At 32.6% G+C, this 57,671-nt stretch carries 68 protein-coding genes, 1 tRNA gene and 1 other RNA gene (1 of these 70 only partly in view); 15 read left to right on the top strand and 55 right to left on the bottom strand.

Features of this window, described 5'->3' with window-relative positions; translation table 11 throughout:
• The 3 genes from ACSULM_RS02485 to ACSULM_RS02475 all read left to right on the top strand — a co-directional run.
• Positions 1–298 carry the 3' portion of a MepB family protein gene (locus ACSULM_RS02485; protein ID WP_436860242.1) on the top strand. Its footprint begins 194 nt before the window's first position, so 298 of the gene's 492 nt are visible here — the last part of the coding sequence; the start codon falls outside the window, past its left edge; the stop codon is at positions 296–298.
• A gap of 190 nt (positions 299–488) precedes the next feature.
• Positions 489–671, top strand: coding sequence for a CsbD family protein (locus ACSULM_RS02480; protein ID WP_436860240.1), 183 nt, complete (start codon positions 489–491; stop codon positions 669–671).
• Positions 672–936: 265 nt separating this feature from the next.
• Entirely contained in the window at positions 937–1,101 is a 165-nt protein-coding gene (locus tag ACSULM_RS02475) for a hypothetical protein (RefSeq protein WP_167351822.1), read from the top strand.
• Between the two features lie 134 nt (positions 1,102–1,235).
• Here ACSULM_RS02475 and ACSULM_RS02470 read toward each other — a convergent pair whose 3' ends face one another.
• Both ACSULM_RS02470 and ACSULM_RS02465 read right to left on the bottom strand, forming a co-directional pair.
• The gene (locus ACSULM_RS02470) at positions 1,236–1,559 is read right to left on the bottom strand and encodes a DMT family transporter (RefSeq protein WP_436860279.1); all 324 of its coding nucleotides are present in this window, start codon (positions 1,557–1,559) and stop codon (positions 1,236–1,238) included.
• Between the two features lie 121 nt (positions 1,560–1,680).
• A complete protein-coding gene (locus tag ACSULM_RS02465; protein ID WP_436860237.1) occupies positions 1,681–2,301 on the bottom strand; it encodes a CadD family cadmium resistance transporter in 621 nt (206 codons plus the stop codon).
• 109 nt (positions 2,302–2,410) lie between these two features.
• On the opposite strand from ACSULM_RS02465, the gene ACSULM_RS02460 reads away from it, so the two are divergent.
• Complete coding sequence (locus tag ACSULM_RS02460; RefSeq protein ID WP_436860234.1) at positions 2,411–2,902, top strand: AAA family ATPase; 492 nt, start codon at positions 2,411–2,413, stop codon at positions 2,900–2,902.
• 82 nt (positions 2,903–2,984) lie between these two features.
• On the opposite strand, the gene ACSULM_RS02455 is transcribed toward ACSULM_RS02460, so the two are convergent.
• The 3 genes from ACSULM_RS02455 to ACSULM_RS02445 all read right to left on the bottom strand — a co-directional run bounded on the left by ACSULM_RS02455 (position 2,985) and on the right by ACSULM_RS02445 (position 4,678).
• The gene (locus ACSULM_RS02455) at positions 2,985–3,356 is read right to left on the bottom strand and encodes a VOC family protein (protein ID WP_069996154.1); all 372 of its coding nucleotides are present in this window, start codon (positions 3,354–3,356) and stop codon (positions 2,985–2,987) included.
• Positions 3,357–3,437: 81 nt separating this feature from the next.
• Entirely contained in the window at positions 3,438–4,283 is an 846-nt protein-coding gene (locus ACSULM_RS02450; RefSeq protein WP_436860276.1) for an aminoglycoside 6-adenylyltransferase, read from the bottom strand.
• Positions 4,284–4,354: 71 nt separating this feature from the next.
• Positions 4,355–4,678 carry a hypothetical protein gene (locus ACSULM_RS02445; RefSeq protein ID WP_436860232.1) on the bottom strand — a complete coding sequence of 108 codons (324 nt, stop codon included), beginning with the start codon at positions 4,676–4,678 and terminating at the stop codon, positions 4,355–4,357.
• 89 nt (positions 4,679–4,767) lie between these two features.
• On the opposite strand from ACSULM_RS02445, the gene ACSULM_RS02440 reads away from it, so the two are divergent.
• Positions 4,768–5,184 (top strand): cytidine deaminase, encoded by a 417-nt coding sequence (locus ACSULM_RS02440; RefSeq protein ID WP_436860231.1) that lies wholly within the window; start codon positions 4,768–4,770, stop codon positions 5,182–5,184.
• A gap of 33 nt (positions 5,185–5,217) precedes the next feature.
• Here the strand turns inward: ACSULM_RS02440 and ACSULM_RS02435 are convergent, their stop codons facing one another.
• The gene (locus tag ACSULM_RS02435) at positions 5,218–5,580 is read right to left on the bottom strand and encodes a GNAT family N-acetyltransferase (protein WP_436860229.1); all 363 of its coding nucleotides are present in this window, start codon (positions 5,578–5,580) and stop codon (positions 5,218–5,220) included.
• Between the two features lie 223 nt (positions 5,581–5,803).
• Here ACSULM_RS02435 and ACSULM_RS02430 point away from each other — a divergent pair, with 223 nt between their 5' ends.
• Positions 5,804–6,331, top strand: coding sequence for a hypothetical protein (locus tag ACSULM_RS02430; protein ID WP_436860226.1), 528 nt, complete (start codon positions 5,804–5,806; stop codon positions 6,329–6,331).
• A gap of 423 nt (positions 6,332–6,754) precedes the next feature.
• On the top strand, positions 6,755–7,384 hold the full coding sequence (locus ACSULM_RS02425) for a LysE family translocator (RefSeq protein WP_436860224.1): 630 nt from the start codon (positions 6,755–6,757) through the stop codon (positions 7,382–7,384).
• Between the two features lie 59 nt (positions 7,385–7,443).
• Here ACSULM_RS02425 and ACSULM_RS02420 read toward each other — a convergent pair whose 3' ends face one another.
• The 5 genes from ACSULM_RS02420 to ACSULM_RS02400 all read right to left on the bottom strand — a co-directional run bounded on the left by ACSULM_RS02420 (position 7,444) and on the right by ACSULM_RS02400 (position 10,833).
• Entirely contained in the window at positions 7,444–8,004 is a 561-nt protein-coding gene (locus tag ACSULM_RS02420) for a type I secretion system protein (protein WP_436860221.1), read from the bottom strand.
• Between the two features lie 489 nt (positions 8,005–8,493).
• On the bottom strand, positions 8,494–8,859 hold the full coding sequence (locus tag ACSULM_RS02415) for a DoxX family protein (RefSeq protein WP_436860220.1): 366 nt from the start codon (positions 8,857–8,859) through the stop codon (positions 8,494–8,496).
• Between the two features lie 673 nt (positions 8,860–9,532).
• Entirely contained in the window at positions 9,533–9,922 is a 390-nt protein-coding gene (locus tag ACSULM_RS02410; protein ID WP_436860217.1) for a VOC family protein, read from the bottom strand.
• A gap of 105 nt (positions 9,923–10,027) precedes the next feature.
• Positions 10,028–10,552, bottom strand: a complete 525-nt coding sequence (locus tag ACSULM_RS02405) for a hypothetical protein (protein WP_436860215.1) — start codon at positions 10,550–10,552, stop codon at positions 10,028–10,030.
• 89 nt (positions 10,553–10,641) lie between these two features.
• Positions 10,642–10,833 (bottom strand): hypothetical protein, encoded by a 192-nt coding sequence (locus ACSULM_RS02400; protein ID WP_436860212.1) that lies wholly within the window; start codon positions 10,831–10,833, stop codon positions 10,642–10,644.
• A 119-nt stretch (positions 10,834–10,952) separates the two neighbouring features.
• Here ACSULM_RS02400 and ACSULM_RS02395 point away from each other — a divergent pair, with 119 nt between their 5' ends.
• Positions 10,953–11,132, top strand: coding sequence for a hypothetical protein (locus ACSULM_RS02395; RefSeq protein ID WP_436860209.1), 180 nt, complete (start codon positions 10,953–10,955; stop codon positions 11,130–11,132).
• A gap of 178 nt (positions 11,133–11,310) precedes the next feature.
• Here the strand turns inward: ACSULM_RS02395 and ACSULM_RS02390 are convergent, their stop codons facing one another.
• The 15 genes from ACSULM_RS02390 to ACSULM_RS02320 all read right to left on the bottom strand — a co-directional run bounded on the left by ACSULM_RS02390 (position 11,311) and on the right by ACSULM_RS02320 (position 21,132).
• Positions 11,311–11,544 carry a hypothetical protein gene (locus ACSULM_RS02390; protein WP_436860208.1) on the bottom strand — a complete coding sequence of 78 codons (234 nt, stop codon included), beginning with the start codon at positions 11,542–11,544 and terminating at the stop codon, positions 11,311–11,313.
• A gap of 130 nt (positions 11,545–11,674) precedes the next feature.
• Complete coding sequence (locus tag ACSULM_RS02385; protein WP_436860205.1) at positions 11,675–12,826, bottom strand: hypothetical protein; 1,152 nt, start codon at positions 12,824–12,826, stop codon at positions 11,675–11,677.
• A gap of 5 nt (positions 12,827–12,831) precedes the next feature.
• Positions 12,832–13,197, bottom strand: coding sequence for a hypothetical protein (locus tag ACSULM_RS02380; protein WP_436860204.1), 366 nt, complete (start codon positions 13,195–13,197; stop codon positions 12,832–12,834).
• A gap of 259 nt (positions 13,198–13,456) precedes the next feature.
• Entirely contained in the window at positions 13,457–13,783 is a 327-nt protein-coding gene (locus ACSULM_RS02375; protein ID WP_436860203.1) for a sigma-70 family RNA polymerase sigma factor, read from the bottom strand.
• Positions 13,784–13,822: 39 nt separating this feature from the next.
• A complete protein-coding gene (locus ACSULM_RS02370) occupies positions 13,823–14,341 on the bottom strand; it encodes a pathogenicity island protein (RefSeq protein WP_436860200.1) in 519 nt (172 codons plus the stop codon).
• 186 nt (positions 14,342–14,527) lie between these two features.
• Entirely contained in the window at positions 14,528–15,580 is a 1,053-nt protein-coding gene (locus ACSULM_RS02365) for a phage capsid protein (RefSeq protein ID WP_436860198.1), read from the bottom strand.
• Complete coding sequence (locus ACSULM_RS02360) at positions 15,567–15,767, bottom strand: hypothetical protein (RefSeq protein WP_436860196.1); 201 nt, start codon at positions 15,765–15,767, stop codon at positions 15,567–15,569. The genes ACSULM_RS02365 and ACSULM_RS02360 overlap by 14 nt, the downstream gene beginning before the upstream one ends.
• A 33-nt stretch (positions 15,768–15,800) precedes the next feature.
• The gene (locus ACSULM_RS02355) at positions 15,801–16,028 is read right to left on the bottom strand and encodes a hypothetical protein (protein WP_436860195.1); all 228 of its coding nucleotides are present in this window, start codon (positions 16,026–16,028) and stop codon (positions 15,801–15,803) included.
• Positions 16,029–16,083: 55 nt separating this feature from the next.
• Complete coding sequence (locus ACSULM_RS02350; RefSeq protein ID WP_436860193.1) at positions 16,084–16,443, bottom strand: pathogenicity island protein; 360 nt, start codon at positions 16,441–16,443, stop codon at positions 16,084–16,086.
• 299 nt (positions 16,444–16,742) lie between these two features.
• Complete coding sequence (locus tag ACSULM_RS02345; RefSeq protein WP_436860192.1) at positions 16,743–19,106, bottom strand: phage/plasmid primase, P4 family; 2,364 nt, start codon at positions 19,104–19,106, stop codon at positions 16,743–16,745.
• A gap of 88 nt (positions 19,107–19,194) precedes the next feature.
• On the bottom strand, positions 19,195–19,491 hold the full coding sequence (tscT, locus tag ACSULM_RS02340; protein WP_436860190.1) for a type II toxin-antitoxin system toxin TscT: 297 nt from the start codon (positions 19,489–19,491) through the stop codon (positions 19,195–19,197).
• Positions 19,491–19,904 carry a type II toxin-antitoxin system antitoxin, TscA family gene (locus tag ACSULM_RS02335; protein ID WP_436860188.1) on the bottom strand — a complete coding sequence of 138 codons (414 nt, stop codon included), beginning with the start codon at positions 19,902–19,904 and terminating at the stop codon, positions 19,491–19,493. Before ACSULM_RS02335 ends, tscT begins: the two co-directional genes overlap by 1 nt.
• A 156-nt stretch (positions 19,905–20,060) precedes the next feature.
• Positions 20,061–20,279 (bottom strand): helix-turn-helix transcriptional regulator, encoded by a 219-nt coding sequence (locus ACSULM_RS02330; protein ID WP_436860186.1) that lies wholly within the window; start codon positions 20,277–20,279, stop codon positions 20,061–20,063.
• Positions 20,279–20,890 carry a BRO-N domain-containing protein gene (locus tag ACSULM_RS02325; RefSeq protein WP_436860184.1) on the bottom strand — a complete coding sequence of 204 codons (612 nt, stop codon included), beginning with the start codon at positions 20,888–20,890 and terminating at the stop codon, positions 20,279–20,281. The genes ACSULM_RS02330 and ACSULM_RS02325 overlap by 1 nt, the downstream gene beginning before the upstream one ends.
• Positions 20,891–20,904: 14 nt before the next feature.
• Positions 20,905–21,132 carry a helix-turn-helix transcriptional regulator gene (locus tag ACSULM_RS02320; RefSeq protein ID WP_436860182.1) on the bottom strand — a complete coding sequence of 76 codons (228 nt, stop codon included), beginning with the start codon at positions 21,130–21,132 and terminating at the stop codon, positions 20,905–20,907.
• Positions 21,133–21,262: 130 nt separating this feature from the next.
• On the opposite strand from ACSULM_RS02320, the gene ACSULM_RS02315 reads away from it, so the two are divergent.
• Entirely contained in the window at positions 21,263–21,877 is a 615-nt protein-coding gene (locus ACSULM_RS02315; RefSeq protein WP_436860181.1) for a helix-turn-helix domain-containing protein, read from the top strand.
• Positions 21,878–21,897: 20 nt separating this feature from the next.
• Positions 21,898–23,004: a tyrosine-type recombinase/integrase gene (locus ACSULM_RS02310; protein ID WP_436860179.1), complete on the top strand. Its 1,107-nt coding sequence runs from the start codon at positions 21,898–21,900 to the stop codon at positions 23,002–23,004.
• A gap of 106 nt (positions 23,005–23,110) precedes the next feature.
• Here the strand turns inward: ACSULM_RS02310 and ssrA are convergent.
• The 12 genes from ssrA to ACSULM_RS02250 form a co-directional block, all read right to left on the bottom strand.
• Positions 23,111–23,471: a transfer-messenger RNA gene (gene ssrA, locus ACSULM_RS02305) on the bottom strand.
• 104 nt (positions 23,472–23,575) lie between these two features.
• Positions 23,576–24,040: an SsrA-binding protein SmpB gene (smpB, locus tag ACSULM_RS02300; protein WP_099090635.1), complete on the bottom strand. Its 465-nt coding sequence runs from the start codon at positions 24,038–24,040 to the stop codon at positions 23,576–23,578.
• A gap of 22 nt (positions 24,041–24,062) precedes the next feature.
• On the bottom strand, positions 24,063–26,450 hold the full coding sequence (gene rnr, locus ACSULM_RS02295; RefSeq protein WP_436860178.1) for a ribonuclease R: 2,388 nt from the start codon (positions 26,448–26,450) through the stop codon (positions 24,063–24,065).
• Between the two features lie 34 nt (positions 26,451–26,484).
• Positions 26,485–27,225, bottom strand: a complete 741-nt coding sequence (locus ACSULM_RS02290) for an alpha/beta hydrolase (RefSeq protein WP_436860176.1) — start codon at positions 27,223–27,225, stop codon at positions 26,485–26,487.
• A 122-nt stretch (positions 27,226–27,347) separates the two neighbouring features.
• Entirely contained in the window at positions 27,348–27,581 is a 234-nt protein-coding gene (gene secG, locus ACSULM_RS02285; protein ID WP_069996139.1) for a preprotein translocase subunit SecG, read from the bottom strand.
• A gap of 69 nt (positions 27,582–27,650) precedes the next feature.
• A complete protein-coding gene (locus ACSULM_RS02280) occupies positions 27,651–28,112 on the bottom strand; it encodes a hypothetical protein (protein ID WP_436860273.1) in 462 nt (153 codons plus the stop codon).
• A 325-nt stretch (positions 28,113–28,437) separates the two neighbouring features.
• Positions 28,438–29,742, bottom strand: coding sequence for a surface-displayed alpha-enolase (gene eno, locus ACSULM_RS02275; protein ID WP_436855153.1), 1,305 nt, complete (start codon positions 29,740–29,742; stop codon positions 28,438–28,440).
• 196 nt (positions 29,743–29,938) lie between these two features.
• Complete coding sequence (gpmI, locus tag ACSULM_RS02270; RefSeq protein ID WP_436860175.1) at positions 29,939–31,456, bottom strand: 2,3-bisphosphoglycerate-independent phosphoglycerate mutase; 1,518 nt, start codon at positions 31,454–31,456, stop codon at positions 29,939–29,941.
• Between the two features lies 1 nt (position 31,457).
• Entirely contained in the window at positions 31,458–32,219 is a 762-nt protein-coding gene (gene tpiA / locus ACSULM_RS02265) for a triose-phosphate isomerase (RefSeq protein ID WP_436860174.1), read from the bottom strand.
• Between the two features lie 79 nt (positions 32,220–32,298).
• Positions 32,299–33,489: a phosphoglycerate kinase gene (locus tag ACSULM_RS02260; RefSeq protein WP_436860172.1), complete on the bottom strand. Its 1,191-nt coding sequence runs from the start codon at positions 33,487–33,489 to the stop codon at positions 32,299–32,301.
• Between the two features lie 133 nt (positions 33,490–33,622).
• Positions 33,623–34,630: a type I glyceraldehyde-3-phosphate dehydrogenase gene (gene gap, locus ACSULM_RS02255; protein ID WP_069994438.1), complete on the bottom strand. Its 1,008-nt coding sequence runs from the start codon at positions 34,628–34,630 to the stop codon at positions 33,623–33,625.
• A 40-nt stretch (positions 34,631–34,670) separates the two neighbouring features.
• Positions 34,671–35,699 carry a sugar-binding transcriptional regulator gene (locus ACSULM_RS02250; RefSeq protein WP_436860170.1) on the bottom strand — a complete coding sequence of 343 codons (1,029 nt, stop codon included), beginning with the start codon at positions 35,697–35,699 and terminating at the stop codon, positions 34,671–34,673.
• Between the two features lie 462 nt (positions 35,700–36,161).
• Here ACSULM_RS02250 and ACSULM_RS02245 point away from each other — a divergent pair, with 462 nt between their 5' ends.
• Positions 36,162–36,392 (top strand): hypothetical protein, encoded by a 231-nt coding sequence (locus ACSULM_RS02245; RefSeq protein ID WP_436860169.1) that lies wholly within the window; start codon positions 36,162–36,164, stop codon positions 36,390–36,392.
• A gap of 100 nt (positions 36,393–36,492) precedes the next feature.
• On the opposite strand, the gene ACSULM_RS02240 is transcribed toward ACSULM_RS02245, so the two are convergent.
• Entirely contained in the window at positions 36,493–37,107 is a 615-nt protein-coding gene (locus ACSULM_RS02240; RefSeq protein ID WP_436860168.1) for a DUF4887 domain-containing protein, read from the bottom strand.
• Between the two features lie 284 nt (positions 37,108–37,391).
• Here ACSULM_RS02240 and ACSULM_RS02235 point away from each other — a divergent pair, with 284 nt between their 5' ends.
• From ACSULM_RS02235 to ACSULM_RS02225, 3 genes are all read left to right on the top strand, one after another.
• Positions 37,392–37,589, top strand: coding sequence for a hypothetical protein (locus ACSULM_RS02235; protein ID WP_436860165.1), 198 nt, complete (start codon positions 37,392–37,394; stop codon positions 37,587–37,589).
• Positions 37,590–37,952: 363 nt separating this feature from the next.
• Positions 37,953–38,849 carry a TIGR01777 family oxidoreductase gene (locus tag ACSULM_RS02230; RefSeq protein WP_436860164.1) on the top strand — a complete coding sequence of 299 codons (897 nt, stop codon included), beginning with the start codon at positions 37,953–37,955 and terminating at the stop codon, positions 38,847–38,849.
• 24 nt (positions 38,850–38,873) lie between these two features.
• On the top strand, positions 38,874–39,080 hold the full coding sequence (locus ACSULM_RS02225; protein ID WP_436860163.1) for a hypothetical protein: 207 nt from the start codon (positions 38,874–38,876) through the stop codon (positions 39,078–39,080).
• A gap of 55 nt (positions 39,081–39,135) precedes the next feature.
• Here ACSULM_RS02225 and clpP read toward each other — a convergent pair whose 3' ends face one another.
• On the bottom strand, positions 39,136–39,720 hold the full coding sequence (clpP, locus tag ACSULM_RS02220; RefSeq protein WP_436860161.1) for an ATP-dependent Clp endopeptidase proteolytic subunit ClpP: 585 nt from the start codon (positions 39,718–39,720) through the stop codon (positions 39,136–39,138).
• Positions 39,721–39,875: 155 nt separating this feature from the next.
• Between clpP and ACSULM_RS02215 the strand changes: the two genes are divergently transcribed.
• Positions 39,876–39,947: transfer RNA gene (locus tag ACSULM_RS02215), tRNA-Arg, on the top strand.
• A gap of 126 nt (positions 39,948–40,073) precedes the next feature.
• On the opposite strand, the gene ACSULM_RS02210 is transcribed toward ACSULM_RS02215, so the two are convergent.
• From ACSULM_RS02210 to ACSULM_RS02140, 15 genes are all read right to left on the bottom strand, one after another.
• Positions 40,074–40,322 (bottom strand): GlsB/YeaQ/YmgE family stress response membrane protein, encoded by a 249-nt coding sequence (locus tag ACSULM_RS02210; RefSeq protein ID WP_436860160.1) that lies wholly within the window; start codon positions 40,320–40,322, stop codon positions 40,074–40,076.
• A 274-nt stretch (positions 40,323–40,596) separates the two neighbouring features.
• The gene (locus tag ACSULM_RS02205) at positions 40,597–41,439 is read right to left on the bottom strand and encodes a YitT family protein (RefSeq protein WP_436855142.1); all 843 of its coding nucleotides are present in this window, start codon (positions 41,437–41,439) and stop codon (positions 40,597–40,599) included.
• Positions 41,440–41,642: 203 nt separating this feature from the next.
• Positions 41,643–42,587 carry a DNA-binding protein WhiA gene (gene whiA / locus ACSULM_RS02200; protein WP_436860157.1) on the bottom strand — a complete coding sequence of 315 codons (945 nt, stop codon included), beginning with the start codon at positions 42,585–42,587 and terminating at the stop codon, positions 41,643–41,645.
• A gap of 32 nt (positions 42,588–42,619) precedes the next feature.
• Entirely contained in the window at positions 42,620–43,618 is a 999-nt protein-coding gene (locus tag ACSULM_RS02195) for a gluconeogenesis factor YvcK family protein (protein WP_436860155.1), read from the bottom strand.
• Positions 43,605–44,531, bottom strand: a complete 927-nt coding sequence (gene rapZ / locus ACSULM_RS02190; RefSeq protein WP_436855363.1) for an RNase adapter RapZ — start codon at positions 44,529–44,531, stop codon at positions 43,605–43,607. The genes ACSULM_RS02195 and rapZ overlap by 14 nt, the downstream gene beginning before the upstream one ends.
• A gap of 417 nt (positions 44,532–44,948) precedes the next feature.
• Complete coding sequence (trxB, locus tag ACSULM_RS02185; RefSeq protein ID WP_436860153.1) at positions 44,949–45,893, bottom strand: thioredoxin-disulfide reductase; 945 nt, start codon at positions 45,891–45,893, stop codon at positions 44,949–44,951.
• 65 nt (positions 45,894–45,958) lie between these two features.
• The gene (locus tag ACSULM_RS02180; RefSeq protein WP_436860152.1) at positions 45,959–47,395 is read right to left on the bottom strand and encodes a tetratricopeptide repeat protein; all 1,437 of its coding nucleotides are present in this window, start codon (positions 47,393–47,395) and stop codon (positions 45,959–45,961) included.
• Between the two features lie 21 nt (positions 47,396–47,416).
• On the bottom strand, positions 47,417–47,896 hold the full coding sequence (locus ACSULM_RS02175; RefSeq protein WP_436860150.1) for an acyltransferase: 480 nt from the start codon (positions 47,894–47,896) through the stop codon (positions 47,417–47,419).
• Positions 47,897–47,905: 9 nt separating this feature from the next.
• Positions 47,906–48,739 carry a prolipoprotein diacylglyceryl transferase gene (gene lgt / locus ACSULM_RS02170; RefSeq protein WP_436860148.1) on the bottom strand — a complete coding sequence of 278 codons (834 nt, stop codon included), beginning with the start codon at positions 48,737–48,739 and terminating at the stop codon, positions 47,906–47,908.
• Positions 48,739–49,677 (bottom strand): HPr(Ser) kinase/phosphatase, encoded by a 939-nt coding sequence (gene hprK / locus ACSULM_RS02165; protein ID WP_436855128.1) that lies wholly within the window; start codon positions 49,675–49,677, stop codon positions 48,739–48,741. Before hprK ends, lgt begins: the two co-directional genes overlap by 1 nt.
• Before the next feature lie 348 nt (positions 49,678–50,025).
• Positions 50,026–52,863: an excinuclease ABC subunit UvrA gene (uvrA, locus tag ACSULM_RS02160; RefSeq protein WP_436860146.1), complete on the bottom strand. Its 2,838-nt coding sequence runs from the start codon at positions 52,861–52,863 to the stop codon at positions 50,026–50,028.
• A 5-nt stretch (positions 52,864–52,868) separates the two neighbouring features.
• Positions 52,869–54,854: an excinuclease ABC subunit UvrB gene (uvrB, locus tag ACSULM_RS02155; RefSeq protein ID WP_436860271.1), complete on the bottom strand. Its 1,986-nt coding sequence runs from the start codon at positions 54,852–54,854 to the stop codon at positions 52,869–52,871.
• A gap of 328 nt (positions 54,855–55,182) precedes the next feature.
• Positions 55,183–55,413: a CsbA family protein gene (locus ACSULM_RS02150; protein WP_436855124.1), complete on the bottom strand. Its 231-nt coding sequence runs from the start codon at positions 55,411–55,413 to the stop codon at positions 55,183–55,185.
• Between the two features lie 5 nt (positions 55,414–55,418).
• A complete protein-coding gene (locus tag ACSULM_RS02145) occupies positions 55,419–56,060 on the bottom strand; it encodes a YfbR-like 5'-deoxynucleotidase (protein ID WP_069994417.1) in 642 nt (213 codons plus the stop codon).
• 238 nt (positions 56,061–56,298) lie between these two features.
• A complete protein-coding gene (locus ACSULM_RS02140; RefSeq protein WP_436860144.1) occupies positions 56,299–57,249 on the bottom strand; it encodes a COG3942 and LysM peptidoglycan-binding domain-containing protein in 951 nt (316 codons plus the stop codon).
• Positions 57,250–57,671: the final 422 nt, after the last annotated feature.

Here is a 57,671-nt window from a genome sequence, read left to right as displayed (position 1 = left end):
AGATGAAAATAATAAAAACCGACCATTCACTTATGAAGAGTGCGCAGACAAACTCATCATATCTATTATCGACGGCCAACGTAAAGGTTTATTTATTTTTCCTAAATCTACACTAAAAGCACGAAAGTTATTACAAACCGAACATTCAAAAGGCAAAATGGCAATAAGAGTCTATCCTACATGGGAAACCGAGCTGAACCAAACAGCCAAAAAATCTCAAAAATGGCAAACCGATTATTTCGTAGATCTTTCTCGTGAAACAGATCATCAGTTATTTAATCAATTGTTGGAAAAATAATAATTTGCCAATCACTTTACGTTGAGTTCATTAAAAATCCTTTACAGAAACATTCCTTTTGCCATAACCTTAAAAATTTAGAACTTGTCCTTAAATTTTAATAGTTATGTATTTTAATTGCCTTAAATTTTATAACTTTGTATATTAAGTATATAAGAAAATTCAAAAATAAATTTTAGAGGTGAATAACATGGCAGATGAAAGTAAATTCGATCAAGTAAAAGGAAATTTAAAAGAAACAGCGGGCAATGTTATGGATAACAAAGAATTAGAAAAAGAAGGCCAAGACGAAAAAAATGCAGGAAAAGCTAAAGAAATAACTGAAAATGCTAAAGACAAAGTGAACAATTTTATTGATAAATTCAAAAAATAAATGGCTTTAATTCACTTAATAGTAAATAGAAATTATAACCCTATCGGCAAAGTTTAATGCTTTGTCGATATTTTGTGATTTTAATGGTCGATATAGTAAATAAAAATTAAATATTGCCCTCTTTTTAGTTACAAACATACTTATGTATAGTACAATTAAACAAATCTTATTATTTCTATCCGATATATAGTTTACATATTAAAATGATGGGAATATATCTTGAGCACGGCCGATTAATACATTAATGCAAATTGAGGGGATATTTATGAAAATTATTAATTATGAAATTGGTTCGATTGATATTAGTTATACTGTCGAAACTATAAAAGGACATATCTTCACACACGCATTACCAAAAGATACACCTTCTACAAACGTAGAACGTTACTTAACTTTAATATCAACTAATTTGGATAAACAAAAAGTATAATACTTATGAATCCATTGAGTTAAATATAGACTTGGGCAGATATTTTAAACTATTCAATATAATTGTTTAGTTTATTTTTTTTGCAATTATAAAAATAGCACCTATTCATTAAAATAGGCACTATGTTATATAAATTATTTAGTTGTACCTACCGTATTAAGTAGAACAATACCCAACGTAATAAATATTATTGAAATAATACCAATCAAATTCAAAGATTCTTTAAATATGACTACAGATAATACTATACTTAATACCAAACCTAATCCAGCCCAAGTCGCATAACGTAGACTTAATGGTAAATCCTTCATAGCTAAACTAAAAAAGTAAAAACATATAATAAACGAAACAATCGCGCCTATGCTAGGATATAGTTTACTAAATCCCGCTGATGATTTAAGTGAAACTGTCCCAGTAATCTCCGTTACAATTGCGATTAATAAATATAAATAAGTCATAATAATCCTTTCAGAAAACAATCTTTTCATGAAATTTTTTCCATTTAAATATTAAACCTCAAAATAAAGCAGAATTAAAAATCAAGAAACTATATTTACTCTAATTTTAAATGCTGCATTTCTATTTGAATAAAACCTCAAAAATAGTTGTAATAGTCTCATTTTCAATTACAATAAATATGCCTAAACCAATATAAATAATTGCCATAATCCAACGGTTGTACTTTTCTATAACTTCGCCAACACCTGATATATTCGATAGTTTTTGAGCTGTGAATACTAAGATAAATATTAAAATGACAAAAACAATGAGCGTCGTAATTATTTCTACTAAATTGAGTGTTACGAAATAAGGTACAAACAATCCAATATTATCTGCACCACAGCTTGCTACTGTCACCAATGCTACAATACCTATGAGTTTAGTTAATCCTTTTTCATTTAATTCACGTTTAGCACGCGCCTCCCCTTCACAATCTCCAGAAATCGCTACTTTAATTCCTAAATATATGGGTATGAGCCCCAATAAGCCCAATATCCATTTTTCTGGAACATAATGTAAGACGAATGCAAAAAATAAACTTACTAAAATTAATATAAGTGAGCCTAAATATTGTCCAATATAGATATTTCGATATTCCTTTTTCGTAGATGCTTTGGCAAAAAATATTAATAAAATCACTAGTAAATCAACAGCTGTTGCAGTATATAATATTGCAGCTGTAATTATTGTCTGAATCATAGCACACCTCTTCAACAAATAATATTGCATATATTATACATGAACTAAAGTTTAAATAGTGCGGTATGTGTTAAACTTATACTTAATATTCGAAGTTGGAGGGTATGTTATGACTACAAAAGGCACATTATATTGTTTTGCTGGTAAAATGGGCGCTGGTAAATCGACAAAAGCTAAAGCACTTACAGAATCAAAAAATGCAATACTCCTATCCGAAGATGATCTTTTATCTCAGCTTTATCCAAATCATGTTCAATCATTTGATGATTATTTAACTTTCTCTTCTCGAATAAAACCATTTATCCATAGACATGTACAACAATTACTTAAAATTGGCGTAGATGTGGTAATGGATTTTCCCGGAAACACAATCAATCAAAGACAATGGTTTTTAGATATTATTTCAGAAATTCAAGCCGATCATCAACTCATTCATTTAAATATTGATGATGCAACATGCTTACAACAAATAAAAATTCGTCGTCAAACTAATCCTGAAAGAGCAGGTTTTGATACAGAAGCTACATTCAATTATGTAAGTAGTTTTTTTGAAGAACCACAACCTTCTGAAGGTCTTAATATTTTAGAAATTAAAGAATAACAAAAAACACTTTATTTAAGTTCAAGCAACTCAAATAAAGTGTTTCTTTATATCTTAGTAAACTATTAAAATTTCGAACAAATTAGTCACTTACTGCAAAATAATTGCCTTGACCATCTTGGAAATTGAACACACGTAAACCAGACATTTCTACAATATCATGACCAGTTAAACCTTTTTCTTTTAATTTTTCATATAATGCATCGAAATCTTTTTCTTTAAACATTAATGAAGGCGTGCCAAGACTTACTTCTGGACTATATTTATTCATAAACTCTTTTTCAATAATTGATAATGACGTTTCTACTGATTCATTTGGTGCTACTTCTACAGCTTTAAACCCTTCAGCCATTTCTTCTTCAGAGATAACAACAAATCCCATTGTATCTTTCCAAAACTCAACAGCTTTAGCTTGATCGTCTACATATAACATTACTTGGTTTAATTTTTCCATTTTATATAAAACTCCCTTGTTTATGATATTTACATCATACCCAATTTATTAGTATATAGAAACATTAACCAAGATATCTTTTTATATAGTATCAACATAACCTATATATTTTTTCACCTCATTATACATATCAGCAGTATAATTTACATTACTTTGATGACTTACTTTAAGTGCAGTTTCATCGAATAGTTTTATCATAGTATATAATGAGTTAACAATTTCTTTTTTATTCAGATTAGGATATGACAAATGAATATAGTTATATTCATAAGAGTTTAAATGTTTAACTATATATTTATAATGCTTACCTAAATCAATGCTGCTTCCAGCTTCTAAATTGATTTTCCAAGACAACATAAGAAATAGCATTTCTCTTACTATATTTAAATGAGTCATTGAATATATCAATTCCTCTCTCCATAAACCTTTCATAACATTTGTTGAAATCCAATAAAACTCTGTGACACATTCATCGAAAAGTTTTTGATATGGAATATCAAAATCAAAATTTTTATTTATATAAATATCTTGTGATGAAAACAAACTCTCTTTATCTAGTAATACTTGTGTTATTTTTTCTTCCTGTAAGAATTGTTTTATATTGCTTTTTGAAATAATAGTTAAGTCAATTCTATTAAAGTCGTAGAACAACATTAAAATAGGAAATATTTCTTTGGACGTATATTGATATAAATCTTCTAATACTGGATATTGTGTCATTATTCTTTTGCCGAATTGATTTATCCATTCCAAATTTGAAACTTGTATGTCTATATTTTCGACAATATAGACAATATCAAAGTCTTGGTATTTATCTTTTTTAATAGTTTTATCAGCCCTAGAACCATTCATACATACCGCTTTAATATTTTCATTATCTTTCGCTATATCTAAGATATAACTTAGCATTTCAGCCTCCGATCTCATAATTGCCACTCCATTGCACTTTAATTTAAAATAAATTACATTATTTAATGAAAATTTTTTCACTTAGATTATTAAACTGCTTTCTCTGTACCTTGATGAAACAATAACTTCCAATCATTTTCATAATATTTCCAAATTGAACTCCGATTTGTAACACTATTTTTAGTAATATTACTTAGTGTATATGTGCAAAGCTTACAATCATCAGATAAACTGTACTCTAGAAATTCATGTATTTCATACTCATCTCCATCTAATTTAATATCACTTATATCTGTTTTATCATATACCTTGCCTGACTTACCAAACTCTTTAAAATCAGGGTGTAAAACCTCTTTCACTTTACCTTTTTCTCTAGCATCTCTATTTAAATGAAGCCATTCATATTCAATCATTTAACACCCTCCGCTCTTAATATTTAGTTAAATGCTATTCTAAAGTTTAGTAAAATGCATTTATATAGCTAATTTAAGGAGTGATTTATATGCAAATAGAACAAAAACTTTTTGACTCTGCTAAAGCATTAATTAATAAAAGATATCCCCATGGGTGGGGTGGCGCAGCTGTAATGTATTCAAAGTCTGGAAACATTTATACTTCAGTAGCACCTGAAATAATAAATGCATCGAGTGCTTTATGTATAGAAACCGGTGCCATTTTAGAAGCCCATAAATATCAAGATATTATTACACATTCGATATGCGTTGTTAGAGATGATGAGCATAGCAAATTCAAAATACTAACGCCTTGTGGTACATGCCAAGAAAGACTTTTATATTGGGGAAATCAAATCAAGGTAGCTGTAACTACTCAAAATGATCAACCAGAGTATAAGTTACTAAATGAGCTACAACCATTTCATTGGACTAATGCCTATGATGATATTGAATTCAATGATTAAGTAAAATAATTTATTTAATGGGTTCAAATAAACCTAGTTCTTTATATTTAGATTTTTTCTATATCCATAAAACGTTCTGAAATTTTGTTTTTCATAAAATGTTGAAGATTGTTTTGTCGCTAATAAATCAATTCTTGTATGAGGGTATTTTATATGTAAATCGTTTATCAATAATTTACCTATACCCTCACCTCTCTTCTGTTTTATTATTAATAATTCACAGACAAACAAAGTTACATAACCATCTGTTAAAGCTCTAATATAGCCTAGGACATTATCATTGTTATCAACTGCAACAATAGTGATAGAATTTTCCAATGCTTTCAAATAGTTTTCTTTATCTGCGACAAGGTTACCCCTTCCTTCTTGTTCATTTAATTCATTAATTTGGTCCAAATAGTGTGAATGGAAATTTGTTAATCTATATTCTATGATAATTCACATCCTTAGATTTAAATTTTTATTGTTCACAGAATATTCTAACATATTTATAATTTTCTCTTACATCAAATTTTATTGTAAAGATAAAGTTTGAGTTTTTTTATTTTGTCATTATAGCCCAATTATTTTTTAGGTATAGTACAATTAACTTATAAAATTAATTTAAGGGGATGTTCAAATGAAAAAAGTTTTAATTTTATTATTAACAAGCTTCTTAGTATTAGCAGCATGTGGCAATAAAGAGGAAAGTCGTTTAGATGATAAAAAAGACACTAAATCATCTGAGAAAAAAGATAAAAAGTCTAACGATAACAAAAAATCTAACGATGATAAGAAAGACAAAAAATCTAATGAAGAGAATAGTAACGAACAAAATACAAATGAAAATACAAGTACTGAACAGCCTGTAAACACACAAGAACAACAAAGCACAGAGCAGCCTGTACAACCTCAAGAACAACAAAGTACACAAGAACCAGTACAGTCTCAGGAGCAACCTAGTACACAAGCTCCATTACAATCGCAAGAACAACAAAATGCACAATCTCAACAATCAAATGATGTTCACACTTATCATTATGATCCTGAATATGACAAATATGGTTATACTGGTGAAGTTGACGAAAATGGTGTGCCTGTTTTAGATCCAAATGAAAATTACAATCCTCATGGTGATGTAGTACCAGGTGAAGGATATAATAATTAGAGAATTATAACTTTAACAGACAAAAGAATAGGTATTGGTACTTCATATAAAATAGAAAATTATTATCAGCAAAGTCCGCAAAATTTCACTCTATAATATAGTTAACGCCCCAAAACTTTGCTTGGGGCGTTATTTTATATCTTAATTTAATAATTATGAATTCATTCTATAATCAATTCTTATTTTTCCAAAACTCGTTATTTCTCCAACACATTTTCATTTAAAACTAAAGATGCGATAACGCCTATTGGTATAACTAGTATTAGCGTTACAAATATAATCGCAATAATCATATATAAAATGAACATTCACACATCTTCCCAATCTTATTTTTTATTAATTAAATAATTCTTTGTTTATTATTTAAATATTCCGAATTTTATAGTATGATATAATTTAACGCATTGATAAGGGGGCTAATTTATGTTCGATATCGTATCATTTCAAGTATTTTTAATAACTGCAATTATAATTTGTGTGACCCCTGGTATTGATACAATGTTCATATTGAGTCGGAGCATCTCTCAAGGACGTAATGCCGGTGTCTATTCAGTTCTTGGCATTTCTGCAGGCTGTTTAGTACATACATTACTTGCCGCTATTGGACTTTCAGCACTATTACAGACTTCTGTACTGCTATTTACAATTGTTAAAATTATAGGTGCAATTTACCTTGTTTTCTTGGGAATTCAAATGCTACTAAGTAAATCCTCACGTTTAGATATTGTGAAAGTTGATAAAGTGTCGAACCGTAAGTTATTTATGCAAGGCATGATCACAAATGTGACAAATCCAAAAGTAGCCTTATTTTATATTTCTTTCGTTCCTCAGTTTATATCATCAGATAATCACTTTGGTCCCGTTCCATTTCTAATACTTGGTGTGATATTCACATTAGTTGGTGCAATTTGGGATTTAATTACAGTAATCTTTTCAAGCGCCCTTACATCAAAACTTAGAAATAACAAATTAGTGGAACCTATATTAAACAAAATCACTGGTATCATATTTATCTTTTTAGGTATTAGTTTATTTAACACTAAAACAAATTAATTTAACAGAAGAGAGAAGTAATCACTTATATGACTACTTCTCTCTAGTTTTATAGTTATTTATGATTTTTTAATTTCTTCATATTTTCTAAGTTTTGGTTCAAAAATCGTATGGTTATAATTATTACGCGCAAAATTCCTCATTTTTTCTGTAAAAACATATACTTCTTTATCTAAATTAACTTTTGATTTAACAATTATCGTTTTATCAAAGTTAGCATCCTCGAAATTATCTTCATATATTTTGTAAGCCACTTTAAATTTATTGAAACGTTGTTCTAAAGGTTCAAAACGTTGCAGTAAATCTTGAATAGATTTATTAGACTCATTATCAAAATGACTCATATTAGTTATTAGATCTTGCATTTGCTTATCTAATGACTTAAAGTCTTGTTCAATATCGTAATAAATTTCTGAAGTATATGCTTTATTCAAAAATGCAGTATTTTGGTCTAATTTTGTATTTCTAATCCTCGCAACTTTATAAACAATTAAATCAATCATACTCTTAATATCATTCTCATAATCTACTCTTTTATCTCTATATTCTTTGCGAAACTGCAACCATACTCCTATTAAAGCGATAAGACCACCTGCAAGTGCTGATATAAACTCTGACATAATAATCTCTCCTCTTCATAAAAATATCTTTATTGATTAATAGCCTATTTTTTAAAATAAAAACTTTATTTTTATATATTTTTAAAAATATACAAAATTATTCTCACTTTATATTTATATCATCCATATTGTTGCGCTGCTAAAATATCTAGTTAGCTTATTTAAGAATGAGGATTTATGTTTGTGATTACACCAATATTTTAAAACATTCATTTTTTATAGTAACTTTTAAAAGTAATAGCACTAAAATAACATACAAAAAAACTCCCAACCGCAATGGTTGAGAGTTTCATATATATGGAGACGGCGGGAGTTCATTATACCGTTTATCTATACATTTAAAAATCGCTATAAGTATTGTCATATCAACGTTTTCATTGTCTTGCTAATTCAGTGTAAAATGTTAAAATTGAAAAAACAACATATTTTTGGGGCAATATATACGTATTCATTCCCGTATACATGAAATACTTATTTCTACTATTATGACTACTTTCTACCTAATTTTAAGGCACCGATGATAAATGGTATTTGTAGTGGTAATCTTAACCAAAGTAGTGCTTTATTTGGTTTAGTATTAGGTTTAATTGGTATTTCTTCAATTGCCATTTTTATATTTGCTGGAAAAACAGCTAACATAAATCCCGCCAATAGTTTACTTGTGATAGATTGACCTTTTTTAATCCAAAGAAATATACCAAATAAAATTTCTAATATCCCTGTAAATTTAACAATAAAAGTTTTAAAATATAAAAAATTTGGAACAATTCTATTAAAACTTTCAACTTTGGTAAAATGACCAATTCCAGCAATTATTAATATTGCAGAGTATATTATTCTAAATAAAATTTCCATGTTACATCTCCTTTTATAGTGAATCTTTTGTTACTAAACTATGCCCGATTCTTCCTCTTATATACATAACCAAAAGTTATCAATAATATTTTTCACAATAACTTTATGTTATACTAAGTGTACTAATAAAAAAATTAGTGCAAAATAATGAGGTATTTGTAATCAATATATTATCTGCATTATTTTAAGTTTTAACTAGGATGAACATCAGCTGATAGTTTCTCCATTGGCATAATTCAGCTTAGCTTTTTCAATTGACAATTTGTTGTTTAATTTTTTATTTGCAATTCGTATACTGTTGCTTAACATGTAATCGCACTCACTATTTTATTTCTAATAAGCCATCACATTTACTTGTGGTGGTTTTTGTTTTTATGAAAATAAAAATTAAAGTGTATGCAAATTAATCCAATCATTATAAAAATACTGTGAGTTGTTATTTCTAAAACTATAAATCTATCTAAATTAAAAACTATAAATATTATAGGTTAAAGAATTATGATTGCCAACAAATATAGACCTACTTTATTCGATGTAAAATACTTTGACACAAGAATACATACCTTTCTATAAAGATACTACTTTATCATTTCTCGACGCTATACAGACGCTCTGACAGAGTGGTTATTTATCTAAAATATCTTCATATGTTTTTATAATTGTTTAATTTATCTTATAATGTACCAGTATGTAGTTCTAACTCGTAACCATCTGAATCAGTGAAGTATGTTGATTGTTTATCTCTTACATCTCTATTACTTTCTTCTAATATATAAACATCGTTATCTTTTAACCACTGATACCAGTCGTCAAATTCACTTTCATCTATTGTAAAAGCCATATGTATATACGAGTATTGAATTTCGTTTCTCGGTATATTTTTTCTTCGTTTAAATCTAACCACTGACCACCTAATATGAAATACGCTATTTTGTTTGCTACCCTCTACTAAAATTTCAGCTTTTAAGATATCTTTATAGAAAGCAATAGATGTCTTAATATCCGATACTGAATAAGTCACGTGGTTTATAGATTGAATTATAAAACTAACATCTTCTTTCATTATTAATATTTATCATTTCATACCTTTTATTTCAGAGAGTATTCTAACATAAACAACTATAAAAAACCCACCTATTTATTTAGGTGAGTTTTATTCAAATACTCATCACATGAATTGTAACTCATATATTTCTTTATCGTTGTAACTATTAAAATTATCAATGTGACCTCTTAAATATATTTGTTGTTGTTTACGACTTACATTATGTTTATATGATAGTCGGATATCCATGTTAGATTCATAACCATTATTTTCAATTGTATCCGTTAATTCTTGAAAAACTTTTTTGTTGATGGGTAACATATATCCTTCTTGACTAGGCAATATATTTACATATTTTTTTTGAATAATTTCTTCACTATTCAAGATAATCTCAATTGTAATTTCTTTGGCAGCTCCACCACCAAGATTATATAATTTTAAATAATCTTCGTTTTCCTTAGAGTTTGAAGTTGTATTTTTTAAATTCAAATTTTGGTTTTCATCTTTTTCTAAAAGAATTTGATTAAACCCTAAAGCTGGTATAAAACTAATTTTCATTTGATATAACTGAACTGATACAGATACAAAATAAAACAATGCCATAATAAAAGTGCCAAGTGATCCAATTGCTGAAATAATATTTATCATATTAAATCTCCTTTATTTATTTTTTAGGAGACAGAAGTAGGAGATTAAATATAACATAGTTTCTTATATTAATACACCTTTAGTTACTCTTAAAAAAATGGAATTATTTTACTAGCTTTTATAATGTCTTTTGTGAAAAAAAATTGTTTACCTTCTCCTGTGTACGCAGGATTTAAAACCATGTTCGCTTTTGCATTATATAACCACTCTGGATTAATACCAGAATTTAATATCTCTTGAAATTCTTGAAAATTTTTATCCCAATCTAAATTTGGTTTCATATAATCACCTCATGAATATAATAGAACACTTGTTCTTATAAATCAATTTAATATCTATTCTTCTTATAATCAATTATAATTAATCGTTAGATAAATTAAGACAATCAAGGAGAATACATATGGATTACAAAAAAGAAATTGAAAAAATAGGTTGGAATACAAAAGAAGTAGCTAATCGAGTTGAAAGTTTAATCGAAGAAAAAGTAATAGATATAAAAGACGATGTAACCGAAGATCTATCAGTAGTTGTTGAAAAAGAAAATAATAATCCACTACTCAATGAGTTTTTAAATAAATAAAAAAAACAGCCTATCTAATCAGATAGGCTAATTTATTACACTTTGTTAAGCGTTCCACGTCGCTTGATAATTATATACCCCAATTTTCTTACCATAAACTAATGATAAACACTCTTTATAAAAAACAACCACCCAGTGACATGTGTGGGTGGTTAGATATGGCCAGTGTACGAAAAATTCATTTCAATTTATCTTTATTATCAGACTCATTATTTTTAATTTTCATCGCCTTAGCAACTAAATAACCTGCATTTATGCACATAATAATTACATAAGGAATTAGTATAAATAAATTCTCCGTTTTCATTATAAAAATAAGTCCAAGTAAAAAGAAAACATTTAATATTGTTGCTATGAAATACCCTTTATCTAATTCTGGTTTGATTTTCAAACAAGTACTTCCTTTTAACATTATTAGAATTTTATTGTTCACAAGTTAAATGTACCATAAAAAATAGGGGCAAGCACATAAGTGTCTACCCTGTAATTATTGATATTTTACTGTCATTATCACAGTAAAATAAATATTATACTTACAAAATTCAAGTTAAATCTTCATTAGATATCATCTTTTTTTGTCTATATGATTTCATTTCATATTTTATATCATATGCCTCTTTATCATAATTATATTTCTTTTTCTCCACTAATTCTGCTGTTATCTCAGCCGGAATAATAAATTGACTATCATTCAAATTATTTTTTAAGCCTTTTTCTAATTTACCACTATAGATTATTTGGTCGTAATCTATAATTGAAAAGTAGTTTCGATTCATATTAATTGAATTTAACATACCTCTCACCTCTATTAAGTTCTCTTCAATAGGATTTAAATCATCAATTAGATCATCGATATTTTTAAATTTACTTATTTCAGACTTTTGTATATTAAACACAGATTCCGGATTATCTTTAGCTTTTAATTCTAATGATATATTATACTTTTCCATATTTTTAGCTAATTCACTAACTTTATTTAAAGCCGACAAATCATATAAATCATCTATAAATAAATTATCTTTTATATCTGTTGAATTTTTGTCTTTAATATTATTTAGCATTAAAAAAATGTTTGCTAATGTTCGTTTTGAAGTTTCAAATAAATCATCTTCTCCCACTAATCTCATACCAAATGAAGAAGGATAGATTGCCTCTACTTTTAAATTTGTAATACCTTTACTTACGGCTTTAAATAAATTTTGAAAACACTCTAATGTCTTAGTTAATGTATTTACTTCAACTAAATGTGAATTTTCTTGATCTCTTAAAATCAAATCAAATTCATTACTAGTTACATTAAAACTCTGTGTATATTCTATTTCTTTTTTACTTAGATAATCATATTCTACAAAAAACTCATGTAATGGTAATTCATCAGTTTCTATTTCATTGATGCTTTCAAAAAACAAAGACTTATTTTCATTATTGATATACAAATATTTCATACGTTCCATTTTTATTAGTTTTATTAAAAATTTTTTAACCCCAATATTTCTGTTTATCAAATCATTTAATTCAATTCTTGATATATGAGCAAAAAACCATTTCATTTCATTATTGTTTACTTCATCAATCATATAATTAAGGTATAATTTATTATTTTTATCGCTTAAAATGAAAAATAAAGGCATGTCATAAAAATCAAAGATATACTCGTAGTTAAAATTTAAAAGTTCATCATAATTGATTTCCATAACCTTCACTCTCCCTTAAAAATTGATAATAAATTCACATCTTTATACACCCACAAATTTATATGACTCTCATTTAAAAATAAATCCATTACCCCACATTCTTTCGTTATTTGGCCTTCATAAATAGTTTTATTTCTTAAATTTTTAAACTTTCTTTTTAAAATTTCACAAGTTTTAAAATCTTGAAAAAAAGATACTGCATGTGCTTCACATAACTTTGTGGGAGGAAAGTTCTTCCCTTCTTCCACATGACTAATTAAGTCATGCTCGGTAATTATGTCTCCATCAATCAACCTATATACAGATCTTAAATTAGCCGTTGTTGCTTGCTTTGGAGGGCAAGTCTCAGGTAAGTCTAGTTTGTATTCCATCTTATCACCAGTGCTTTTTTCTTAATTATATATTAAGACAATTCAAATTAGAACATATTTCAATTATTTTCCCCAAAATAGAACAAGCACTTATATTCTTGAATTAAGAATTCATCTACACCAACTTATCCAACAATGCATTAAACACCTGCCTAACTCGTTGTGCCTACACATCAAATATACTTCCTATCTTTTCATAACTAACTCCCTTACAAAGTAGTAAGTATAAATGACATGACAATCAACAAAAAGCTACCAATTACGGTAGCTTTTTTAATAGTTCATCAAATATTTGTCTAATTCTTCCTTCTGTAACTTCAAATAATTCTCCGACCTTTTTATATGAATGTCCTTCACTAATTAACCAAAATATACTGTATTCCTTATCTGACGCAATAGTTTCTATTAGTGTTTCTACCTCATTAAAATATATTGTGTCATCAACAGTTTCAATTTCTGTGTCTTCATCACCTTGTACATGAAAGAAATTATCAATATTAGTCTCTTCCATTATCGTGTGTTCATCATTTTTCTCTTGATATTCCATTAAAAATGCTTTGATCTCTCTTTTATTGAATTGTTTCATATCCAATCAATCCCATTTGTTAATCGTTTAATAGTGAATTCACGGTATCACTAAAACCTTTCTATTCATAGATAAATCATTCTTCACTTGTTCTAAATGTTTATCAAAGGTTTTCTGATGTAATTCTATACGTTTATTTTGTCTCTCTTGTCGTTCAGTATTCTCAATTTGATAAATATCTTCCTTTAATCGTTCTATAACGCTTTGATTTCTCGCTTTACCACTACTTAACATATACTTCATCACTTCATTTTGTTCATGTTTCGTATAATTTTTAATAATATTTTTTAGTAAATGCAATCTTTCATGTGCTGTTTTTGTATAATAATCTAATTTTTCTTTCTCATCTATAATATGAATTACTAGTTTGTCTAATGGATATGATACAGACACCAACATATCGTTCTCATTGGTAATCACATGGCTCATATTCAAGTGATATAAGCTGTTAATTTGTGATTGCATCGCCTTTATCTTTCTATTTATTACTTTTGGATTATAATGCATTAAAAGCTCTATTTCAGTGATTTTATCATTACTTTCAAAGTCTGATACCAAATAACCACACCTTTATTCATTGAATTTAACGCTCATAATGACTAAAAAAAGGGGGCAAAATAAGTTACCCCCCCTTTCATGAAATTTTTATTCGTGTTGCGAGCGATTGCCCCCCGCCGGTTCCCGCAGAAAAATCTTTTTGGACGATGGGTAGGGGGCATAAAAAATATTGTATAATTTTTTTATTTAAATTTTAGCGATTCGTAATAACTCTGGGACAATTTTTATATCAAACACATAGTTCAAAGCAAATTGATAAACGCCTCTCATTGCTTGTTTTTTCTTGTTATACATAATTGCTTCATACTTCGCATATATACCGTGTCCAAAATCTCCAACTAAAATATCTTGTGCATCATCTGTAACAACAATATTTGTGATATTAAATAACTTGTTTAAATCCCCAGCAAGTGCACCTAATCCCATCTGAGCTAACTCTTGTATTAACTTATCATGATGCTCTGTGTTCATTACTACTGACACATTACGTCTGAATGATTGAGGTATATCTTTGACTGCTTGCTTAATACTTTCATATACTGTCTTACCTTTTACTTCTTTGATATCTTGGTTATATAAAGATAAGTCTTTATTCTGCTCATCTATTAATCCACTTGCATTGTTCTTATCTAATAGTAATGTAGTTTCATATGCCACACACTCATTGGTAAAGATCTCTTTAAGTAACTCATCTAATGTTCTATCAGAAGCATGTACGACTGTATCAGATACTTCTGTATAGATATGTCCCTCACGTTTATCAAAGTGCTCACTATTTCCGTTCAGACTCAACTCAATGCCATTAGTTGATAACTTATCTTTAATATATGTTAGTGATGGTATCGTCTCCACATGTTCGTCATCTGTAATAGTTATTACATCACGTAAGGTATTAGGTAACTTATATGTTAATAGTTCTTTAAGCACTTCTCGTCTTGCTGTTGGTAACTCTTGAATATTAAAGTTACTTTCACTATTCACTAATTGCTTTGTTAATGTACCTACATAAGTAGTACCTGATTGATTCATTTGTTTCATATCTAACACTCCTAATATTTTTTGATTAATTTGTTCTGCTGTTAATAGTTCTGTCTCACTAATACTTAATTGCTTTAATGCTTGTTCTATCTTATGGCTATCATGTACTATATCTGCCTGATACCTTTGTGCATATCCTTCAATATGATTATCATCAAACTCTGACAAACGATAAGCAAATTGTTCTTTAAAATGTTTCATCAATATCATCTCCAATTTTATTTTTAGTATTTACAGATAACACATATTTTTTATTTCCATCATTGTCTACCTCAACAAAGAATCGAATGTTGTGCATAAAAAATTTTGATTTTAATACTTCATATTTATCCATCAATTCTTTTCTGGTATCGTATTTAAATAAGTGATGAATAGATCTGTTATTCATTACTTTTAATTCTCCTTCTAATATTTATAATCTTTAATGTCTTTGTCTGCCATTTAAAAATTCTGCGTAAGTAATTGTTCTATTACTAAAAGACACTGCTTTATCATTAATCAAATATCTAATCCATTTCTTTAATTCAATAAAATCTTCGTGAGTAGTAACATAAGCTCCTACAATTTTATTTAATTCATCTTCCTCTAACTTTTCTATATTCGTTGGCAATCTAATAATTACTTGTTTAGCTAGTCTTTGGAAATCCATAAGTCCACCCCTTTGATAGATATAATAAATCGCTAATATCTATATAATGTTTAAACTAAGTTGTAACTTTTGCTATGGCATTGAAAGTAACTGGCAACCAACAATCATTTCTGGCATCTGATGGCTTTGTCATGACTGGTAATGTTAATGATTTACCATCTACCAAATACACAAATGGCTCACATATGTCCATACTTATTAATCCATCGTGTTTTAATTCTGCTAATATATTGAAGGCTTTTTGATTCCAACCCATCCAAAATATAACGTTTTGATGTTGACCACTGCTATATGACCCGTTTCCCTTATAGTTAAAATGGTTATCTTCAAAAACTTGTTCAATTTCCACAAATGACGTTCCAGCATTTTTCCTGATATATTCCAATACTTTTTGCTTAATTTTGTCTTTATTCATATATTGACCTCCTGTATTCGTTGTGACTGAAATAATCAAAATAGTGACTGAAACAAAACACTTTAGTCACACAATAAACACAGTGTTATCAATGGTTAAACTAAATTTTTGACTGAGTGACTGGAATTTTCACAAATTACTTATTTATATACACTAGCTTAATTATCATCTATTAGTTTTTTATAAAGTATTTTTAAAATTTCTAGTCTCTCAGTCACATTTGTGGTAAAAACCCTGTAACAATGGCCTTTATAAGTGTGACTGAACTTAAAAATTCCAGTCTCACTTCAGTCACTCAGTCACACTATTTTTAAATTTTCATTTTTATATGATCTATGCTGTTGTCCAAAGGGCATTAATGCTCTATTAAAATATCCTACGATATCTTCTAATTCATCTATACTTGAATATCTACATTTCGCTTCAGTGTTCCATTCTCTACCTAAATACTTCTCAAATCGTCTATAAAATGTTCTATCAGACATTTTTCCCATATATCCATTTTCTTCACAGAATGCTCTATACCTGTAGTAAACAACTTTCTTAGGTACTTTTTGAATATTCCATTGATCAAATTCTTCAATTTTGAAATCATACACTGAATCATTATCTTGTTTGTATATTTCTAGCATTTCTTTAGATATTTGAGGAATTGTAAACTTATCAAATTCTAAATTAATCGCTTTATACAAGACATATTCAAGGACTTGCTTATCTTTAAGATATTTTTCTTTTATATTTACATTTTCATTTGAATCATTAAAATCAGCATTGAATGGAACGATTAATAATCTTCTGTTTGTCCCACCTGTTTTATCTGTGAACTTAGGCATACCATTTGTTGATTGAATAACGGTACAACGAAATTCTGTTCTATAAGGTTGTTTATTTTTTACATTTACCAAAACTGAATCACCAGTAACAACACTCTTAAAGTTTGATGAATCTTCGATATTAATTCCTACCGGTACATCATCACCAATTACAACTGCTTTACCTTCAAGCACACTCAATTTAAATTCATGGTCAAATTCGTTTACTTTTAAGCTAGCAACATTTTTATATCCTACCAAATTTGATATCAATTCTTGAAATGTGCCTTTACCATTATTTCCATCACCAACAAAGAAAATAGCTTTCTTACGAGTATAGTTGCCATTCATTGAGTCATTGATAACTTCCCACAATAAAGTCACTATTTCTTTATCAGCACACGCAATTTCATATAGCCAATGGTCAAAATCCCATCCATTCAAATTAGGTCTGACAACATTCGGATTATAGTTAGTAGATATTTTAGTCGTAAATACATAATCTGGTGTAAATGATTCTAGTTGTTTCGTTTTACGGTTAAACACTCCATTTTTAACTGGTATCAAATATGGCGAATTAGTTTTTTCCTTAACATCTACCATATTAATTAAATGATAAATAACTTCATCAGCTTTATTGTTATTGTGCTTGGGCTCTAAATATGAAATAACACGTTTAATAATTGTCGTATTCTGTGTGTATATACCTTCTTGCACTTGATACATAGCCAATTTGGTATTCTCTTCAGAATCAAAAAGTATAAAAGTTAAATGCTCATTTAATAAATATGCACATCTATTGGTACTGATTGTTGTTGGCTTACGTCCTTTTTTGTCATTCTCAATCCACAGTTGTTCCATATATATACGTTCTTCTTTGCCTAGAGTATTTAATAAGTCTTTAACACTTTGTGCATCATTCAAGATCACATCGAACTCATTAATAGGTTTCTCATATACAGAATTTTGGTTTTTTATCGCTTTATATAGTTCTAACTGACCCCACGTTGAATTGCCACGCTTACTTTCCCATTTATCAGTTAAGTTGCTATAATCTAAGAAGATACGTTCCATTTGCTGTTTATCTTTACCAGTGTAAAAAGCTAAATAGTGTAGTAAACTTTGCACTGCTTCACTTGGACTTTCAAAGTAATTCTCATAATCGCCTTGTAACAAGTCTCTTATTTTATCTTTTTGTTTTGATTTCAACATGATATTTATAACTTCATTATCAGATAAATTATTTTCATGATTAGAGTCATATGTGATTATTTCTTCTTGCTGATCTAACTTAAAATAGCGTTCAACAATATTATTTAAAACTTGTTGATTCTCACATATTTCACTTTGTCCCCTTGAGTGACCTGTCACAGTCATAAAACGACCTGTATCGTATAGTTCTATATCTAAATCAGTACGTTTCTTTTTACGTTCATCTGGTAATGTACCTTTAAAGAAACAATGTAATCCTGTGCCACTAGGTGATAGCTCACAATAAGTTAATTCAGTCATTTCTAATGCTAAATCTGTTTCTAATTGTCCTGTATCTGGATTGACTGCGTTATCTATATCTAAACATACGTAATCATCATCTTTACTAAGAACAAAACCTATACCACTATATTGTTCGTCCACATCACACAGCATTAACGTATCTTCAAAGCTATGCCATGTTTCTTGCTTAGTTGAACTCGCTCTACAACCATCTTTACTATATGGAACTTTGCTATATACTTGTTGTTTGGGTAGCCATTCAGCACGCCATAACACCCATTTAGATAGTTGTTTTAATTCGTCTGGTATTTCTAGTTCATTCAATTCTATAATTGAATCTTTGGTTTTTATAGCCACATAAAGCCCCCTTTTCTATATAATTTGTAGATACTTTTCGTTGTATTTGCTATAATTAAAAATACAAAAAGTTTCTTAAACATTTCTGTTATGCGTTTCGTGATTCCTCGCCAAAGTTCTCACGGGACGCTTTTTCTATTTCGTGGAATTGATTAATCTTCTTATCAAGCTCTTCAGTGTACATATGCATTAAGTCATGTAACTGCTCACAGTGAATACGATGTTCGTCATAGGCACGTCCATATCGGGTTACCTCTTCCATTGTCGTCAAAGAGTTATAACAAAAAGAATCTGCAATAAACCAACTATGCGTACTTTTCAAGTCCTCTAGTTTTTCTTTAATCACTTCAATTTCACAAAATAAATCATTTAGTCTTAGATCCATTATTCCGTCTCCTCCACTTCAATATTTCCTACAATGTAATCTATCGTCCATTCTAAGATTCCGACAATGTGTCCTTCGCGATCAGTCGTATAATCTGATGTACCTTTTTCATCAATAACGCTGTAACTATATGTTTCTTGCTTCTCATTCATAACATCGTGTAGTGTATTAACTACTTCGTTGATAATTTCATATTCTTCAGTGTTCAATTTCAAGCAGCTAACGATGTTAAATAACTCTTTATGGACTAACTTTAAAATATGTTCATAAAATGCTGTATCGTTATAACGATAATAAGTAATTGAATGAAATCTATCTTTAGCCGATAAAAATACTTCTTTATCTTTTTCATCTAGCACCTTCTCTAATACCTTCACTATTTTTGATAATTGGTACTTTTGTTTAATCTTCATTTACTTAACCCCCAAATTTTTAAATGTAAATCCTGATACTGCCATAATTCCGTAAAATGCAAATGCGACAAAAATGTCTGTTAATACGCCAATAAATAATGTGGTTATTATTAGTAGTAACATGTAAATTACATAGTTTTTCAAATTGATACCCTCCTATTGTCCTACTGTGATTGAACTGCTAAAAAGTTGGTCTATAGGCATTTCATACAATTCAGATAAAATTTTAGCTTCTGGCAATGTGAAATTTGCTTTGTTAAGCTCTTTCAAAGAATATCTTTCTTTTGAGATACCTAACTTTTTTGCAACAATAGCCTGAGTATGTCCATGTTCTTTTCTTGCTACATATAATAATGGATATGCTAAATTTTTCATTATGTCACCCCATACTTGTCATAAATACTTTTACTTACTTTAATATCCAAATTAAATTGTTGTTTTGTTTCTGTAAGTTTCACTACATCATCAAGGATTACTTGTCGAACTTCTAACATCTCTGGTGTCATTTCATCTTTGCCTATCATTTTTTTATAACCAAATGCAGTAGATACTGCTTTATTTGCTATAGTATTAGGTTTAATATAATTAATTGGTTTATCTGAGTTATGAGCTCTTTGGATAATTGCCATTGCTTCTTTTTGCTTTAGTCTGTCCAACATACGAAATGCTTCATATTCTTTAAGACCAGTTGCTTGTCGTAAATCAATAAGTACATCGCAAATCCAATCTTGAAAATCTAAAGCTTTAGGTTTATTAGATCTCATTACGAGTCTGTAAATACCTTTTTCGTTAATAATAGTTACTTCTTGTTCACCGCCAAGGGTACACACTTTTTGAGTATCCTTTACATGATTTGGTAATACTCTAGTAGCAGTATGTGCATCTCTAAAATCTAAAATTTTCGCAACATCGCCAGCTACTGCCCAATATTCTTCGTCTCGTTCAACGAACCGTATTTCTTTATCATCGAAAATTTGTTTAATCATTGGTTATACCTCCTTTATGTTATCTGTAATTTCTGTAATTGAGGATAAAAAATTTCTGCTATATCAACTGAAACATCATATTCATCTAAAACACATTTATATCTTTTCATTTCTAATCTTGTAAAATCTCGCTTGCCATTTTCTTTTTCTGCATAAGTATTTATAGATACATCTATTTTAGACGCCATTTCTTTTTGAGATAATCCTATAGCACATCTGTATCCTTTAACTAAATTAGTCATTCCCACACCACCTTTCTGTAATTTCTGTAATTTATATACATAATATACCCTAAACGTTGTTTATATGTCAAATATTTTTGTGTAATTTCTGTAATTGGGTTATTATAGTTTATACAAAGGAGTGTTCAAAGTGAGAAGTCAAGAAAGTGTAGGTAATATTATCAAGCAAATAAGAATAGTTAACGGATTAGATCAATTTAATTTTGCGAAGACAATAAACTCAACGGTTTCAGCCTTAAGTAATTGGGAAAATGGACGAAATTATCCAAAAGATGATTATTTACTTAGAATTAGCAAAGAATTTAATATACCTATTGATTACATTTTATATGAAACTAGCGAAAGAGTTTTAAAAGCAATTGAAAAATTAAAAAGCGAAACAGATATCGACCCAAAGTACAAGCATCTTTTCGATGAAGAAGCTAAAATCAAAATAATTAATAACGTTACTAAAGATTTAAATGATTTTTCTAAATTATTAAATGTTGGTGATAATATTTATATTATAGGAGACGATGATATTTATAGAGTTCTCAGAAAGCAAATATATAACTATGATGTCTTAAATAAATATGAGGATTTTAATAACGATGATGCTGTTAATTTTATTTCAGAAAACCTTTCATCTTTTATAAAACAAAATATTAGTATTTTAAAATCTCAAAACATTTCATTTGATTTAATTAAATTTATTGAAAAAAATCTATATAAAACATTACGAGATATTCAAAAGTATGATGAATAATATTTAGTAGGTGACACACTATGCAACACAACCTAAAACTTTCCCACAATATCTATAAAGATGCTAAACGTGGTACATATTATTTCCGTATCAAATACTATGAGAAAACTGGAGAACGTAAAGAGATTAAACGTACCGGATATAAGCAACGTAAGGAAGCTGTGAAGGCATGTAACGCTTATATGGACGAAATAGAAGGTATTGGCAAGATTAATCAATTACCATTCGACAAGTTGGTTCAAGAATATACCGAGTGGTATTCTGCACGTCGTAAGGCATCTAGTTTAAAATCACTTAAAACACATGCGAATAATCATCTAGTACCCTATTTTAAATCAATGGACGTTTTTAACATGACCACACAAGATGTGATGAAGTTTCAAAACAAGAAAATGAAAGAAGGACGTTCAGGAGAATATTTGAAAAAGATGCATGTGTTTCTTGTATCTATACTTAACCATGCTATGAAGTATCATGATCTAAAGCAAAATGTTGCATCATTAGTAGGTAACTTTGAAATTGAGACACAGAAACGTTTAAATTATTGGACATTAGAACAATTCAATAAATTCTACGATGCATTATTTACAATCCAACAAAAATTATTCTTCAAATTGTTATTCTACAGTGGTGCACGTAAGGGCGAAATTAGAGCGCTCACATGGGACAATATAAATTTTGATGATGAATTTATCCATATAAATAAAACGGACTATCACGGTATCGTGACAGCCCCTAAAACGAAAGCGTCCATCCGTGATATATACTTGCCAATTCACATGATGGACGACTTACAAGAATATTTAAATTGGTATAAAGATAATAACATTTACAAATCTAGTTATGTACTATTTGGCACATTTTTCAAAGCATTTAGTGAAGGTACAATTGATAGATGGTTTAATAATGCACTAAAAAAACTAGATGATGAATTACCAGATGGCGAAACATTCCCTCGTATTGTAATACATGAGCTAAGGCATTCTCACGCATCTATGTTAGTCAATCATGGTGCTAGTCCAATGATAATAGCGCAACGATTAGGTCATTCTTCTACAGAAGAAGTTACATCACGTTATGGTCATTTGTACCCTTCTACTCAAAAAGAAATAATAAAATATTTATGACGCTGTGCAAATTTTGCACGGCGTTTTTTATGTGCCGGGGCAAAACTGGGGCAATATTGGGGCACCAAAAATAAAAAGCCCTCAACCGCAATGGCTAAGAGCTCTATAGTGGAGACGGCGGGATTCGAACCCGCGTCCAGAGGTTCTGATACTAGCACTTCTACGTGCGTAGTCTATCATTGGAATTCGCATAATGGGAGGTGATAGACATCCGTCATTATGCTAGTTTGATTCATCTCTTCTAGGCAGACTTCAAACGGCAGTGCCTAGCGTATCCTACTAAAGGTTGAATCGCATTAACAGCACATAGGAGATGCTGTTAGGCGATGCAGAGTGCTATTACGCAGCTACTGCGAAATTATTGTTTTCTTTGCCAGTTATTATAACTGTGTGTGTTGGTGACGGAGACAACCCTCCGACACGCTTAACTAGCTCATGGAACCCCTGTCGAATCCAAAAACGCCCCCTGAATAATATTAAATGTACTTTCTGGTCACTCTAACATCACAGAGTTTTTTCAGAAAGCACATACAATATTACCAAAGATTGAGACCTTTGGCAATATATCCGCTTAATAGCGGGCTTTCATCTCTCTAGCTACATCACGTTGAACTGCTTTTTCTTTCAGTGCTTGACGTTTATCGTATTTTTTCTTACCGCGTGCCACGCCAAGTAAGACTTTGCAGTGTCCGTGTTTAAGATACAGCTTCAAAGGAATGATTGAATAACCTACTTCACGCGTACGTTCACCGAGTTTTGCGATTTCACGTTTATGCAATAATAGCTTACGTGAACGTCGTGGATCATGGTTAAAGCGATTCCCTTCTTCATATGGTGCAATATGCATGTTGTTTAGAAACATTTCGCCACGATTGACTTGCGCATAACTATCTTTAAGGTTTGCACTACCACGACGAATAGATTTAATCTCTGTCCCTTGCAACACAATGCCCGCTTCAATCGTATCTTCAATATTGTAATCATGTCTCGCTTTACGATTTTCCGCTAATGTACCTGGTGATTTTTTCTTTGGCATTGAGTTTCACCTCTTTGTTGAGTTATTTTTTCTTCTTACGTGCTCTATTCTTCACGTTTTTATCTTTGTAAAATGGCTTATGTTTCGTATTACCATTTTTATTTTTATCATTATGGCGTTTGTTCTTACCTTTACGTTGCTTCTGCTTCGTACGGCCGCCTTTGCCATTTCTATCATCTTTAGACTTGTCTGATGATTTACCACGGGTCTTAGCTTGAATCGTCTTACCACGTGATGGTCTTTGGCTGCGTTCATTTTTCGGTAATGGCATACCCACAATTTGGAAATCAATCATGCGTTCATCTACATCTACATTAATGACTTTAATTGTCACAGGGTCACCGATACGGAACACTTTAGCTTGGCGTTCACCAATCATTGCCATTTGACGTTCATCAAAATGGTAGTAGTCATCCGTAAGGTTAGACACATGGACCATACCTTCAATCGTATTTGGTAATTCGATAAACATACCGAAGTTTGCAACAGAACTAATAATACCTTCGAATTCTTCGCCAATATGTTGAACCATATATTCCGCTTTCTTCAACTCGTCTGTATCGCGTTCTGCATCAATCGCTCTACGCTCTCTTTGTGACGTATGTTCTGCGATTTCTGGCAACATATCTTCCCATTTACGTTTTTCTTTTTTATCCATAGATTTTTCGATAATATATTTGCGAATCAAGCGATGCACAATAAGATCGGGATATCTACGGATTGGTGACGTGAAATGTGTATAGTACTCTGCTGATAAACCAAAGTGTCCTAAATTCACATCATCGTAACGTGCTTGTTGCATTGAACGTAACATCATCGTTGAGATGACCATTTGTTCTGGTTGACCTTCAACTTCTTGTTGGATTTTTTGCAATGTAGAAGGATGAATATCTTCGCCTGTGCCTTTGATCATTAATCCAAAATTCGTTACAAAATCAAAGAACTGACGTAAACGTTCTGATTTCGGTTGTTCATGGACACGATAGATAAACGGTACTTCTAAACGGTCAAAGTGTTCAGCAATTGTTTCATTGGCTGCCAACATGAATGACTCGATTAAACGTTCACCTTCGCCACGCTTTCTCATTTCAACATCAGTAGGAATGCCTTCTTCGTTGACGAGTACTTTGGCCTCGTTAATGTCGAAGTCGATTTCACCACGACGTCTTCTCATATTGATGAGGCGTTGTGATAAATCCTGCGCTAAATCAAGCATTGGTGTAACTTCACTGTATTGATCACGTGTTGCCGCATTGTGATCTGTAATGATTTCATTCACTTCATCGTATGTCATACGGTAATTTGAGTGGATGACACTATCAAAGATTTCATGAGATACGACATCACCACGTTCATCAATTTCCATCTGACAACTTAACGTTAAGCGATCCACGTGTGGATTTAAAGAACAAATACCGTTACTTAAACGGTGTGGAATCATTGGAATTACTCGATCGACGAGATACACACTTGTCGCACGGCTATATGCCTCTTTATCAAGCGCTGAATCCTCGGTTACGTAGTAGCTGACATCTGCAATACTTACTGTTAATTGCGTGTGGCCATTGCCTAATTTTTTAACGCTAATCGCATCATCTAAATCTTTGGCATCTGCACCATCAATTGTAATCGTTAATTCATCACGTAAATCGCGACGTCCTTTGATTTGAGATGGCTCAATTGTTTCCGGTACTGCCTCTGCTTCTGAAAGTACATTATCAGGGAATTCAATTTCGATACCATGTTGATAGATGATAGATAGAATATCTACGCCTGGGTCATTCTTATGGCCTAAAATTGCTGACACGATACCTTCTGGGTTATCTGTACCATCTGCGTATTTTGAAATTTGTACGAGCACTTTGTGTCCATCAACAGCACCAAGATTCTGACCTTTTGGAATAAAAATGTCCTGCATAATACGCTTGTCATCTGGCAATACAAATCCGAAGTGACGTGCTTCACTATAAGTCCCTACCACTTGTGTAACGGAATGTGTTTCAATCGTCTTAACTTCGCCTTCTAATTTACCTTTGTGTTCACCTTTAGACTGATGGACTTCTACGAGGACAGTATCGCCGTCCATCGCTCTATTAATTTTTGTTGGTGGGATAAAGATATCATCCATATCCTCTTCTTCTGGACGTAAGAATGCAAATCCCTTTTTATTCTGACTCAATTTACCTTTGATTAACTTCGATTGCTTAGACTGCTTCGTACCTTTACATTGATATCTGTCTGTCTTCGTACGCTCAATCAAACCTGATTGTTCTAGTTCGACAAGCACCTTTATTAAATCTCTAAATGAGTCGGCACTATTTAAACCTAATGCATCTTGAAAATCAGATACTGACATTGGTTCGTAATCTGGTTGCTTGATAATTTCTTCAATGGATTGTTTTAAATTCATTATGCCCCTCCTTTCTATTTTAAATACTTCCTTTTTAGTGAGACCAATCTAATGATTCTAAGAATTTGTATATCTCTTCAAATACAGCTTCTTTTTCTTTATCAATTGTAATGACATGCCCCGAATTGGCATACCATTTAATATCTTTGTCATCGGATTCGCTCTCATTGTATATAACGTTTGCAGAATCTGTATTAATCATTTGGTCTTGTTCTGCTTGAATAACTAATAATGGATCCATGACTTCATCAATATGTTCTCTGACATCTTGAATTTGACCTTGTAACTCTTTTAATGTGTCTGTAGGTTTGAAGTTGTCCATCTCTTTATCAATTGTTGCTTGATCTTTGCCTTCGTATTTTTTAAAATTACGCGCATATTCGAGTACACCATCAAACATCGCACCTTCTGTCTTGATATACATTGGCGAGCACATTGTTACAATACCCTTTACATCTCTATTTAAGCTTAATTTTAATGCATAACAGCCACCTAGTGATAAACCGGCAACAACAATTTCATCATAGCCCTTTTCAACTAGGAAATCATAGCCATCTAGCGCATCTTTAAACCATACAAATGGGCTAGATTGGAGTATTTCTTCGGGAGGCGCCGCATGCCCTTCATACTGCGGTGCATAAGATGTGTAGCCTTTTTTCTGTAAAAAGCGACCAAGTTGCCTAACATCTGAAGAATTCCCCGTAAAACCGTGTAACAATAACACCGCTCTATTACCTTCTTCAAAAAAGAATGGCTCTGGAAGTTTAATCTGCATTATGTTTCATTCCTTTCACATACATTGTTCTCTATTTGAGTTATCTCATATATATTTCAATCATGATTAAGGTCGTTACATCTATTATAAATAAAAAAGCCCGACTTTAACATTGTCGGACCTTATAAACCAAAATAACTAATGCCTAGCATTAACACAAAGAAAATGATAGCCAATATAATTGTTAGTCTATGCAAGAATAAATCAATACCGCGTTGCTTTTGCTTACCAAATAACTGTTCGGCACCACCGCTAATTGCGCCTGATAGTCCATTACTTTTACCTTCTTGGAGTAACACCACAGTTACTAATGCAATACAATCTAAAATCAATAGTACTATTATTAATGTATGCATGAAAATTTGTCCTCCATTCATTATATACGAAACGCATTATATCATAGGTTTGTCGTCTTTAGCAAACTTCTATCGATTGAACGTGCTTTTACGTTTTATAGAAACAATCAACATATATACAGCTAATATGAATGACATCACTAACACAACTGTCAATGGAATTAAATTTATTCCTGATTTCACATCTAACACTGCACTAAATACTGCACCGATATTGATTAAGTTATATAAAATTTGTGATGCGAATACTGCAAACATAAACCACCATAGGTATGTATGGCGATTCCATATAGCTAATACCCCCGCCAGATTGGCTAGGAGATACATAATACCTGTAAATTGGAAACTACTCTTAATTGTTCCTACAGCGTTCTCAGATGCCTGTTGACCACTATTTGTCAGCATTTGTTTAATGACACTATCATCTAATACTAAGAATAAATGTATCGCTGAAAGTATCACTATAATGACTGAACTATATGCAATTAAATGTGCCGTTTTAATTTCTCTAGATTTAGGTTTTGCTTCCATCATTGGTTAATGCTCCTTCTATAATTTACATCTTTAATTATATCAGTTTCATTGTAAAAGATGAACAATTAAAGTGTTCCTCCAATTGTGAAGGTAGTACTTGGGCAGTAGCTGCCTGGCTTGAAAATATAAAGTCTCACTGCTTAATTCATTAAGTTAGTGAGACTTTATACATGAGCTTCAGCTCAGATAAACCTTTCAAGCCTAGTCATCCTTGCCGGGGCGGTACAACGAAATATACCAGATATTTCTGTACCGCTCCCAAAAAACGCAGGCCATTACTGGCCTGCGTTTAGCGCGTGAACTCTTAAATTGTTAAGCGATCTTATTTAGATAAGTTGTAGAATGATTTAAGTCCGTCAAACTTACCTGTTTCGAATAATTCATCTTCGATACGTAATAATTGGTTGTATTTAGCAATACGGTCAGTTCTTGATAATGAACCAGTTTTAATTTGACCTGCATTTGTTGCAACTGCAATGTCAGAAATTGTAGTATCTTCAGTTTCACCTGAACGGTGTGATACAACTGCTGTGTAACCAGCTTTTTGAGCCATTTCGATAGCGTCAAATGTTTCAGTTAATGTACCGATTTGATTAACTTTGATTAAGATTGAGTTACCGATACCTTTTTCAATACCTTCAGATAATTTAACTGTGTTTGTAACGAATAAGTCGTCACCTACTAATTGTACTTTGTCACCGATACGTTCAGTTAACACTTTCCAACCGTCCCAGTCGTTTTCATCCATACCGTCTTCGATAGTGATGATTGGGTATTTGTTTACTAATTCTTCAAGGTAGTCTACTTGTTCTTCAGCAGAACGTTTTGCACCATTTTCACCTTCGAATTTAGCGTAGTTGTATACACCATCTTCAAAGAATTCAGAAGAAGCACAGTCGAAACCTAAGAATACATCTTTACCAGGCTCTAAACCTACTGCTTTAATAGCTTCTAAGATTGTTTCAACAGCGTCTTCAGTACCTTCGAATTTAGGAGCGAAACCACCTTCGTCACCTACTGCTGTTTCTAAACCACGATTTTTAAGGATTGATTTTAAGTTGTGGAAGATTTCTGCTCCCCAACGTAATGATTCTTTGAATGATTCTGCACCTACAGGTAATACCATGAATTCTTGGAATGCGATTGGTGCATCAGAGTGAGAACCACCATTTACGATGTTCATCATTGGAACTGGTAATTGTTTACCGTTAAATCCACCTAAGTATTTGTAAAGTGGTTGACCAAGTAAATCAGCTGCTGCACGAGCTACTGCGATTGAAACGCCTAGGATTGCGTTAGCGCCTAATTTACCTTTGTTTTCAGTACCGTCTAATTGGATCATCATTTTATCGATTGATACTTGTTCTAATACTGAAAATTCACCTTCAATAAGTTCTGGTGCAATAATTTCGTTAACGTTGTCAACGGCTTTCGTTACACCTTTACCTAAGTAACGTGATTTGTCACCGTCACGTAATTCTACTGCTTCATGTTCACCAGTAGAGGCACCTGATGGAACTAATGCACGTCCAAAAGCACCACTTTCAGTTAATACTTCTACTTCAACTGTTGGGTTACCACGAGAGTCTAAGACTTCGCGAGCGTAAACATCTGTAATAATTGGCATGTTTATAATCTCCTTTATAAATAAGTAGTTTAGAAATATTAAATTTCATCTTCATTATAGCTTTAAATACTATAAATACAAAGTAATTTAATTCTCTTGAGTTGTTTGATTTTTGCTATAAATATTTGGAAAATGTGATTGAGATAAAAAGTCGATTTCTGCCTCAACCTCATTTTGAACATCATTTAAAGAATTATTAATGATTAATGAGTGATTCACCAGTCATATCTTCTGGTTGAGATACATTTAATAAATCTAATAATGTTGGTGCTAAATCGCCGAGACGACCTGTTTCACGTAATGTCACGCCATCTTTAGTAAGAATGACTGGCACAGGATTTGTTGTGTGTGTTGTCATTGGTTGATCATCGTCTGTAAGTACCATGTCTGAGTTACCATGATCGGCAGTGATAATTGCATGACCACCCATGTCGATGATTTTATCAACAACTTCACCTAAACATTCGTCTACAGCTTCAATTGCTTTAATCGTTGGTTCTAGCATACCGCTATGTCCAACCATGTCAGGGTTCGCAAAGTTTAAGAGGATTAAATCTAAGTCACCTTTATCAAGTTCTTCGATTAAAGCATCTTTAACTTCATATGCACTCATTTCTGGTTTCAAGTCATAAGTTGCAACTTTAGGTGAATCAATTAATCGACGACGTTCACCTTCAAATTCATCGTTACGACCGCCACTCATGAAATAAGTTACATGTGGGAATTTTTCAGTTTCTGCAATACGTAATTGCTTTAGACCATTATCTTGCGCAACTTCACCGATTGTGTTTGTTAAGTCTACTTTTTCAAACACGATTTCAGCATCTACATTATCGTTATATTTAGTGAAGGTAGCGTAGAATAAATCATTAATTTGTTCTATTTTAAATCCTTTAAACGCTTTGTCTGTAAATACTTCTGACAGTTGTCCGGCTCTATCTGGACGGAAATTATAAAAGATAACTGCGTCGCCATCATTCACACCTTCGTTTTGGTCTTGCACGATAAATGGTTCAACAAACTCATCAGTTAAATCTTTATCGTAATTTGCTTCAACACCAGCTTTAGCTGATTCAAATGTTTCTCCACCGAAGTTACGAATAGCATTATAAGCTTTTTCTTCTCTGTCCCAACGTTTATCGCGGTCCATAGCATAATAACGACCAGATACAGAGGCGAATTTACCAATACCAAGTTCATTAAATTTAGCTTCAGTTTCTTCAATATATTTCAACGCTGATTTTTGATCTACGTCACGACCGTCTAAAAATGCATGAACATAAACTTTTTCAACGCCTTGTTTTTTAGCTAATTCTAATAATGCAAAAAGGTGTTTGTAATGACTGTGCACACCACCATCAGATAATAAACCAAAGATATGCAATGCTGAATTATTTGATTTCACATGATCAATCGCGCGGTTTAATACATCGTTATCGAAGAAGTCACCGTCTTCAATTGATTTGTTGATACGCGTTAAGCTTTGATACACAACGCGTCCAGCACCAATATTCATATGGCCAACTTCTGAATTACCCATCTGACCTTCAGGAAGTCCAACATCTAAACCACTTGCCTCTATTTGAGTTGTTGGATACTTACTGTAATAGCGATCGAAATTTGGTTTATGCGCTAATTTAACAGCATTACCATGTTCGCTTTCTCTATTCGCAAAGCCATCTAAAATAATTAAAGCAGTTGGTTGTTTCGCCATATTATTTTGCACCTTCTAACAATTGTACAAAATCATCCACTTTAAGAGATGCGCCACCTACAAGTGCACCATCAATGTCTGATTCTGCCATGTATTCTTTAATGTTGTTAGGTTTAACACTACCACCATATTGAATACGTGTTGCATCAGCAACTGTTTGGCTTGATAATTCTGCAACAGTTTGTCTAACGAATGCACACATTTCATTTGCATCTTTAGCTGTTGATGATTTACCAGTACCGATTGCCCATACTGGTTCATATGCAATTACAAGTTTTTGTAGTTGTTCTTCTGAAAGACCTTCTACAGCTTTTTTCACTTGGTTGCCAACAACTTCGTTAGCTTTACCACTTTCACGCTCTTCGTCTGTTTCACCGACACAAACGATTGGAGTCATACCGTGGTTGAATACAGCGTGTGCTTTTTTGTTAATTTCTTCATCAGTTTCATGGAAGATTTCACGACGTTCTGAGTGTCCAATAACTACATATTTAACACCTAAGTCAGCTAATGCAACTGGAGATGTTTCACCAGTGAATGCACCATTGTCTTCAAAGTAAGCATTTTGAGCACCGATTTCTAATCCTTGTGCCTTACCTTCGTTAACTAAAGTAACTAATGCATCTAATTGAATTGTTGGTGCACAAATTACAGATTCTACTTCTTTCGTATCTGGTAATGCTGGTAATTCATTGATAAAATCTTTAGCTTCTTTTACCGTTTTGTTCATTTTCCAGTTACCTGCGATAATTGGTTGTCTCATTATATTACACTCCTATTAGTAAATTATGATTAATTGTGTTGTCACGAATAATCACTGATTGCTGTTTTTAGTCGTGCGCTTATTTGTTAGCGATTGCTACTACACCTGGTAATTCTTTACCTTCAAGGTATTCTAATGACGCACCGCCACCTGTTGAAATATGGCTGAAGTCATCACCGTAGCCAAGTGAAATCGCTGCTGCTGCAGAGTCACCGCCACCAATAATTGTATTCGCATCTTTTAATTCTGCGATTGCTTCACAAACGCCAATTGTACCTTTAGCAAAGTTACTTAATTCAAATACACCCATAGGTCCGTTCCATACTACAGTATGTGCACCTTGTAATTGTTCTTTGAATAGTTCAACTGTTTTTGGTCCAATATCCATTGCTTCTTGATCTGCTGGAATATCGTCAACAGAAACTTCTGTAATTTCAGCATCATTTGAGAATTCTTTAGCGATTTTACAATCTACTGGTAAAACGATTTGATCGCCTGCACGGTCTAGTAATTCTTTGGCAAAATCAACTTTATCTTTTTCTAAAAGTGATAAACCAATTTCTTTACCTTGTGCTTTAAAGAATGTGTATGACATACCACCACCGATAAGTACTTTATCAGCAATGTTTAATAAGTTTGTGATAACGCCAATCTTGTCAGAAGCTTTGGCACCACCAAGAATTGCAACGACAGGTTTATCAGGATTTTCAACAACGCCACCGATGTACTTAATTTCTTTTTCCATTAAGAATCCAGCAACAGTTTCTAAGTTAGATGCAATACCAACGTTTGAAGCGTGTTCACGGTGTGCAGTTCCAAATGCGTCGTTTACAAACACATCGCCAAGTGACGCCCAGTATTTACCTAATTCAGGATCATTTTTAGATTCTTTTTTACCATCTACATCTTCATAACGTGTATTTTCAACTAATAGTACATCACCGTCGTTTAAATCTTTAACAGCTTGTTCTAATTTTTCACCACGTGTTTCAGGTACGAATGTAATTTCTTTACCTAATTTTTCAGATAATGCATCTGCTACTGGTTTCAATGTTAATCCAGCTTTATCGCCTTCTTCTTTCACTTTACCTAAATGTGAGAATAGGACGATTTTTCCACCTTGTTCAATGATATATTTAATCGTTGGTAAGGCTTGAACGATACGATTATCATCTGTGATTTCTCCATCTTTCATTGGTACGTTGAAATCAGCACGAACAAGTACAGTTTTACCTTTTAATTCTAAGTCAGTTACAATTTTTTTAGCCATGTAAGCTTCCTCCTCTGAATGGAACAATAAATTAAAATAAGCGGAGAAGCGTTGTGCTCCCCGCTTACTCCTAAGCTTATTGTTGAAAATTTAACAGCACATTAAGCTTGCTAAATTCATTTTTTAGATCGAATTATTTAGCTTGAGTTGCTAAGTGTTCTAATGTACGAACTAATTGTGAAGTGTAAGACATTTCGTTATCGTACCAAGCTGCTACTTTAACTAATTGACGATCGCCAACTGTCATTACACGAGTTTGTGTTGCATCGAATAATGAACCGTAAGTCATACCAATTACGTCAGAAGAAACGATTTCGTCTTCAGTGTAACCGAATGATTCGTTTGATGCATTTTTCATTGCAGCATTTACGTCTTCAATGCTTACATTTTTCTCTAAAACAACTGTTAATTCAGTTAATGAACCAGTTGCTACAGGAACACGTTGTGCTCCACCGTCTAATTTACCATCAATTTCAGGAATTACTAGGCCGATTGCTTTAGCAGCACCAGTTGAGTTAGGGATGATGTTTTCAGCTGCTGCACGCGCACGACGTTTGTCGCCTTTTCTGTGTGGAGCATCTTGAGTACTTTGGTCACCAGTGTATGCGTGAATTGTAGTCATGAAACCTTCAACTAAACCAAAGTCATCATTTAACACTTTAGCAACAGGCGCTAATGAGTTTGTAGTACATGAAGCACCTGAAACAACTGTTTCTGAACCGTCTAATTCTTGGTGGTTCGTGTTGTAAACGATTGTTTTTAAGTCGCCAGTAGCTGGAGCAGAGATTAATACTTTTTTAGCACCAGCATTGATGTGAGCTTCTGCTTTTTCTTTATCAGCGAAGAAACCAGTACATTCTAATACAACATCAATGTCTAAGTCTTTCCAAGGTAATTTGCTTGGGTCTGGCTCAGAGAATGATTTAACTTCTTGTCCGTTTACACGGAAACCGTCATTTTCAACTTCAACTTCTCCTGTGAAGCGTCCTTGCATAGTGTCATATTTTAATAAATGCGCTAACATTTCGTCATCTGTTAAGTCATTTACTGCTACTACGTCGATTCCGTCAACGTTTTGAATTCTTCTGAATGCTAAACGACCAATTCTACCAAAACCATTAATTGCTACTTTTACTGCCATTAAAATGGCCTCCTTTAATAATGATATTTAAAAAGTATAATTACTTTTTATTACTGTTATTCGTGATTATGCTCGCTGCGCCTTCATCTGTAATTAATACAGTGTTCTTAGGGGCAATTGAAAGATAAGCTTTAATTGCCTCTCCTTTTGATTTACCCCCAGCGACAGCAAAGATAAACTTTTTCGACTCAAGATCTTCTAATTGTAGTCCAATTGTTTTCACTTTATGGACAATATCGCCTTGATCATCGAAATAATATCCAAATGCTTCTCCCGAGGCATTGTGATGTTGAAGTTTATCTATAACTTCGTTAGGTGATTGACGTCTTCGCGCCATCTTCAGCGCATCACCAATGCCATGGATTGTTATGTTGGATTCTTTAATTTTTTCAAGTGTATGAATTACTGATGGTTCTAACATAAGTGTATTGTATGTTGTCTCACTTACATTATCTGGCACGTATAATGTTGTATAATCGCCATTTGTTTGTTGTGCCATACTAGCTGCGATAGTATTCGCTTGATATACAACATTCTCGCCAAGTCCACCTCGAGCTGGAACAAAAAATACATTGTATGGTTGATTATGCATTGCTTCACTCACATAGGCCATTGTTGACCCTCCTGTGACTGCAACAATTGCATCATCAGAAAGCACATCTTCAACTAACTGTCCTGCTTGTCGAGATAATTCAATTTTTACTGTTTGATCAGCATCTGAATCACCTGGAATTACATAGACTTCATCAATCCCATACTGTTCTTTAATTACTTGTGCAAGATGATGGTCATCAGAAAATATATTAAAATAACTATTCAACTGACGCACCATTGTTTCACCTGCTTCGGTAATTTCCATACCAGTGGGTTTAACTTTGATTAGTGCTTGTTGTTTCAAAATATCTGTTTCAGAACGAAGTACGCGTTCAGTTAAATCCATATATTCACTTAAACTACGTCGACCTACTGGTTGGTGCTTTGCAATAGTAGTGAGAATTGAAAAACGTCGATACATTTTTTCAACAAGTTCTGGCACAAGCTTTTGTTGAATTTTTACCAAATCCTTCACTACTATCCTCCTCCGTTTCTATATAAAGGGTCAAGTTCCAACCATAGATTGACTTTTTTCGTCCCTAGTGGGACAAAAAAATATAACCTCTTATATTTGCAATAATACTACTATGAATTTGAAATTGCAAGAGAAATACTTTTTACTTCAAATTTCGCTTTTAATACTATACCTACTCATATCGCTTACAGTGATATAATACCCGTTTCGTATATTAATAATCATTCAACTGTGAAATTCATTCAATTAATTTAGAGTTGCAATATAATCAAAAACCATCTTCACATAGCTCTGCATTCAATGCCTAAGGCTCAGTATTCTCGTCAATAAGCATATGCTTGAAATAAATAAGACCGCCACAATAAACTTGCATTTAATATATTAAATAGTGTTTATTCTTTGTATCCATGCTCTATAATTATTAAAATGTAATCGAATACTTACAAATTGGGAGGACCTCTCATGACTCGAGACCAACAACCAGAAGTAATTGATCCAAAAGACCAACGTTATAAGGATGATAGCTACTTCAAACAAGGACAACAACAATTTAACACTACGTCACCACGAGGCTCCTATCATTATTCGAAAAATATTGGTTGCGGCTGTGGACCATTTGGTTGCCTCAGTGGTTGTATGACACTTGTTTTGTTGTCTGCTTTAATCACCTTTTTATTAAATTTCTTCTTTTAATCTGGATTATATAGATACTTCAGTCTCATTTCTGATGTTTTTATAAAAATTTAAAAAAGCAATCGCTACATTTGAGCGATTGCTTTTTGAGTGAGCATTTTTATTCATTTGATGATTGTGCGCTTCTACTTGTGTTTGAATTACGGTTGTTGCTATTTTGCGTTGATTTTTGTTGTGTATTGTTTTGAGCGCTTCTTTGTTGTGTTGAAGGTTCACGTTTTGTTTGCTCTCTTGTTGGTTCAGTCGTTTTTTTTTCAGTTGATGGTTGAGGTGTTTTCTCTTCAGTTGTCTTTTCCTCAGTAGTACGCTCTTCAGTCGTACGTTCTTCCGTTGTTGCTTCTTTTGTTTTTTCTGCAGTTTTTCTTTCTTCAGTTGTACGCTGTGTAGTTGCAGGTTGTTGTGTACGTTGTTGCGTCTGTTGTGTTTGTTGTGTTTGTTGTGTCTGAGGGACTTGTTGCGTTTGCTGTGTCTGCTGAATTTCTTCAGTAGATTTTTCCTTCGTCTTTTTCTCTTTTGTCGCTTTATCTTTATCTTTTTCCTCTTGTTTCTGATCTGCTAAACGTTCATTAGCTTTATTGGAATGATCCACAAATGCTAAAATAGCGAAAACAAGTCCTCCAACTAATAATAGGACAATTAAACCACTAACTATTTTCGCAAAACCACTCATTTTCTTATTGTTTTGATCATCAAAATTGTTATTTTGATTAGGCATATACTTCCCTCACTTCACTTTATATCTTAACTTTTTATGCGCATTTAAGTTTAATACCAAATGTGTATTTTACACTATTTCATTTGCGAATCAAACTTATTATTGATTTTCTTAACTTGATGTTATCCTAAGGTTATATCTATAGTAAAATACATTATGTGAATTACTATTTTATTCTTTAAACTTATCTTAAGCTAAAAGATTCTTCACTTTCAATACTTTTATAGAAATAAAATATTAAAATTGATACTTTCTCTATTATCATAACAGGATGTGTTATAAAAATGAAAAATCATGACTCTTTTGATTTTAAAGCACTAGACCACAATGACGATAATCCTCGTAATGGCCTACGTCAAATGATGTTAGACAACGAGGAGTATGAAACAAAATCTTATTCGAAAACACGTTTTGGTTTTTTTATAATGACAATGTGTTTGCTGCTATTTGGCTTTGGTTTCATTTTGTTTTATCTATTTTAAATTATAACATTTTATCATACGTACGACTTAACAAATCTTAAGTAAAAAGATAGTTCCTGTGCTTTACATACGTTAATATATAAATAAAGACCTATACGATAGACGTATAGGCCACTACTAAAGGGAGTCAAAATTTTACCTTCGCTAGTATATTATGGGGTATACTCGAAATAATTAAGAGATGATTAATTCATATCGAAGGTACTTTTATTATAATGTGTATCTATTTTATTTTAAATAGGTCTAGCGTAAAGTAAATGACATATTATTGAACAAAGTTTGAAAAAATTATGACCTTCAAATGCGATGAAAATACTATATAATTATTGCAATATTAGGTAGGAATACTCATGAGGTGATAAAATGAAACAATTTTTAATAACTGGTGGTACTGGTATGGTCGGCACACAACTTGTTGAAGCACTCGTACAAAGTGACGCACATATCACGATACTCACAAGACAAGATATAACGACGACGCACCCTAAAATTTCATACGTTAATTGGTCACAGCCAGGTTGGCAAGATCAAGTACCCAATATTGATATTGTTATCAATTTAGCAGGTGCTAGTCTCAATAAAAGATGGACTCAAGCTTATAAACAAACGATTATGTTGAGTCGAATACAGGCTACACAATCTTTATTCGAATTGTTTAAAACACGTGAATATAAGCCTTCTGTATTTTTCAATGCAAGTGCTGTTGGGTATTATAAGCCTGATCTAAATCGAACATATACAGAATTATACAAAACATTGCCATTTGATTTCCTATCAGAAGTCGTTTACCAATGGGAACGCTTTGCTCGCCAATTCGAAGACTTAGGCACGCGCGTTATTATCGGTAGATTCGGTATGATTCTTTCTAATGAGGGTGGCGCCTTACCTATGATGAAACTACCTTACGATTTATACCTAGGTGGAAAATTAGGCTCAGGACGTCAATGGTATTCTTGGATTCATATTGATGATTTAACGAGAGCAATCCTGCATACGATTAATACAGACAAAGCTCAAGGTGTCTTTAACTTTACAGCTCCAATTGTCGAACACCAAAACTTATTCGGTTATACAATTGCACGTGTAACGCACCGACCACATCATACATGGGTACCATCCTTTGTGCTAAAACTAGCTTTAGGACAAAGGTCTACAGTCATACTCGACACACAAAAGGTAATTCCAAATAAACTCCAAGCAATTAATTTTAAATTTAAATATCCCGATTTAAAAATTGCGCTTGAGGACTTAGTACAATAATTCAGTTAGGAAGCGAAATTTAATATGAAACATGACCGATTAACACATATTTTATTATTAATTGTAGGCCTATTATTTCTTCTAAATGGCGCAATGGCTTTTGATACTACACTCGTGATGCTTACTGTTTCTTTAATATTAATCATTCTAGGACTTGTTATTACAACAATAGCCATTAGATTAATGTTAGGCAATCAAGAAAAGAAGCATACACAATCGAATCGCAAATAACAAAAAAACTGACTAAGACAATAGATGTCTTAGCCAGTTTTTTTATATTCTTATCTTATGATTCTGGAATCATTACTTCATCAACTAAACCGTAAACTTTCGCTTCTTCAGCTGATAAGAAATTATCACGATCTGTATCTTTTTCAATTTTTTCGATTGATTGACCTGTACGTTCAGCTAAAATTTGGTTTAATTTAGCACGTGTTTTAAGAATATGGTTAGCAGCAATTTCAATTTCTGTTGCTTGTCCTTGCGCACCACCTAGTGGTTGGTGAATCATAACTTCAGCATTTGGTAATGCGAAACGTTTACCTTTCGCACCTGCTGCAAGTAGGAATGACCCCATTGATGCAGCCATACCAATACAAATTGTTTGTACATCTGGTTTGATGTGTTGAATTGTATCATAAATCGCAAACCCAGCAGTTACACTACCACCTGGTGAGTTAATGTAAAGATAGATATCTTTCTCTGCATCTTGAGCTTGTAAAAATAATAATTGAGAAACAATAGAGTTTGCTACATTATCATCGATTTGTGAACCTAACATAATAATACGGTCTTTTAATAAACGTGAGTAAATGTCATAGGCACGTTCCCCACGGTTTGTTGTTTCAATTACTGTAGGTATTAAATTCATTAATATTGCCTCCTTATTTCTAATTGATAAATTTATTTTAACCTAAAAGTCAAACATGGTCAAAAAATAACGCTCGAAAATTTTTAGGAATCTTAGATTGTTCTTATTGACCGTTGCGATTAAGATTTGTACACTGTTATTAATGTGTTTATTAACCCCTCGTAGTGTAATGGATAACACGTAAGATTCCGGTTCTTAAGATAGGGGTTCGATTCCCTTCGAGGGGATTCAAGGATAGATCACCTCAGTTACATAAGCAAACAAAAAAGAGCCCCTACTAAGTAGGAAGCTCTTTTTTAATATCTAAGTAGATAATAAATCTCAATTTCTATTTATCATCATTAATTAGCAAATTATTTTCTAAGTGCTTTCAAAATAAATGAAACAATTAGAATTAAAACGATCGCACCAATTAATGCTGGTAAAATTGGAACGCCACCTAATACTGGTCCCCATGTACCTAATAATTTACTACCGATTAATGAACCAACTAAACCAGCAACGATATTTCCAATGATGCCGCCTGGAATATCTTTACCTAAAATAACGCCAGCTAGCCATCCAATTAGGCCACCTACAATAATCATTAATATAAATCCCATAATTACTCTCCTCTAAAAAACAATTTTTTTGCAAATCAAAGCATTTTGCTATTATATTTCATATATGAAATATAATAGTTGCTTCAAATTTACTGTGTATTAATAAATTAAATACCACAATGGTATTCATACCCGTTTTCATAATTGTAAACCATATATATCAAAATTTTATCTTTTTATATATAGAATTCAGGTAAAAAGAGGAGCAGAACAAATGTCGCATTACAGTATATTTATTCGATTTTATTCTAAAAAACACTAATTCAATACGTCATCAATTCATATTAATAAATGTGCTACCTAAAACATCGCGCACATCATGAATAACTAGAAATGCATTTTCATCTACTTCATTCACCAATTTTTTCACTCTTGTTACTTGCGACTGAGGCACTACAACATACAACATATGCGTTTCAGTCTTACCATATCCGCCTTTACCTGTAAGTATTGTAGAGCCTCTTCCAGTAAATGCATTGATTTTATCACTGATATCTTCACTTTTGTTTGAAATGACTGTGACTGCTTTTTTGGGATTGAATCCTTCTATAATAAATGCCGTTGCACGTTCAGTAACGAATAGCATAATAATTGTAAATAACACATTCTCTAGAGGTAATACCATTAAAAATGAAAGTACGACAATCGCATCGAGGATAAAAATACCTTGTGACGTCTTAATTTCTGTGTATTTGTTTACAATTTTCGCAATAACGGAGGTACCACCAAGTGTACTACCTGTTGATATAACTAATCCTGCACCAATACCAATAATCGCGCCACCAAATAATGAGTTTATTACAAAATTGTCCACGCCAAGATTGATGTTTTCAGTTAAATGTAAGAAGAATGATAATGCAGTATTTGAAATAACAGTATATACCGCAACTGTTTTACTTAAAAATTTCCACCCTACAAAAACGACTATTGTATTAATAATGAATGATGTCCATGCTGGTGATAAGCCAAATGCATACATGAGTGACAGTGAAATGCCAACTGTTCCACCATCTCCTAAATTTGATCCAAGTAAAAAACAGTTTACACCGATTGCATTGATTAACGTGCCAATTAAACAAAAGATAATATTTTTATAATGCTTTTTAATCACATTCATGTAGTATACCTCCTCTATTCTTTGAATTTTTATATTAAAAAAGACACCTCCATGAGGCGTCTATACTAATTGTTTCCCATTAGAATATTCTTATATTAGCATACTTATTTTATATATGACTAGAACGAATTTATTTTATGATCAATTCAAATTCAGAGATAAACAAATCACTTCTATTCTCAGAGCAATCTAAGTTTGGTGATTTAAAGCTCAATTGGTTCTCCGCTTCTCAATTTGTCTGCCATTTCGTTTAACTTTCTCAAACGGTGATTAACACCCGATTTAGAGATTTTACCTGTAGACATCATTTCACCTAACTCTTTCAGTGAAACTTCTTGATGCTCGATTCTAAGTTTCGCTATTTCGCGTAATCTATCCGGTAGATTATCTAGTCCAATTTCTTGATCAATCAAATGTATACTTTCAACATGTTTCATTGCTGCGCTAACTGTTTTATTTAAATTTGCTGTTTCGCAATTCACTAATCGATTTACTGAGTTTCTCATATCACGTACGATACGCACGTCTTCAAACTTCAATAATGCTTGGAAACCACCGATTAAACTTAGGAAATCAGATATTTTTTCTGCTTCTTTTAAATATGCAATACTTCCTTTTTTGCGTTCAAGATGCTTAGCATTTAATTCATATGCATTCATGAGTTGAGTAATACCCTCTGAATGATCTTCATAAAGTGAAAATATTTCTAAATGATAAGATGACGTTTCAGGATTATTTACAGAACCACCCGCTAAAAATGCTCCACGTAGATAACTACGTTTCATTTCATCATCTCGAATCATGTCTTTATCAATTTCATGTGTAAATACGCCATCTTTTAAAATTCCTAAATCATTTAATATCTCACGCGCACGTGTTTTAATACGACAAATATATATATTATTCTTCTTCAGTTTCATTTTTTTTCTAACAAGTAATTCAACCTCAACACTAAACACCTTTTTAATTAGTGAATAAATACGTCTCGCAGTTGTGGCGTTTTCTGTTTGTACATTGATTACAAATTGTTGATTTGATAGACTGAGCGCACCATTCATGCGAATAAGTGCACTGAGCTCTGCTTTTGCATTTTCTTCGTCAACTTCAATTCTTGTCAGTTCATTTTTCATATCTGATGCAAAGCTCATGAGTTAATCAGTCCCTTCTATACTTTATCTTCTCAATTATTGTTGTCTTTATTGCGATTAAATTCAATTGTAGCAGTCTCTCTCATGGCAATTTCATAGATCATCTTAGATAACACTTCTGTATTGTGTCGCACATAATTTTCAGATGAAACTTCTACTAAATTCGGATGTGTAAATACCTTAATATGTTGTGCTTCCATTTCATCATTATTACATTTTACTGGCTCTGCGCCGTCTTTTTTGTAACGTTCAATGACATCACCATGAAAATCTTGTGTACTACAAATCGCATAGTTAATACATTTTTCACCCATATGGTCGTGAATTGCATTAACATGATCTACCGCCGAATAATTGTTCGTTTCGCCGGGTTGGGTCATAACATTTGATACATATAACTTAGGCGAATCTACTTTAAGTAATGCGTCTGTTATCCCCTTCACACATAAGTTGGAAATGACGCTTGTATATAAAGAGCCTGGTCCCATGACGATTAAATCTGCTTCTTCAATCGCTTCTACCGCTTCTTCCATAGGCGTCACATCTTCCGGTTCTAAAAAAACACGTTTAATCTTCTTGTTTTTCTTAGGAATTTTAGATTCCCCGTACACGACTTCTCCATCTTCCATAACGGCATTTAATCTTACACTCGTATTTGTAGAGGGAATGACACGTCCTCTAATATTCAAAATTTTACTTAATTCTTTGACCGCATGACCAAAATCGTCAGTTATATTCGTCAATGCAGCAATCAGTAAATTACCTAGGGAATGCCCTTCGACCTGATTTTCTTTAAATCGATATTGGAATAACTGTTCCAATGTGGATTCTGTTTCACTTAATGCAGAAATTACGTTTCTTATATCCCCAGGTGCTGGTATATCCATTTCGCTTCTTATTTTCCCAGTACTACCACCATCATCCGCCACTGTAACAATTGTAGTGATATCGATGGGGTAACCTTTTAAACCACGAGCTAAAACAGATAAACCGGTACCTCCACCTATCAGAACAAGTTTAATTCTTCTCATCTTTTAATTTCACGCCACTTTCAACATGCGCATCTCTATGATGCACATACACATTATAGTCAAAACTCTCTTTGAGTTCTGCTGCGATACGTTTGGCCAATGCGACAGATCGATGTTGTCCTCCTGTGCAACCAATTGCTATAACAAGTTGTGATTTCCCTTCTTTTTTGTAGCCAGGTATCATAAATTTCAGTAAATCAATTAATTTTTCATAAAAAATAGTTGTTTCTTTCCATTTCATCACGTATTTATATACAGGTTCATCTTCACCAGTTAATGGTCTCAATTCATCAACATAATGTGGATTCGGTAAAAAACGAACATCGAACACAAGATCGGCATCTCTTTGAATGCCATGTTTAAATCCGAAACTTGTCACATTAATATTAAATGTTTGCACATTACTTTGATTGAAATAATCATCAATACGTTTACGTAATTCTTTCGGCTTCATTTGCGTTGTATCAATCGTATAATTCGCTAATCCCTTGATTTCATTCAATAATTCTCGTTCTTCTTCTATCGCTTCTATCAAAGAACGTTGTCCATTTTCATTTAATGGATGGGCGCGGCGCGTTTCTTTATATCTTGAAATCAAACGTTCATCTGATGCTTCTAAAAACATCATGTCAACAATGACATCAGTATTACTCTTAATTAAGTCCATTTCTTTTATCAGAGATTTGAATAATTCTTTCCCTCTTAAATCAATGGCAATCGCTACTTTTTGTAATGATGGATTACCTTGTCCCATCAATTCTACAAATTTCGGTAAAAGTATGGGTGGTAAATTATCAACACAAAAGTACCCAATATCTTCAAGGCTTTGAATAACTACAGATTTACCTGCACCTGATAAACCTGTCACGACTAATAATTCACTTTTTATTATTTCTTTTTCTTCTAGTTGCATCATTTACACCATCCGTCGATTTATTTATCATAAAATGTTTTTACATTGTTAACAGTCCATATTTTAATTATGTATGATACATTTCACTATAAACAAGTCTAACAATCTTATGCTATCATATATTATTTTACATGAAAAAGGTCTTAGGTAGTAGTTTAATCATATTTTAGCAAAATGATTTATAAGTAACTTGAATCACAAGCATAAACGATTTATGTTAAGTTACATTTTTGATTTTAATATGAGTTACTGAGATGCTTCATCTTATCCTTAAGTATTTGCTATGCAACTAATGATTCACCTACTCTATTAGTACAATTATGAAAAAAGCTAGAATGCTTCTCCATACAAAAATAGTAAGTTCACATTCTAGCTATGACTGAAATTTATTAGTTATTTAATACATTCAAATTAAAATTATGCTTCAATTGAATCTTTAAGGTGTTCTATAAATGCAATTGCACTTTGTGCTGCAATACTTCCATCACCTGTTGCAGTAACGATTTGGCGTAAACCTTTCTCACGCACATCACCAGCTGCATAAACGCCAGGAATACTTGTGCTCATATCTTCATTTGTTAGGATATAACCAACTTCATTGGTAATGCCTAAGTCTTGGAATGGTGCAGTTAATGGTTTCATACCAATATAGACGAATACACCATCTGCATCAAGCGTTTGTTCCGCGCCATCTTTAGTAGACTCTAAAGTAACTGAGCCAACTTTGCCGTCTTTCTCATTGATTGTTTTCAGAGTATGGCTCCAGATGAAATCGATTTTGTCGTTTTTAAATGCACGATCTTGCAAGATTTTTTGAGCACGCAACTCATCTCTACGATGTACAATTGTAACGCTGTCAGCAAATTTTGTTAAGAAAGTGCCTTCTTCGACAGCTGAATCTCCACCACCGATAACAAATAACTTTTTACCTTTAAAGAATGCGCCATCACATACTGCACAATAACTTACACCACGGCCACCAAGTTCTTGCTCACCTGGTACTCCGATTTTTTTATATTCTGCGCCTGTTGCAATGATAACTGCATGTGCTGTAATCACATTGTTACCTAGATTAATTTCTTTGTAACTACCTTTATCTTCTATCGATTTAATATCACCATATTGATATTTTGCACCAAATTTTTTCGCATGTTCAAACATTTTTGTCGATAAATCTGGTCCAGTTACCATTTCAAAGCCTGGGAAGTTCTCCACTTCTTCAGTATTTGCCATTTGTCCACCTGGCATACCACGTTCAATCATCACAGTGCTTAAATTTGCACGTGAAGCGTAAACTGCTGCAGTCATACCTGCTGGACCTGCACCGATTATTGCGATATCAAAATCTACTTGTTCAGCCATTTAAATTGCCTCCTGTTTAATCATTCATTATGCGAAGTATATACGATTACTTGCATTTTATAAACTTATATGCTCACTAATAAATCTATCGTTTTATTTAAACGATATGCTGAAATATCAAACCATTCTATTACTTGTTGCTTTGTTACTTTTATATCTGTATTGCGATAATACATATACACGCACGCAGCTACATAGTCACTGACTTGTGTCAGTTCAACCTTTTCCTCGATGATTGCTTCAGCTTGGTCAATCCATACAATAAACAATTCTTCATTATTTTTCAATGATTCAACACCATAAATCATTAACATGCCTTTATGAATAAAATCTAGTTTATTGAGTTTTAAATCCTGAATCAAATAAGTGAGATAAAGTTTTTCATAATCATTCATTGATTCTAATACGCCCCAAATTTCTTGCGTCAGCAGCACTTCTCTACCTTTAAGTTGGTTGAGTAAAAAGATACCATACAATCTATGGTGGCTATCATCATTTAGTAATAAAGGAAGTATTTGTTGGTCAAAATACGCTTTACTTTCGTCTATAACCCATGGTGCATGACCTATTTCTACCTTACTTACCTCTTGTAATTTACCCCAAAAGTATTTACTATCTTCGAGATTTCCTAAATAGTAGTGATTATAACTCAGTGCATTATACATTTGAATAGACAGGAATTTACCTTTTCTATATAACGGTTGTAGAATTTTTTGAGAGGCTTCATATTGTTTTAAATAGCATAGTACAATACCTAATTTGAATGATTCGTCATCATTCATCGGCATGACCTTACTAAGTATTTTTAAATAACGTTGATATTTCTCACTATTATTTGTGTTATAAAGCAATAACGTATAATGACAAAGCGCATGTACATCTGTATTATCTTCACTTAGCAATCGTTCAAACATTTCTTTCGCTGTTTCATATTCATTCAGATATAAATAACACATCGCAAGTAAATTACGCACGACACGATGATCTTGAATGTCAGTATTTTGACTTAATATGAAATCTCTAGCCTCCGGTAATCTACCTTGTGAGAACATATATTGAAATATTAACTGTATAGCAAACAATTGACATTCAATTTCGATTTTTTCCGCAGAATGATAAGACACCTCAAACATATCTTCAAGTTCTTCTTGATAACTTTCATCTTCCGAAAGCGTCACATAATTCATGCCAAATAAAAATGCTTTGTTCGCCTCGTTCATTATGATATTCAACTGACTTAGCTGAAAATAACTTTCTTCAGTTGCCTCACCTTGAGCAATACTTTCATAAAAAAGGTGCTCTGCTTTACTACCTAATCCTAGGTGAACCAAGCATTCTGAGTATATGACTTTCGTCTCAAAATCTTGAGGTGACATTTCAAGCACTTTGCTATAGTAGTCAGCAGCTTTTTTGTATTCTTGTTGATGGAATTTTTGATTAGCTAATTTTTTGTAAAATTGACTATCAAAGTTCATAGGAATGATATTGTCATTGCGCGCCATCCATAGTCACCTCCTAAAGGTTCATTTATATTTTATTTGTATGGGATTCCCATACGCTAATGCATAATCTGGAATATCTTTCGATACAACTGAACCTGCGCCAATTTTGACATGATTACCAATTGTCACACCTGGCAATATCGTTACATTCGCGCCAATCAACGTATTATCCCCAATTTTAACGGGGCCCGTTGTAAATGTATCGACTAAAAATTCATGTGTCAAAATCGTTGTGTTATAACCAATCACACAATTTCGACCTATCGTAATATACTCTGGATATAATAAATCTGGGACCACTTTAAATGCAAACGCCGTATGGGGACCAATATTCATTTTCAACCAGTTTCTATAAATCCAATGTTTGAGTTTAACATTCGGTAAATAACGACATAACTCAATCAATACGGTTTGCTTAAACATTTTCATGCTTTTAACATAGCGATACATTCGCCATAAAGGGTTCACACCATCTACAGTTTGTTTTTTTAAATTACGCATGTTATTTCATCACTTCTCTTTTGGGTTTGGCCATGCTAATGGTCCAACCTCTTTATAACGCGGAGAATTGTACTTCACTCTTCGGATAATCATGATACTGATACCAATAATAACTAGTATAACTGACACAAGTTGCGCAACTCGAATATCGCTTGTTAACATCAAGCTATCTGTACGCATGCCTTCCACAAAAAATCTGCCTATAGAATACCAAATTAAATAAAGACAGAATGTATCACCAATACGAAGATGTTTTCTTATTAAAATGAGTACCACAAAACCTAAAATGTCCCATATTGATTCATATAAAAAGGTAGGCTGGTAATATTTTCCATTAATATACATATTATTAATAATGAAATCAGGAATATGTAACTGTTCGAGAAATGCTTTTGAAACAGGGCCACCGTGTGCCTCATGATTCATAAAGTTCCCCCATCTACCGATACCTTGCCCTAAAATCATACTTGGTGCAATTACATCACCAATTTGAAATGGATTGATATTTTTTTGTTTACAAATGATAATACCTGTTGCAAAGCCACCTATTAGTCCACCATGTATCGCAATACCACCTTGCCAAATCATCGGTATTTCAATTGGGTGTTGTGCGTAGTATGGCCATTGGAAAATAACAAAATAAATCCTTGCAACCACAAAGCCAATAATTGCACTCCAAAAAATAATATCAACCAATGTGTCTTGATGAAATCCAATGCGTTTCACACTGGCTTGCGCAATAAAATACCCTAGCAATATACCAGCAGCAATTATTATGCCATACCAACGAACCGAAATCGGTCCTAATTCAAACGCAATTGGATCGATATAGTTTAGTACCATTACTTATTCTCCTCACTATTGTTGCCATTGCGCATTATTTCCGCATTGAGTCGATCATTAAATTCCTCGGCCGTATTAATACCCATAATATTTAATCTATAATTCATTGCTGCAACTTCAATAATTACTGCAACGTTACGACCAGGACGTACAGGTATCGTTTTTTTCGTAATTTCAGTATCTAAGATTCTTAACGTTTCTTCATTTAATCCTACACGATCGTATAGTTTGTCTTTGTGCCAATTCTCTAAATGTATGTTTAGGCGTAGACGTTTTTCAGTCAAAATTGACCCAGCACCAAATAATGTCATCACATTAATAATGCCCAAACCTCTAATTTCTAAAAGGTGTTCTATTAATTTCGGCGCTCTACCAATTAACTCGTCTTTACTGATTTCTCTAATTTCAACATTATCGTCAGCAACCAGTCTATGACCGCGCTTAATTAACTCTAATGCTGTCTCACTTTTACCAATGCCTGAATCTCCCGTTATAAGTACACCAACACCGTACACATCAACAAGTACACCATGCAATGAAGTAGTACGTGCTAATTCATGCTCTAAAAATGTAGTTAGTCGACTCATCAATTGTGTTGTTGCGATAGTAGAAGTGATTAATGGCGTGTCGTGTTCTTTCGCTGCCTCGATTAATTCTTCTGGTGGTTCTAAATCTCTCGTTACTATAATTGCCGGCGTTTCCGGACGACATAATTTTCTCATACGTCCTTTACGTTCTTCATCTGGCAATAAATTATAAAAAGATAATTCTGTGGTACCTAATAATTGAATACGGTCTGATGCATAATGTGAAAAATATCCCGCCATTTCCAATCCAGGTCTCGAAATATCTGTATTTTTAATCTGTTTATTTAAACCCGCTTCACCTGCGATTAATTCAAGTTTAAAACGTTCTACCAAACTCTTTGTCGTTAACATGCATTCACCTCTATCATTCATTCTCTTACATTTGCGCTATGCTAATATCATATCAAAAAGAACTGATAATCTATATTAAAAAGTGTAGTAACGCAATAATTTATCTATACTTTTATTATCATACCTTATATTAATTATAATGGATATCACTTATCGTGAAGCTTCTTATTTTTGCAAAGCAATTGCGTAATTTTTTAACACTAAGCATCATATTTGCTTGCTATGATACCTAGTATTCAAAAAACTCCTACAATGCACGTAAGTGATACTACATACGCATAGTAGGAGCTTATCTTAAAGCAACAATTTATCTTTTTTATTGCAACCGTTTGACGTCAATAAGGTCATTTAATGTTTGACTGTATCTCTTTCAAGTACGGGTTTTAAATATTGACCCGTGTAACTACCTTCTACGGTAGCTATTTGTTCAGGCGTACCTGTAGCAACGACCGTACCACCTCCGTCGCCACCTTCAGGACCTAAGTCAATAATATGATCCGCCATTTTAATAACATCCAAGTTATGTTCAATAATGACGACGGAATCTCCATTTTCAACTAATTTATTTAATACTTTCAATAATCTACTAATATCATCTACATGTAAACCAGTCGTAGGCTCATCTAAAATATAAATGGAACGGCCTGTTGAACGTTTATGCAATTCCGATGCAAGTTTCACACGTTGTGCCTCTCCACCAGATAAAGTCGTAGCTGGTTGACCTAATGTGACATAACCAAGTCCAACATCAACAAGTGTTTTTAATTTGCGATGTATTTTCGGAACGTTTTCAAAGAAAGTTGTAGCATCTTCAGCAGTCATCGCTAGAATTTCTGCAATATTCTTTCCTTTATAAGTAACTTCAAGTGTTTCACGATTATATCGTGTGCCTCCACAGACTTCACATGGTACATAAACGTCTGGTAGGAAGTGCATTTCGATTTTTATGATGCCATCACCTTTACAAGCCTCACAACGACCACCTTTAACATTAAAACTAAAACGTCCCTTTGTATAGCCACGTACTTTGGATTCATTGGTTTGTGCAAAAATATCTCTTATGTTGTCAAATACACCAGTATACGTTGCCGGATTGGATCTAGGTGTACGTCCAATTGGTGATTGATCAATATCTATAATACGATCCAATTGATCTATTCCTTTAATTTCATCGTATTCGCCTGGCTTCACTTTTGATTTGTTAATATGCTTAGCTAATGATTTATAAAGCACTTCATTTACTAAAGTACTCTTACCGGAACCTGACACCCCTGTAACAACTGTCATTGTAGATAATGGGATATCAACATCGATACCTTTTAAGTTATTGCTACGGGCACCTTTAATCGTAATCTTGCGTTCTGTAATCTCTCTTCTAGCTTCTGGCACTTCAATACGTTTCTTACCACTTAAGTATTGTCCAGTTAATGATTGATTGTTAGCCATTACTTCTTTTGGTGTACCACTTGCAACAATTTGTCCACCGTGTTCACCCGCTCCAGGACCTACATCGACTAAATAATCGGCCGCACGCATTGTATCATCATCATGTTCGACCACGATTAATGTATTTCCTAAATCACGCATTTCTTTTAGTGTGTTAATGAGTCTGTCATTATCACGTTGATGTAGCCCTATTGACGGCTCATCCAAGACATAAAGAACACCTGATAGTCTAGAACCAATTTGTGTCGCTAAGCGAATACGTTGCGCTTCTCCACCAGATAATGAACCTGATGCACGATTTAATGTTAGGTATTCGAGCCCAACATTATATAGAAACTCTAGTCTTGAATTTATTTCTTTTAATATTTGATTTGCTATTTTTTGTTCTTGTTCCGTCAAAGTAATGTGTTCAAATGCATGTAAAGCATCTTTAATTGAACGTTCAACAACGTCTCCAATATGTTTACCGTCTACAAATACAGATAGTGCTTCACGACTCAAACGTTTACCATGACAAGTTTCACACGGCAATTCTGTCATGTACTTGCTCATCATTTCTCTAACTAATTCTGATGATGATTCATGATATCTTCGATTTATATTATTTACGACACCTTCAAACTCCATCTTTCGAGTTCGTGTTTGACCGTTACGTTGGGTAAAAGTAAATTCGATTTCTTTACCTTTTGAGCCATATAATATGATATCTTTTTGTCTGTCTGTTAGTTTTTTAAACGGTTTATCCATATTTATTTTGTAAACTTCACATACGCGTTTTAATATAGTTGGATAAAAATCGGAGCTTGAAGATTCCCATGCCACGATTGCACCTTCATTTAATGTCTTGCTTGTATCAGGTACAACTAACTCTAAATCGACCATAAGTTTTTGACCTAAACCATCACAAGTTGGACACGCTCCAAAAGGACTATTAAAACTAAACATGCGTGGTTCTAGTTCACCAATTGAAAATCCACAAATCGGACAAGCGTGATTTTCGGAAAACTTCAATTCTTCTCCACCAATAATATCGACCACTAATGTACCTTCTGATAATTGTAATGCTGTTTCTATAGAATCAGCTAAACGCGTTTCTATACCTTCTTTCACTACTAAACGATCTACTACAACTTCAATTGTATGATTTTTATTTTTATCTAAAGCTGGTACTTCATTGATATCAGAAATTTCGCCATCAACACGTACACGTACATATCCTTTTTTGGCAATATCGTCAAAAAGCTTTTCATGTGCACCTTTTCTATGTGAAACAACAGGTGCTAAAATTTGAATTTTAGCACGTTCTTCTAATTTCAATACTTGGTCAACCATTTGTTGCACGGTTTGTGATTCGATTTCAATACCATGATTTGGGCAGAATGGTTTACCAATACGCGCATAGAGCAAACGGATATAATCGTAAATTTCTGTCACCGTGGCAACTGTAGATCTCGGGTTCTTACTTGTTGTTTTTTGATCAATAGAAATAGCTGGAGAAAGTCCCTCAATAGTATCTACATCAGGCTTATCCATTTGACCTAGAAATTGTCGTGCGTATGCACTTAATGATTCTACATATCTACGTTGTCCTTCTGCATAGATAGTATCAAATGCCAATGATGATTTTCCCGAACCTGACAATCCTGTCATGACAATAAGCTTGTCCTTAGGGATTGTTATATCAACATCTTTCAAATTATGGGCGCGTGCCCCTTTAACTACAATGGATGGTTGCTTCATATGCGTCACCTTTCTGCTTTTAATTCAAACAACATGTCTCTTAATTCTGTTGCTTTTTCGAAATCTAAATCTTTTGCCGCCTTCTTCATTTCTTTTTCTATATTTGCAATTGTTTTTTCGCGTTCTTTTTTCGTCATTTTCTTCGGTACTTCAGTTTGTTGTTGTTCATTCGTTTCGTCATTGTCTACAGTTGCACTGATAACATCGTGGATTTTTTTATTAATTGTAGTTGGTGTAATGTTATGTTTTTCATTATATGCTTCTTGAATGGAACGACGTCTCTCTGTTTCATCCAATGCGTAGCGCATGGAATCTGTAATCTTATCACCGTACATAATAACTTCACCACTGCTGTTACGTGCAGCACGTCCAATTGTTTGAACCAATGAACGTTGTGAACGTAAAAAGCCTTCTTTATCTGCATCTAAAATAACAACTAACGAAACTTCTGGTATATCAATACCCTCTCTTAACAAGTTAATACCGATAATAACGTCATATGTTCCCATTCTCAAGTCACGTATGATTTCAATTCGTTCTAACGTTTTTATTTCTGAATGTAAGTAATTAACTTTAATACCTGCTTCCTTAAGATATGTAGTTAAGTCTTCACTCATTTTTTTCGTTAATGTCGTCACTAATACACGCTCATTTTTATCAATACGATCTTGGATTTCACCGAGTAAGTCATCAATTTGATTTTCTGTAGGTCGTACTTCTATCTTAGGATCAAGTAGACCAGTTGGACGAATAATTTGTTGCACCATCTCATCCGTATGTTCTAACTCAAAAGGTCCTGGTGTTGCAGAGACATAGACGAATTGCTTAGTTTTCTCTTCAAACTCTTCGAATTGTAACGGTCTATTATCTAAGGCACTTGGCAAACGGAAACCATGATCAACAAGCACTTGTTTACGTGCACGGTCACCGTTATACATACCTCTAATTTGAGGTAATGTTACGTGAGATTCATCAATCATCACAAGCCAATCGTCACCAAAATAATCTAATAATGTATATGGTGTTGATCCTAGTGGACGTAATGTTAAATGCACAGAGTAGTTCTCTATACCTGAACAAAAGCCCATTTCTCTCATCATTTCTAAATCATAGTTCGTACGTTGTTCTAAGCGTTGAGCCTCTAGTAATTTATTTTCTGAACGTAATTCAGTTAAACGTTCCTCTAATTCTTGTTCAATTCTTTGAATTGCCGACTTCATTTTTTCTTCACGCGTAACGAAGTGAGATGCTGGGAAGATAGCAAAATGATCGCGCTCTCTCAATACTTCTCCTGTTAAGTAATTCACTTCACGGATACGATCAATTTCGTCACCAAAAAATTCAACACGGATACACATTTCTTCCCTAGAAGCTGGGAAAATTTCTACAACATCTCCCCTAACACGGAATGTACCACGTCTAAAGTCAATGTCATTTCTTGTGTATTGTACATCTACTAATTTTTTCAATAACTCACTTCTATCCATTTCCATACCTACACGTACACTCACTACTAAATCACGATACTCTTTCGGATTACCTAAACCGTAAATACAACTTACACTTGCAATGATAATAACATCGTCTCTTTCAAACAATGCACTGGTAGCTGAGTGTCTTAATTGGTCTATTTCATCATTAATGGATGCATCTTTCTCAATAAATGTGTCAGTTGAAGGTACATAGGCTTCTGGTTGGTAGTAGTCATAGTAACTGACAAAGTATTCCACTCTATTCTCAGGGAAAAACTCCTTAAACTCACTATATAACTGACCCGCTAGTGTTTTATTATGTGCAATAATCAGCGTGGGTTTACCAACTTGCTTTATAACGTTACTCATGGTGAAAGTTTTACCAGTACCTGTTGCACCAAGTAATGTTTGATGCCTTTTTCCTTCATTAACACCTTTAACTATTTTTTTAATCGCCTCTGGTTGATCTCCTTGCGGTTCAAAATTAGAATGCAACTCGAATGGATAATGCTCCATAATGACATACGCCTCCCATTTAATCTCTCTCGTGACGAACCTATAAACACCCTATCTATCGCATATTCATTAACATACACTTATGTGTTCTATTTTTATGCATGGCTCTTATACTTTCTTATACTTGTCTCATATTTTAACAGATTGACGAACAAAAATACAAACATTTGTTCGTAATAAATCAACATAATTTTATAACGAAAAACAAACATAGTTATTCACCATGTTTGTAAGTTTTAGATTTTTATCATACTATCTTCAGTAGTTTGAAGTCATATAATTATAAATCTCCTATTCAATTATAGCAATTACATTGCTCAACACTTAATATTTAATCATCTTCTTTTTTATGCAACTCTAACTGATCAATAATCAAATAACCAGCAAGTAAAGACACTACGTCTATAAAAATAATCCACTCACTATGAAAAAATCCTTTTTCAACTGAAGCACCAATGATAATGAGTGTAAGTATGGTGCCTACCCACTTGCTCCTCGTTAATACGCTTAACAGTACTACTAGGATACAAGGAAAAAATGATGCGAGTACGTACCAAATCATTCGTTTCACCCGTTCCTATTATTTAAAATAGCCATCGTTGTTTCACGCAATTCTGATCGTGGAATGAATTTTTCAGTTAACATTTCAGGAATAATATTATCTATAAAATCTTGGACTGAACTTAAATGATCAAATTGCATAATTGTCTCAAGTGACATTTCATAAATTTCGAAAAACAACTGTTCTGGATTACGTTTTTGAATTTCTCCAAATGTCTCATACAATAAATCAATTTTGTCTGCAACAGAAAGAAGTTGTCCTTCAAGGGAATCATCTTTTCCTTCTTGTAGTCTTTCGCGATAAATATCTTGATATGGCTCTGGAATTTCTTCACTAATAAAATGATCAACCATTTCTTCTTCTACTTGAGAGAATAATTTTTTCAGTTCTCCACTCGCATACTTGACTGGTGTTTTAATGTCACCGGTAAATATCTCAGCAAAATCGTGATTTAGCGCTTTTTCATATAAACTCTTCCAATCGACTTCATTACCGTGATATTCCTCTACAGTTCCTAAATATTGAGCGATTTTTGTCACCTTAAATGAATGCGCAGCGACGTTATGTTCAAAATATTTAAATTTACCAGGTAATCTGATTAATTTTTCTAAATCAGATAAACGTTTAAAATATTGATGTACACCCATGACATCGCCTCCTTATTAATATTAATGAATGATTATACTTGATTTCATAATATCACTCAACACTATAAATGTTCTACCAATATCATTAATTATACAGAGTTTCATTTAAAATTTTCTATAAATTTACAAACTTTGTGTTCATACGATACTGACTATAATTAAAGGCTGAGACAATCATTATGTCCCAGCCTCTAAAACTAGTTATATACAAATTTATTAACCATAGTAAAAATATTTACTAATGAATATAGTTATATTGACCTGTATTATGTACAGTTCTATATGATTTTTTACCTACACCTTGCCAATTCATTTCTGATACTACAATAGAACCATCAGCATTTTTACGTTCTACAACACCTACATGTCCATAGTTACCTGCAGTGCTTTGGAATATTGCACCAACTTCTGGTGTATGGTTTACTTGATAACCATTTTGTCGTGCCGCAGACGCCCAATTATTTGCATTTCCCCATAAATTGCCAACGGATTTTCCTAATTGTTGTCGACGATCAAATGCATAATACGTACATTGTCCCCAATCATAATAGTTGCTACCATTTGAAACATGTTGCGTAGGACGTGTTTGAACCGTTGCGTTATCATACGCTGTACTTTGGTCAACTTGTTGTTGATGCGTTGTATTATTTACACTTGTTGACCACGTTTGCGTAGTACTTGGTCTTACTTCAGATGATGTACTGTTATTACTATTTGGCGTTACTTGTGTTGATTGGCTATTGTTATAATCAACAGTTTGTTGATGATCTTGGTTTTCAGTTTGGATATTAAACATTTGTTGTAATTGATTGTTTATATGTGCCGAACCTTTATCAGAAACTGCTATCAATTGACCAGGATAAATTACTTCGCCTAAATTCGGATTTAATTCGTACATTGTAGCTACTGTTAAATTATGTTGTGCAGCAATACTTTGAACTGTATCACCTGACTTAACTTCTACAATATCAGAATCTGGTAATGTAATTTGCTCTCCCAATGTCACATAGTCTCTACCATTTAATTGGTTTAAGTTTTGAATTTCTGTCGTAGTTGTTGCAAATGCTTGTGCTATATCCGTTAATTTAGCATCTTCTTTTACTGTATGGATTTGGTCTGCAGAAGCAATTCCATTATAACCAAAAAACAAAGCTGCCGTTGTTATAGAAAATGTTAAACCTTTCTTCATTCGTATTTCCATCCTTTTCATTCGTATTTAATCAAAAATACTATAGCACAACAAAGGATACCGTTGAACATTGTTATTGTTCTGTAACACAACGGTCAAGTTTGTATTTCCAATCAACTTATCTCCATTAAAAAATCACTTACAACGCTTGGTATCACTGGTTCAATTTCACATCATCAATTCATAGTAAAAAATGATGTAACATTAAAATTTGCATTTTACATTTATTTTTAAATCTTTATCTCGTAAAAACAAACACTGTTACTTAAATATTCTATATGTAAATGAAGCACATAGTAAATTCAATATGTGTTTGCAAAAATAAAACAGCCATCCGTAAAAATACGCATCGCTGTTTTAATTTAAATAGTAGCTTCGAATGGTTAAAAATAAAGCCATGTACGACTTTACGCTACTATCAT

The sequence above is a fragment of the Staphylococcus caeli genome, from assembly GCF_051413795.1.
GTDB classification, from domain to species: domain Bacteria; phylum Bacillota; class Bacilli; order Staphylococcales; family Staphylococcaceae; genus Staphylococcus; species Staphylococcus caeli_A.
This window is presented reverse-complemented; position numbering and strand designations above follow the sequence as displayed.

Coding starts and splice junctions, on each gene's coding strand:
- ACSULM_RS02480 (WP_436860240.1), top strand. CDS start 489: ATGGCAGATGAAAGTAAATTCGATCAAGTAAAAGGAAATTTAAAAGAA.
- ACSULM_RS02475 (WP_167351822.1), top strand. CDS start 937: ATGAAAATTATTAATTATGAAATTGGTTCGATTGATATTAGTTATACT.
- ACSULM_RS02470 (WP_436860279.1), bottom strand. CDS start 1,559: ATGACTTATTTATATTTATTAATCGCAATTGTAACGGAGATTACTGGG.
- ACSULM_RS02465 (WP_436860237.1), bottom strand. CDS start 2,301: ATGATTCAGACAATAATTACAGCTGCAATATTATATACTGCAACAGCT.
- ACSULM_RS02460 (WP_436860234.1), top strand. CDS start 2,411: ATGACTACAAAAGGCACATTATATTGTTTTGCTGGTAAAATGGGCGCT.
- ACSULM_RS02455 (WP_069996154.1), bottom strand. CDS start 3,356: ATGGAAAAATTAAACCAAGTAATGTTATATGTAGACGATCAAGCTAAA.
- ACSULM_RS02450 (WP_436860276.1), bottom strand. CDS start 4,283: ATGAGATCGGAGGCTGAAATGCTAAGTTATATCTTAGATATAGCGAAA.
- ACSULM_RS02445 (WP_436860232.1), bottom strand. CDS start 4,678: ATGATTGAATATGAATGGCTTCATTTAAATAGAGATGCTAGAGAAAAA.
- ACSULM_RS02440 (WP_436860231.1), top strand. CDS start 4,768: ATGCAAATAGAACAAAAACTTTTTGACTCTGCTAAAGCATTAATTAAT.
- ACSULM_RS02430 (WP_436860226.1), top strand. CDS start 5,804: ATGAAAAAAGTTTTAATTTTATTATTAACAAGCTTCTTAGTATTAGCA.
- ACSULM_RS02425 (WP_436860224.1), top strand. CDS start 6,755: ATGTTCGATATCGTATCATTTCAAGTATTTTTAATAACTGCAATTATA.
- ACSULM_RS02420 (WP_436860221.1), bottom strand. CDS start 8,004: ATGTCAGAGTTTATATCAGCACTTGCAGGTGGTCTTATCGCTTTAATA.
- ACSULM_RS02415 (WP_436860220.1), bottom strand. CDS start 8,859: ATGGAAATTTTATTTAGAATAATATACTCTGCAATATTAATAATTGCT.
- ACSULM_RS02410 (WP_436860217.1), bottom strand. CDS start 9,922: ATGAAAGAAGATGTTAGTTTTATAATTCAATCTATAAACCACGTGACT.
- ACSULM_RS02405 (WP_436860215.1), bottom strand. CDS start 10,552: ATGATAAATATTATTTCAGCAATTGGATCACTTGGCACTTTTATTATG.
- ACSULM_RS02400 (WP_436860212.1), bottom strand. CDS start 10,833: ATGAAACCAAATTTAGATTGGGATAAAAATTTTCAAGAATTTCAAGAG.
- ACSULM_RS02395 (WP_436860209.1), top strand. CDS start 10,953: ATGGATTACAAAAAAGAAATTGAAAAAATAGGTTGGAATACAAAAGAA.
- ACSULM_RS02390 (WP_436860208.1), bottom strand. CDS start 11,544: ATGTTAAAAGGAAGTACTTGTTTGAAAATCAAACCAGAATTAGATAAA.
- ACSULM_RS02385 (WP_436860205.1), bottom strand. CDS start 12,826: ATGGAAATCAATTATGATGAACTTTTAAATTTTAACTACGAGTATATC.
- ACSULM_RS02380 (WP_436860204.1), bottom strand. CDS start 13,197: ATGGAATACAAACTAGACTTACCTGAGACTTGCCCTCCAAAGCAAGCA.
- ACSULM_RS02375 (WP_436860203.1), bottom strand. CDS start 13,783: ATGAAACAATTCAATAAAAGAGAGATCAAAGCATTTTTAATGGAATAT.
- ACSULM_RS02365 (WP_436860198.1), bottom strand. CDS start 15,580: ATGAAACATTTTAAAGAACAATTTGCTTATCGTTTGTCAGAGTTTGAT.
- ACSULM_RS02360 (WP_436860196.1), bottom strand. CDS start 15,767: ATGAATAACAGATCTATTCATCACTTATTTAAATACGATACCAGAAAA.
- ACSULM_RS02355 (WP_436860195.1), bottom strand. CDS start 16,028: ATGGATTTCCAAAGACTAGCTAAACAAGTAATTATTAGATTGCCAACG.
- ACSULM_RS02350 (WP_436860193.1), bottom strand. CDS start 16,443: ATGAATAAAGACAAAATTAAGCAAAAAGTATTGGAATATATCAGGAAA.
- tscT (WP_436860190.1), bottom strand. CDS start 19,491: ATGGATCTAAGACTAAATGATTTATTTTGTGAAATTGAAGTGATTAAA.
- ACSULM_RS02335 (WP_436860188.1), bottom strand. CDS start 19,904: ATGAAGATTAAACAAAAGTACCAATTATCAAAAATAGTGAAGGTATTA.
- ACSULM_RS02330 (WP_436860186.1), bottom strand. CDS start 20,279: ATGAAAAATTTAGCATATCCATTATTATATGTAGCAAGAAAAGAACAT.
- ACSULM_RS02325 (WP_436860184.1), bottom strand. CDS start 20,890: ATGATTAAACAAATTTTCGATGATAAAGAAATACGGTTCGTTGAACGA.
- ACSULM_RS02320 (WP_436860182.1), bottom strand. CDS start 21,132: ATGACTAATTTAGTTAAAGGATACAGATGTGCTATAGGATTATCTCAA.
- ACSULM_RS02310 (WP_436860179.1), top strand. CDS start 21,898: ATGCAACACAACCTAAAACTTTCCCACAATATCTATAAAGATGCTAAA.
- smpB (WP_099090635.1), bottom strand. CDS start 24,040: ATGCCAAAGAAAAAATCACCAGGTACATTAGCGGAAAATCGTAAAGCG.
- rnr (WP_436860178.1), bottom strand. CDS start 26,450: ATGAATTTAAAACAATCCATTGAAGAAATTATCAAGCAACCAGATTAC.
- ACSULM_RS02290 (WP_436860176.1), bottom strand. CDS start 27,225: ATGCAGATTAAACTTCCAGAGCCATTCTTTTTTGAAGAAGGTAATAGA.
- secG (WP_069996139.1), bottom strand. CDS start 27,581: ATGCATACATTAATAATAGTACTATTGATTTTAGATTGTATTGCATTA.
- ACSULM_RS02280 (WP_436860273.1), bottom strand. CDS start 28,112: ATGGAAGCAAAACCTAAATCTAGAGAAATTAAAACGGCACATTTAATT.
- eno (WP_436855153.1), bottom strand. CDS start 29,742: ATGCCAATTATTACAGATGTTTACGCTCGCGAAGTCTTAGACTCTCGT.
- gpmI (WP_436860175.1), bottom strand. CDS start 31,456: ATGGCGAAACAACCAACTGCTTTAATTATTTTAGATGGCTTTGCGAAT.
- tpiA (WP_436860174.1), bottom strand. CDS start 32,219: ATGAGACAACCAATTATCGCAGGTAACTGGAAAATGAACAAAACGGTA.
- ACSULM_RS02260 (WP_436860172.1), bottom strand. CDS start 33,489: ATGGCTAAAAAAATTGTAACTGACTTAGAATTAAAAGGTAAAACTGTA.
- gap (WP_069994438.1), bottom strand. CDS start 34,630: ATGGCAGTAAAAGTAGCAATTAATGGTTTTGGTAGAATTGGTCGTTTA.
- ACSULM_RS02245 (WP_436860169.1), top strand. CDS start 36,162: ATGACTCGAGACCAACAACCAGAAGTAATTGATCCAAAAGACCAACGT.
- ACSULM_RS02240 (WP_436860168.1), bottom strand. CDS start 37,107: ATGCCTAATCAAAATAACAATTTTGATGATCAAAACAATAAGAAAATG.
- ACSULM_RS02235 (WP_436860165.1), top strand. CDS start 37,392: ATGAAAAATCATGACTCTTTTGATTTTAAAGCACTAGACCACAATGAC.
- ACSULM_RS02230 (WP_436860164.1), top strand. CDS start 37,953: ATGAAACAATTTTTAATAACTGGTGGTACTGGTATGGTCGGCACACAA.
- ACSULM_RS02225 (WP_436860163.1), top strand. CDS start 38,874: ATGAAACATGACCGATTAACACATATTTTATTATTAATTGTAGGCCTA.
- clpP (WP_436860161.1), bottom strand. CDS start 39,720: ATGAATTTAATACCTACAGTAATTGAAACAACAAACCGTGGGGAACGT.
- ACSULM_RS02210 (WP_436860160.1), bottom strand. CDS start 40,322: ATGGGATTTATATTAATGATTATTGTAGGTGGCCTAATTGGATGGCTA.
- ACSULM_RS02205 (WP_436855142.1), bottom strand. CDS start 41,439: ATGAATGTGATTAAAAAGCATTATAAAAATATTATCTTTTGTTTAATT.
- whiA (WP_436860157.1), bottom strand. CDS start 42,587: ATGAGCTTTGCATCAGATATGAAAAATGAACTGACAAGAATTGAAGTT.
- ACSULM_RS02195 (WP_436860155.1), bottom strand. CDS start 43,618: ATGAGAAGAATTAAACTTGTTCTGATAGGTGGAGGTACCGGTTTATCT.
- rapZ (WP_436855363.1), bottom strand. CDS start 44,531: ATGCAACTAGAAGAAAAAGAAATAATAAAAAGTGAATTATTAGTCGTG.
- trxB (WP_436860153.1), bottom strand. CDS start 45,893: ATGGCTGAACAAGTAGATTTTGATATCGCAATAATCGGTGCAGGTCCA.
- ACSULM_RS02180 (WP_436860152.1), bottom strand. CDS start 47,395: ATGGCGCGCAATGACAATATCATTCCTATGAACTTTGATAGTCAATTT.
- ACSULM_RS02175 (WP_436860150.1), bottom strand. CDS start 47,896: ATGCGTAATTTAAAAAAACAAACTGTAGATGGTGTGAACCCTTTATGG.
- lgt (WP_436860148.1), bottom strand. CDS start 48,739: ATGGTACTAAACTATATCGATCCAATTGCGTTTGAATTAGGACCGATT.
- hprK (WP_436855128.1), bottom strand. CDS start 49,677: ATGTTAACGACAAAGAGTTTGGTAGAACGTTTTAAACTTGAATTAATC.
- uvrA (WP_436860146.1), bottom strand. CDS start 52,863: ATGAAGCAACCATCCATTGTAGTTAAAGGGGCACGCGCCCATAATTTG.
- ACSULM_RS02150 (WP_436855124.1), bottom strand. CDS start 55,413: ATGATTTGGTACGTACTCGCATCATTTTTTCCTTGTATCCTAGTAGTA.
- ACSULM_RS02145 (WP_069994417.1), bottom strand. CDS start 56,060: ATGGGTGTACATCAATATTTTAAACGTTTATCTGATTTAGAAAAATTA.
- ACSULM_RS02140 (WP_436860144.1), bottom strand. CDS start 57,249: ATGAAGAAAGGTTTAACATTTTCTATAACAACGGCAGCTTTGTTTTTT.